The organism is Streptomyces sp. NBC_00483 (assembly GCF_036013745.1).
GTDB lineage: Bacteria > Actinomycetota > Actinomycetes > Streptomycetales > Streptomycetaceae > Streptomyces.
The window spans coordinates 7,347,072-7,404,742 of record NZ_CP107880.1; the positions used below are offsets into that span (position 1 = coordinate 7,347,072).

35 protein-coding genes and 1 pseudogene (2 of these 36 cut by a window edge) are annotated in these 57,671 nt (G+C 71.1%); 21 read left to right on the forward strand and 15 right to left on the reverse strand.

The annotated features are described in order from the left end of the window. Nucleotides 1–294: the 5' end (the start) of a helix-turn-helix transcriptional regulator gene (locus OHA73_RS32945; protein ID WP_267068754.1), read on the reverse strand. It extends 687 nt beyond the left edge of the window; 294 of the gene's 981 nt are visible here — the first part of the coding sequence; it begins with the start codon at nt 292–294; its stop codon lies beyond the left edge, outside the window. Between the two features lie 193 nt (nt 295–487). On the opposite strand from OHA73_RS32945, the gene OHA73_RS32950 reads away from it, so the two are divergent. The 3 genes from OHA73_RS32950 (at nt 488) to OHA73_RS32960 (ending at nt 7,709) form a co-directional block, all read left to right on the forward strand. After that, a complete protein-coding gene (locus OHA73_RS32950) occupies nt 488–4,243 on the forward strand; it encodes a S8 family peptidase (protein WP_327656853.1) in 3,756 nt (1,251 codons plus the stop codon). Between the two features lie 131 nt (nt 4,244–4,374). Next, the gene (locus tag OHA73_RS32955) at nt 4,375–5,883 is read left to right on the forward strand and encodes a protein phosphatase 2C domain-containing protein (RefSeq protein WP_327656854.1); all 1,509 of its coding nucleotides are present in this window, start codon (nt 4,375–4,377) and stop codon (nt 5,881–5,883) included. A gap of 80 nt (nt 5,884–5,963) precedes the next feature. Continuing rightward, a complete protein-coding gene (locus OHA73_RS32960) occupies nt 5,964–7,709 on the forward strand; it encodes a pyruvate dehydrogenase (protein ID WP_266715220.1) in 1,746 nt (581 codons plus the stop codon). 10 nt (nt 7,710–7,719) lie between these two features. Here OHA73_RS32960 and OHA73_RS32965 read toward each other — a convergent pair whose 3' ends face one another. Then, nucleotides 7,720–10,782: an alpha-mannosidase gene (locus tag OHA73_RS32965; RefSeq protein WP_327656855.1), complete on the reverse strand. Its 3,063-nt coding sequence runs from the start codon at nt 10,780–10,782 to the stop codon at nt 7,720–7,722. A 290-nt stretch (nt 10,783–11,072) separates the two neighbouring features. Between OHA73_RS32965 and OHA73_RS32970 the strand changes: the two genes are divergently transcribed. Next, nucleotides 11,073–11,528 carry an ATP-binding protein gene (locus tag OHA73_RS32970; protein ID WP_267068750.1) on the forward strand — a complete coding sequence of 152 codons (456 nt, stop codon included), beginning with the start codon at nt 11,073–11,075 and terminating at the stop codon, nt 11,526–11,528. A 30-nt stretch (nt 11,529–11,558) separates the two neighbouring features. Here OHA73_RS32970 and OHA73_RS32975 read toward each other — a convergent pair whose 3' ends face one another. Together OHA73_RS32975 and OHA73_RS32980 are read right to left on the reverse strand one after the other, a co-directional pair. Then, a complete protein-coding gene (locus tag OHA73_RS32975) occupies nt 11,559–12,647 on the reverse strand; it encodes a DUF2637 domain-containing protein (RefSeq protein WP_327656856.1) in 1,089 nt (362 codons plus the stop codon). Between the two features lie 186 nt (nt 12,648–12,833). Next, nucleotides 12,834–13,688 carry a (2Fe-2S)-binding protein gene (locus OHA73_RS32980; RefSeq protein WP_266715224.1) on the reverse strand — a complete coding sequence of 285 codons (855 nt, stop codon included), beginning with the start codon at nt 13,686–13,688 and terminating at the stop codon, nt 12,834–12,836. A 209-nt stretch (nt 13,689–13,897) separates the two neighbouring features. Between OHA73_RS32980 and OHA73_RS32985 the strand changes: the two genes are divergently transcribed. Continuing rightward, on the forward strand, nt 13,898–14,608 hold the full coding sequence (locus OHA73_RS32985; protein WP_327658570.1) for a GntR family transcriptional regulator: 711 nt from the start codon (nt 13,898–13,900) through the stop codon (nt 14,606–14,608). Nucleotides 14,609–14,703: 95 nt separating this feature from the next. Here the strand turns inward: OHA73_RS32985 and OHA73_RS32990 are convergent, their stop codons facing one another. Both OHA73_RS32990 and OHA73_RS32995 read right to left on the reverse strand, forming a co-directional pair. After that, nucleotides 14,704–15,465, reverse strand: a complete 762-nt coding sequence (locus OHA73_RS32990) for a hypothetical protein (protein WP_266715225.1) — start codon at nt 15,463–15,465, stop codon at nt 14,704–14,706. Between the two features lie 174 nt (nt 15,466–15,639). Next, nucleotides 15,640–17,343: a PucR family transcriptional regulator gene (locus OHA73_RS32995; protein WP_327656857.1), complete on the reverse strand. Its 1,704-nt coding sequence runs from the start codon at nt 17,341–17,343 to the stop codon at nt 15,640–15,642. A gap of 414 nt (nt 17,344–17,757) precedes the next feature. Here OHA73_RS32995 and OHA73_RS33000 point away from each other — a divergent pair, with 414 nt between their 5' ends. The 5 genes from OHA73_RS33000 to OHA73_RS33020 all read left to right on the forward strand — a co-directional run bounded on the left by OHA73_RS33000 (nt 17,758) and on the right by OHA73_RS33020 (nt 24,434). Continuing rightward, nucleotides 17,758–18,660, forward strand: coding sequence for an FAD binding domain-containing protein (locus OHA73_RS33000; protein ID WP_266715227.1), 903 nt, complete (start codon nt 17,758–17,760; stop codon nt 18,658–18,660). After that, the gene (locus tag OHA73_RS33005; protein WP_327656858.1) at nt 18,660–19,238 is read left to right on the forward strand and encodes a (2Fe-2S)-binding protein; all 579 of its coding nucleotides are present in this window, start codon (nt 18,660–18,662) and stop codon (nt 19,236–19,238) included. Before OHA73_RS33000 ends, OHA73_RS33005 begins: the two co-directional genes overlap by 1 nt. 5 nt (nt 19,239–19,243) lie before the next feature. After that, nucleotides 19,244–21,637, forward strand: coding sequence for a xanthine dehydrogenase family protein molybdopterin-binding subunit (locus OHA73_RS33010; RefSeq protein ID WP_266715229.1), 2,394 nt, complete (start codon nt 19,244–19,246; stop codon nt 21,635–21,637). Nucleotides 21,638–21,788: 151 nt separating this feature from the next. Continuing rightward, complete coding sequence (locus tag OHA73_RS33015; protein WP_327656859.1) at nt 21,789–23,240, forward strand: NCS2 family permease; 1,452 nt, start codon at nt 21,789–21,791, stop codon at nt 23,238–23,240. 45 nt (nt 23,241–23,285) lie between these two features. Further along, entirely contained in the window at nt 23,286–24,434 is a 1,149-nt protein-coding gene (locus OHA73_RS33020) for an XdhC family protein (RefSeq protein ID WP_327656860.1), read from the forward strand. 1,639 nt (nt 24,435–26,073) lie between these two features. Here OHA73_RS33020 and OHA73_RS33025 read toward each other — a convergent pair. Next, nucleotides 26,074–26,898, reverse strand: coding sequence for an NmrA family NAD(P)-binding protein (locus OHA73_RS33025; protein ID WP_327656861.1), 825 nt, complete (start codon nt 26,896–26,898; stop codon nt 26,074–26,076). 476 nt (nt 26,899–27,374) lie between these two features. Between OHA73_RS33025 and OHA73_RS33030 the strand changes: the two genes are divergently transcribed. Continuing rightward, entirely contained in the window at nt 27,375–28,607 is a 1,233-nt protein-coding gene (locus OHA73_RS33030; protein ID WP_327656862.1) for a glycoside hydrolase family 6 protein, read from the forward strand. A gap of 119 nt (nt 28,608–28,726) precedes the next feature. On the opposite strand, the pseudogene OHA73_RS33035 reads toward OHA73_RS33030, so the two are convergent. Together OHA73_RS33035 and OHA73_RS33040 are read right to left on the reverse strand one after the other, a co-directional pair. After that, nucleotides 28,727–29,143 (reverse strand): annotated as a pseudogene (locus OHA73_RS33035) (SRPBCC family protein); the annotation flags it as partial. Between the two features lie 126 nt (nt 29,144–29,269). Beyond that, nucleotides 29,270–32,278 (reverse strand): glycoside hydrolase family 3 protein, encoded by a 3,009-nt coding sequence (locus OHA73_RS33040; protein ID WP_443063151.1) that lies wholly within the window; start codon nt 32,276–32,278, stop codon nt 29,270–29,272. Nucleotides 32,279–32,654: 376 nt separating this feature from the next. On the opposite strand from OHA73_RS33040, the gene OHA73_RS33045 reads away from it, so the two are divergent. Then, complete coding sequence (locus OHA73_RS33045; protein WP_327656863.1) at nt 32,655–34,322, forward strand: hypothetical protein; 1,668 nt, start codon at nt 32,655–32,657, stop codon at nt 34,320–34,322. Nucleotides 34,323–34,348: 26 nt separating this feature from the next. On the opposite strand, the gene OHA73_RS33050 is transcribed toward OHA73_RS33045, so the two are convergent. Both OHA73_RS33050 and OHA73_RS33055 read right to left on the reverse strand, forming a co-directional pair. Continuing rightward, on the reverse strand, nt 34,349–35,089 hold the full coding sequence (locus tag OHA73_RS33050) for a bestrophin-like domain (RefSeq protein ID WP_266715235.1): 741 nt from the start codon (nt 35,087–35,089) through the stop codon (nt 34,349–34,351). Nucleotides 35,090–35,122: 33 nt separating this feature from the next. Continuing rightward, on the reverse strand, nt 35,123–36,439 hold the full coding sequence (locus OHA73_RS33055; RefSeq protein ID WP_327656864.1) for a hypothetical protein: 1,317 nt from the start codon (nt 36,437–36,439) through the stop codon (nt 35,123–35,125). 432 nt (nt 36,440–36,871) lie between these two features. On the opposite strand from OHA73_RS33055, the gene OHA73_RS33060 reads away from it, so the two are divergent. Beyond that, nucleotides 36,872–38,290 (forward strand): lipase family protein, encoded by a 1,419-nt coding sequence (locus OHA73_RS33060; protein WP_327656865.1) that lies wholly within the window; start codon nt 36,872–36,874, stop codon nt 38,288–38,290. A 65-nt stretch (nt 38,291–38,355) separates the two neighbouring features. Continuing rightward, the gene (locus OHA73_RS33065) at nt 38,356–39,747 is read left to right on the forward strand and encodes a hypothetical protein (RefSeq protein WP_327656866.1); all 1,392 of its coding nucleotides are present in this window, start codon (nt 38,356–38,358) and stop codon (nt 39,745–39,747) included. Nucleotides 39,748–39,769: 22 nt separating this feature from the next. Here OHA73_RS33065 and OHA73_RS33070 read toward each other — a convergent pair whose 3' ends face one another. Then, complete coding sequence (locus OHA73_RS33070) at nt 39,770–40,483, reverse strand: 1-acyl-sn-glycerol-3-phosphate acyltransferase (protein WP_327656867.1); 714 nt, start codon at nt 40,481–40,483, stop codon at nt 39,770–39,772. 120 nt (nt 40,484–40,603) lie between these two features. Here OHA73_RS33070 and OHA73_RS33075 point away from each other — a divergent pair, with 120 nt between their 5' ends. From OHA73_RS33075 to OHA73_RS33105, 7 genes are all read left to right on the forward strand, one after another. After that, nucleotides 40,604–40,867, forward strand: coding sequence for an acyl carrier protein (locus OHA73_RS33075; protein WP_266715240.1), 264 nt, complete (start codon nt 40,604–40,606; stop codon nt 40,865–40,867). Further along, nucleotides 40,864–42,060 carry a beta-ketoacyl-[acyl-carrier-protein] synthase family protein gene (locus tag OHA73_RS33080; protein WP_327656868.1) on the forward strand — a complete coding sequence of 399 codons (1,197 nt, stop codon included), beginning with the start codon at nt 40,864–40,866 and terminating at the stop codon, nt 42,058–42,060. Before OHA73_RS33075 ends, OHA73_RS33080 begins: the two co-directional genes overlap by 4 nt. A gap of 135 nt (nt 42,061–42,195) precedes the next feature. Continuing rightward, nucleotides 42,196–42,750: a MarR family winged helix-turn-helix transcriptional regulator gene (locus OHA73_RS33085; RefSeq protein ID WP_266715242.1), complete on the forward strand. Its 555-nt coding sequence runs from the start codon at nt 42,196–42,198 to the stop codon at nt 42,748–42,750. Beyond that, the gene (locus OHA73_RS33090) at nt 42,747–45,296 is read left to right on the forward strand and encodes an MFS transporter (protein ID WP_266715243.1); all 2,550 of its coding nucleotides are present in this window, start codon (nt 42,747–42,749) and stop codon (nt 45,294–45,296) included. The genes OHA73_RS33085 and OHA73_RS33090 overlap by 4 nt, the downstream gene beginning before the upstream one ends. Nucleotides 45,297–45,511: 215 nt before the next feature. Then, nucleotides 45,512–47,779 (forward strand): bifunctional glycosyltransferase/CDP-glycerol:glycerophosphate glycerophosphotransferase, encoded by a 2,268-nt coding sequence (locus OHA73_RS33095; protein ID WP_327656869.1) that lies wholly within the window; start codon nt 45,512–45,514, stop codon nt 47,777–47,779. Then, nucleotides 47,776–51,360, forward strand: a complete 3,585-nt coding sequence (locus tag OHA73_RS33100) for a bifunctional glycosyltransferase/CDP-glycerol:glycerophosphate glycerophosphotransferase (RefSeq protein ID WP_267068734.1) — start codon at nt 47,776–47,778, stop codon at nt 51,358–51,360. The genes OHA73_RS33095 and OHA73_RS33100 overlap by 4 nt, the downstream gene beginning before the upstream one ends. A 418-nt stretch (nt 51,361–51,778) precedes the next feature. Next, complete coding sequence (locus OHA73_RS33105) at nt 51,779–53,815, forward strand: glycosyltransferase family 4 protein (RefSeq protein ID WP_327656870.1); 2,037 nt, start codon at nt 51,779–51,781, stop codon at nt 53,813–53,815. Between the two features lie 135 nt (nt 53,816–53,950). On the opposite strand, the gene OHA73_RS33110 is transcribed toward OHA73_RS33105, so the two are convergent. From OHA73_RS33110 to OHA73_RS33120, 3 genes are all read right to left on the reverse strand, one after another. After that, the gene (locus tag OHA73_RS33110) at nt 53,951–56,188 is read right to left on the reverse strand and encodes a bifunctional glycosyltransferase/CDP-glycerol:glycerophosphate glycerophosphotransferase (RefSeq protein ID WP_267068732.1); all 2,238 of its coding nucleotides are present in this window, start codon (nt 56,186–56,188) and stop codon (nt 53,951–53,953) included. Between the two features lie 163 nt (nt 56,189–56,351). Further along, nucleotides 56,352–57,479 (reverse strand): fatty acid desaturase family protein, encoded by a 1,128-nt coding sequence (locus OHA73_RS33115; protein ID WP_266715255.1) that lies wholly within the window; start codon nt 57,477–57,479, stop codon nt 56,352–56,354. A gap of 7 nt (nt 57,480–57,486) precedes the next feature. After that, nucleotides 57,487–57,671, reverse strand: the 3' end of a protein-coding gene (locus OHA73_RS33120; protein ID WP_267072745.1) for a ferredoxin reductase. 832 nt of this gene lie beyond the right edge of the window; only the last 185 of its 1,017 coding nucleotides appear in the window; the start codon falls outside the window, past its right edge; the stop codon is at nt 57,487–57,489.

Sequence of the window (57,671 nt, forward strand, 5' to 3'; positions counted from 1 at the left end):
CCGGAACTCCGCGGCGAGCCGGGCGGCCGCAAGCTCCGCCTCGTCCAGCTCGTGCCGCCGCTGGGTGAGCAGCGCGCCGAGCGCGACCCCGGGCGGCGCCGCGACCCAGCGCCCGGGGCGCGCCGACGACTGGGCGGCGAGCCCGTGCTGCTCCAGGCGGCGCAGCGCGTGCTCGGTCTCGTGCTCGGCGCGGGTGAGGCGCCGTGCCAGGTCGGGGACGTCGGCCGCGCCCACCGCGACGAGCGCCCGGTAGGCCGCCTCGTGCCCCTCGTCCAGACCTATCGCGTGCAGCATCCGGCGATCCCCTCCCCAGTGAACCGTTCCAACACCCCCCCCGTGGCGGGAAACGGCCACGGCACATTCCCGCCGCACCCATCTTCCCTGTACCGGCCATCACTCTGCCAATGTGGCGCCACCGCAGCACCAACACCCGTCGGGAATACGGCCTTTGGCCCGTATTGACCCGCGCTTCTACTTGGGGAGAGCGATGCGCCCGATATCGCGTGCGGCCCTGGGCACGGCGACCGCCGTCGTCCTGGGCATCACCGCGGCCGTCCCGTCCGGGGCCCTGGAGGGGAGGGCCCCGGACGGCGGCCGGCCGCTCGTCGGCAGCCCCGCCGCCGCTGCCAAGAGCTCCGCGGTCACGGTCACGCTGGTCACAGGCGACCGCGTCGTCGTCACCACCGACGCCGAAGGACGCCCCACGGCGGCGGCCCTGCCCGCCGCCGACGGCAGTACCCCGCTGCTGCAGACCAGGCAGTCGGGCAAGGACCTGTACGTCTACCCGGACAGCGCCGCGAAGGCGCTCGCCGGGGGCCGCGTCGACGAGGAACTCTTCAACGTCACCGGCCTGATCCGGCAGGGCTACGACGACCAGCACAGCGCGACGCTGCCGCTCATCGCCACCTACGACAAGTCCGTTGATGTGGCCCGTAGTACGCCCGCCGCACCGCGCGGCGCGCAGCGCGGCCTCGTCCTCGACCCGGTCGACGGCGTCGCGTTGAAGGCCGACAAGAAGAAGGCCGCCGACTTCTGGGACGACGTCTCAAGTCCCCGCTCCCGCGCGGCCGGTGACCTGAAGAAGCTCTGGCTCGACGCCAAGGTCGAGTCACTCCTTGCCGACTCCACGAAGCAGGTGCACGCCGACGAGGCGTGGGCCGCGGGCTACGACGGCAAGGGCACCAAGGTCGCCGTCCTCGACACCGGCGTCGACACCGAACACCCCGACCTCAAGGGCCGCGTCGCCGAGTCGAAGAACTTCACCGACTCCGCCGACGCCGACGACCACCAGGGCCACGGCACCCACACCACGTCCACGGTCGGCGGCTCCGGAGCGGCGAGCGGCGGCAAGGAGAAGGGCGTCGCCCCGGGCGCCACGCTGCTCAACGGCAAGGTCCTCAACGACGGTGGATCCGGCGCCACTTCGTGGATCATCGCCGGCATGCAGTGGGCCGTCGACCAGAAGGCCGACGTGGTGTCCATGTCGCTGGGCAACCCGGACGAGCTGGACTGTTCCGACCCCATGTCGCAGGCCACGCAGGAACTCGCGCGGTCCTCGAAGGACACGCTCTTCGTCATCGCGGCGGGCAACTCCGGGCCGACCCTCAACACGGTCTCCTCGCCGGGCTGCGTGCCCGAGGTGCTCACCGTCGGCGCCGTCGACAGCGACGACGAGACCGCGAGCTTCTCCAGCCGCAGCCCCGTGCGGCGCACCCACACCCTCAAGCCCGAGATCGCCGCGCCGGGCGTCGACATCAAGGCGGCCGCCGCGGGCGGCCGGGGCGTGTACGCGTACCAGTCCATGAGCGGTACGTCGATGGCGACGCCGCACGTCGCGGGCGCCGCCGCCCTCGTCAAGCAGCGCCACCCCGACTGGACGGCGCAGCAGGTCAAGCAGGCGCTCGTCGCGTCCGCCGATGCCGACATCCCCGGTGACACCCGGGAGACCGGCGGCGGCCGGCTCGACGTGAAGGCCGCCGTCGACCAGAAGGTCCTCGGCGCGGGCGCCGTGCAGGGCGGCACCTTCAACTGGCCGCAGGACAGCAGCGACCGCACCACCGTCCAGGTTCCGTACACCAACACCACTGACAAACCAGTGAAGTTGAGCCTCGACGTCGACGGTGTCACCGGCAACGACGGCTCCGCCGTGAAGTCCCCGGTCGCCCGGCTCGGCGCCCGGGCGGTCACCGTCCCGGCGGGCGGCACCGCCCAGGTCCCGCTGACCGTCGACCCGACCGCACACCTCACGAAGGCCCAGTACGGCGACGTCACCGGCCGGATCCTCGCCACCGGGCCGGGCGGCGTGCACCTGAGCACCCCGTTCTCGCTGTACGTCCAGCCGGAGACGGTCACCCTGCGCGTCAAGGTGGTCGACCGGCAGGGGAATCCGGCCACCGCCGGTTCCTCGCTCGACCTCGTCGGCACCGACGACGCGTCCGGCGAGCGGCGCGTCAACGACGGCGCCGCCGACCAGACGTACCAGGTCAGGCCGGGTGCGTACGCCCTGTCGGCGTTCGTCGCGACGCCGGAGACCGAGGGCACGCTGATCGGGTCCGCGACGTTCCTGGGGCGTCCGCAGCTGAACCTGACCAAGGACACCACCGTCGTCCTCGACGCCCGCAAGGCCCACAGGCTGAGCGTGCAGACGGACCGGGAGAGCGAGGTGCGCGGCGCCACCCTCGGGTTCGCCCGCACCTTCGGCGAGGACAACTGGCTGCACGCGGCGAGCATTCAGGGATCGCGCACCGTGCGCGGGTACTACGCCGATGTCCAGGGCGAGGTCCGTGACGGCGACTTCGAGTTCGACAGCTTCTGGCGCGCGGCCGCCCCGCAGATCAGCGAGTTCGGTGTGGTCGACGGGCCCGCGCTGCACCCGGTGACCGGCTCCACGAACTCCTCGAACCTCGACGGTACGGGGACCTCCGAGGTCGTCTCCGCGGGGGCCGGGACCGCCGATGAACTGGCCGCCGCCAAGGGCAAGTTGGCGTTGGTCAAGCTGCCCGAGGGCGGCTCCGCGAGCACGGTCGCGCAGGCCGCGATCAAGGCGGGCGTCAAGGGGGTCGTCCTGTACCGGGAGGCCGCGGGCCGCTGGTACCCGACCGTCGGCTTCGTCGGCGCGCAGATCTCGATGCTCGGCCTTGAGAAGGCGGAGGGCGCGGCGCTCGCCGGGCGGATCGCGGCCGGGACCACGACACTCCGCTGGAAGGCGACGGCGAAGAGCCCGTACGTGTACACGCTCGCGTTCCCCGAGACCGGGCAGATCCGCGACGACCGCGGCTACCGGGTGTCGGACCGGAACCTCGCCACGAACAAGGCCACGTACAAGGCGATGGGCGCGGCCACGGACTACGTCGACCTGCCGTCGGTGTCCCGGCCCACCGGACTGACCACATCCTTCGGGGACTTCGCCCTGGTCGCCGCGCCGTCCACCCGCACCGAGCTGTACTCGCCCGGTGCGACCGGCTACGGCCACCAGGTGTCCAGCAGCTTCCCGTGGGGCGAGTTCATGATCGACCCGGTACGGACGTACGAGAAGGGGGAGAAGCGCGCCGAGGAGTGGTACGGCGGCGCGATGGCCCCCACCACGCCGCTCGACGCCTCCGGCAAGCAGACGCTCGCCGCGGAACGCCAGGGCAACCTGATCGGCGTCGCCCCCGGATTCTGGGGAGACGGTGAACACCAGGGCGTCCAGGGCTCGTTCGGCGACATCGGCGGCGTCGAGCTCAAGCGGAACGGGGAGACCGTGGGCTCCTCCGGCTGGCCGTACGGCGCCTTCACGGTCCCGTCCGGAGACGCGGCGTACGAACTCACGCTGAACACAATGAAGTTGAACGGCGGCAAGACCTGGCTCCGTTCCCCGCAGACCACGACGACATGGTCGTTCCGCTCGCGCGAGGAGGGGAACACGTACTCGCAGGGCATCCCGCTGCTCTTCCCGCGGATGACGTTCCCCGAGGACGGCATGAAGACGCTCGTCGCGAAGGACGGCCAGAAGGTCGCCCTGACGGCGACGGGTCACGCGGGCTACGAGCCGGGCGCCCTGACGAAGGCCGCGCTCTCGTACTCGTACGACGGCGGGGAGACCTGGACCGAGGCGAAGACCTCGAAGCGGGACGGCAAGTGGACCGCGACGGTCGACCACGCGGGGGCCTCCGGCAAGCAGGTCACCCTCAAGGTCCAACTGACGGACGCGAAGGGCAACTCGGTCACGCAGACGGTGAACCGGGCGTACGACGTGCATTAGTTCGGACGCTCACCCGATCCGGTCCGCCGGGTGGTCCTCCCGTGGGGGGTAGGGCCGCCCGGCGGGCCCATTTCGGTGGGCTTTTCCCGATGCCCCGTTTTCGTACGGCCCGTGCCGTGGACAATGAGGGCATGAGCCAGCAGGGGGAGAGGCCCACCGGTCACCCGGCCCAAGGGGACGACTGGTGGGGGAAGTTGTACGACAACGAGGCCGCCGCCGAGGACACCGGGCCCACTCCGGCCCCGGACACCCTGGACGACCGCTTCAGCTCGGCCGGCGCGGTCGCGTCCCCGCACTCTCCGCCGCCCCCGGCCCCACCGGCCGTCGACGACCCACCCGTGCCGGAGCCCCGCCACGCCCCGTACCCGGAAACACACCACGTCTGGACCACCCCACCCGTCCCGGACGAACCCGGCGCCGACGCACCCGAGGCGGAACCACCGCCACCTCCGGAAGCTGCGCCACCCCTGCCGGAGGCTCCGCCCCCGCCCGAAGCCGCGCCACCCCTGCCGGAGACGCCTCAGTCCGCAGCCGTGCCGCCCCTGCCCGAAGCGCCTCCCCCTCCGCCGGAAGCACCCCGCGTAGAAGCCCCACCGGCCCCTCCGGAGGCACCCCCACTCCCGCCGGAGGCTCCTCGCGCCGAAGAGACCGACCCGGCCCCGCCGCAAGCGGACCCCGTCATCTACGTAGGCGACGGTCCGCCCACCTACGACGCCGAGCCCAGCGCTCTTCCTCTCGCCGATCCGGAGGATCTGGACGATCTCGTCGCGGACACCGTGCTCGACGGGGCGCGGTGCGGGGTGTCGACCTTGCGGGCCGTGTCCGTGCGGGGGGACTCCGCGCGGTACCGGGGCGAGCTGCGGCGCGACAGTCTGCTCACCGCGCGGTTCGGGAGCGGGTCCACGGCGCTGATCCTCGTGGCGATGGCCACCGGCGCCCGCGCCACGCCCGGCGCGCACCGGGCCGCCGCCGAGGTCTGCGAGTGGATCGGGCGGGCCGTCGGGCTCAGCCACACGCGGCTCGCGGAGGACGTGCGGGCGGGCCGCAGGGGCGACCTCAAGTCGGGCCTGCACCGGCTCACCGACCGCAGCCTCGGCAAGCTGCGGGCCGGCGCCACCGAACAGGGCCTGGACCCGGAGCAGTACGCCGCGACGCTGCGCTGCCTGCTGCTGCCCGCCGACCCGGCGTGCCGCACCCGCGTGTTCTTCGGCGTCGGCGAGGGCGGACTCTTCCGGTTGCGGGACGGGGAGTGGCGGGACATAGAGCCGAGCGTCGCCGAGCAGAGCGGCGAACCCGTCGTCGGCTTCGGTTCGACGCCGCCGGCCGAGACACCGGACGGCGACCGGCTCACGATGGACCTCAACATCACGACGCCCCCGAGCCCCTACGAGCCCGCGCCCCCGCCGCCCCGCGACGCCTTCCGGTTCCGCGCCTCCGTCGCCCGACCGGGGGACACGCTGCTGCTGTGCTCGCCGGGCCTCGCCGAACCGCTCCGCGGAGAGCCGGATCTCGCCCGCCACCTGGCGAACAGGTGGGCGGACGCCGATCCTCCGGGTCTCGCCACGTTCCTCGCGGACACCCAGGTCCGGGTGAAGGGATACGCCGACGACCGAACGGCTGCGGCCGTCTGGGAGGCGTGAGCACGCCCCGTATGAATTCATGGAACACGGAAGAGCTGAGAAGCAACGCGGAGACCGGGTTCCGAAAGGGCGCGTGAGTCATGGCCAAGCAGAACGTCGCCGAGCAGTTCGTCGACATCCTCGTCCGCGCGGGCGTCGAGCGCATGTACGGAGTCGTGGGCGACAGCCTCAATCCGGTCGTCGACGCGATCCGGCGCAACGACGCGATCGACTGGGTCCACGTACGGCACGAGGAGACCGCCGCCTTTGCCGCAGGCGCGGAAGCGCAGGTCACCGGAAAGCTGACCGCGTGCGCCGGGTCCTGCGGGCCCGGCAATCTGCACCTCATCAACGGCCTCTACGACGCCCACCGCTCGATGGCCCCGGTCCTCGCCCTCGCCTCGCACATTCCGTCCAGCGAGATCGGCCTCGGCTTCTTCCAGGAGACCCACCCCGACCGGCTGTTCTCCGAGTGCTCGCACTACAGCGAGATGATCTCCAGCCCGAAGCAGATGCCGCGCGTCCTGCAGACCGCCATCCAGAACGCCGTCGGCCGGTCCGGCGTCAGCGTCGTGACCCTCCCCGGCGACGTCGCCGACGAAGCCGCGCCCGAGACGTCCATCGAGACCGCGATCGTCACCTCCCGGCCGAGCATCCGCCCCGGCGACGCCGAGATCGACAAGCTTGTCGAGCTGATCGACGAGGCCGGCAAGGTCACCCTGTTCTGCGGCAGCGGCACCGCGGGCGCGCACGCCGAGGTCATGGAGTTCGCCGAGAAGATCAAGTCGCCGGTCGGCCACGCGCTGCGCGGCAAGGAGTGGATCCAGTACGACAACCCGTACGACGTGGGCATGAGCGGGCTGCTCGGGTACGGCGCCGCGTACGAGGCCACCCACGAGTGCGATCTGCTGATCCTGCTTGGCACCGACTTCCCGTACAACGCCTTCCTGCCGCAGAAGGACGTCAAGATCGTCCAGGTCGACGTGCGGCCCGAGCACCTCGGCAGGCGCTCCAAGCTGGACCTCGCGGTCTGGGGCGACGTACGCGAGACGCTGCGCTGCCTCACGCCGCGCGTGAAGCCCAAGTCGAACCGCAAGTTCCTCGACCGGATGCTGAAGAAGCACGCCGACGCGCTCGAAGGCGTCGTGAAGGCGTACACGCGCAAGGTCGAGAAGCACACCCCCATCCACCCCGAGTACGTCGCCTCCGTCGTCGACGAACTCGCCGCCGAGGACGCCGTGTTCACGGTCGACACCGGCATGTGCAACGTCTGGGCGGCCCGCTACATCTCGCCCAACGGGCGCCGCCGCGTCATCGGCTCGTTCTCGCACGGCTCGATGGCGAACGCGCTGCCGATGGCGATCGGCGCCCAGTTCACCGACCGGAACCGGCAGGTCGTCTCGATGTCGGGCGACGGCGGGTTCTCGATGCTGATGGGCGACTTCCTCACCCTCGTCCAGTACGACCTGCCGGTGAAGGTCGTCCTCTTCAACAACTCCTCTCTGGGAATGGTCGAGTTGGAGATGCTGGTGGCCGGGCTCCCCTCGTACGGGACGACCAACAAGAACCCCGACTTCGCCGCGATCGCCCGCGCCGCCGGTGCCTACGGCGTCCGCGTCGAGAAGCCGAAGCAGCTCGCGGGCGCGCTCAAGGACGCGTTCAGGCACAAGGGGCCCGCGCTGATCGATGTCGTCACCGATCCCAACGCCCTGTCCATCCCGCCGAAGATCAGCGCCGAGATGGTCACGGGCTTCGCCCTCTCCGCCTCGAAGATCGTCCTCGACGGCGGAGTGGGCCGGATGGTGCAGATGGCCCGCTCCAACCTCCGCAACATGCCGCGTCCCTGAAGCCTCCGCATCACACCGGCCGCAGCCGCAGCGTCAGGATCTGGAACGGGCGCAGGGACAGGGCGAGACCGGCGTCCGAGGTGTCGGCCGCGTGCAGCGGGCGCTCCAGGAGGTCCGTCTCGTCCGCGCCCGCCACCGGGAACGCCGCCGTGAGCGTCGCGTTCGCACGCCCGCCCCGCGACTCGTAGAGCCGCACCACGACATCCCCGCTGCGGTCCTCCGCGAGCTTCACGGACTCCACCGTGACCGCCGGGTTGTCGACCGCGACCAGCGGCGTCACGGCGGGCGCGGGCGCGATCCGCAGCGGCAGGTTCAGGGCGAGCCCCTCCGCCACCGCGTCGCCGGTCGTCGCGCCCGGCAGCAGCGCGTACGTGAAGCGGTGCGTGCCCAGGTCCGTCTCCGGGTCGGGGGAGTGCGGGGCGCGAAGGAGCGTGAGGCGGACCGTGGTGCCGAGGCCCTCGTCGTGCGCGGCGCGCGTCACGTCGTGGCCGTACGTGGAGTCGTTGAGCAGCGCGACCCCGTAGCCCTCCTCCGCGACCCGCAGCCAGCGGTGCGCGCAGATCTCGTAACGGGCCGCGTCCCAGCCGGTGTTGGCGTGCGTGGGCCGGTTGACGTGGCCGAACTGGATCTCGGCCGACGACCGCTCCGCGTGCACGTCCAGCGGGAACGCCGCCTTCAGGACCTTCTCCGACTCCTGCCAGTCGATGTCCGTGACGACATCGAGGCGCCGGCTGTCCGCGGCGAGCCGGTACTCCTGCGTGATCCGGGACTTCCCGAAGTGGCGGGTGACGCGCACGGAGACCCGCAGCGGGCCCTCCTCGACCAGCTCCACCGACTCGGCGCGGGTGAGGTCGGTGCGGGTGTTTCGGTAGTGGGCGTCCAGGTCCCAGGCGTCGTACTGCGTGGGGTGGTCGGGGTGCAGTTGCAGCAGGTTGCCGCGGCTGCCGGGAGCGAGCGTCTCGCGGCCGCCGTCCCTCAAGTCCCGTACGGAGGTGAGGAGTCCGTCGCTGTCGATCGTCACGGTGAGGTGTTCGTTGGCGAGGATGATCGAGTCCGTCTCCCGCGTCGCCGCCGCGTGCGCGCCCGGTCCGTGCGTCTGTCCGGCGGCCTCGGTGAGGGAGCGGGCGCCGAGCCCATCGACGTTCACGTGCGTCAACTGCCCGTCGTGGGCGACGACTTCGCTGCGCGGGTACGGCGAGGCGTTGAGTGCCGACGGCGCGGACCCGCCGAGGCGGTGTACGGCTCCGGTGGTGATGTCGTCCAGTTCCGCGAGTACCTGGGCGTAGGTCTCCCGGGCCTCCCGGTGGACCCAGGCGATCGACGAGCCCGGCAGGATGTCGTGGAACTGGTGCAGCAGTACCGTCTTCCAGATCCGGTCGAGTGCGTCGTACGGATAGGCGTAGTCCGCGTCGTGCAGGGCGGCGGCCGTGCACCACAACTCGGCCTCGCGCAGGGCGTGTTCGGAGCGGCGGTTGCCCTGTTTCGTCTTCGCTTGTGTGGTGTACGTGGCGCGGTGCATCTCCAGGTACAGCTCGCCGGACCAGACGGGGGCCTTCGCGCCGTACTCCTCGTGCGCGGCCTCGAAGAACGCGGCCGGCTTCTCGATGTCGACGCGCGGCGATCCCTCCAGCGAGCGCAGCCGGCGCGCCTTCTCCAGCATCTCGCGGGTCGGGCCGCCCCCGCCGTCGCCCCAGCCGAACGGGACGAGGGAGCGGGACGCGCCGCCCTTCTCCGCGAAGTTCCGCTCGGCGTGGGCCAGTTCGTTGGCGTGGAACTGTGCGTTGTAGGTGTCCACGGGCGGGAAGTGCGTGAACACCCGCGTGCCGTCGATGCCCTCCCACCAGAACGTGTGGTGCGGCATCTTGTTCGTCTGGTTCCAGCTCAGCTTCTGCGTCAGGAACCACTTGGCACCCGCGAGCTTCGCCAACTGCGGGAAAGCGGCCGTGTATCCGAAGGAGTCAGGGAGCCAGATCTCCTCCGTCTCCACGCCCAGCTCGTCCTGGAAGAACCGCTTGCCGTGCACCAGCTGACGCGCGAGGGCCTCGCCGCCGGGCATGTTGGCGTCCGACTCCACCCACATCGAGCCGACCGGGGACCAGTTCCCGTCCGCGACCGCCTTCTTGATGCGCTCCCAGATGTGCGGCTGGTGCTCCTTCACCCACGCGTACTGCTGCGCCTGCGAGCAGGCGAAGACCAGCTCCGGGTAGTCGCGGGCCAGCGCCGTGACGTTCGCGAACGTGCGCGAGGCCTTGCGGACCGTCTCGCGCAGCGGCCACAGCCACGCCGAGTCGATGTGCGCGTGCCCGGCCGCCGAGACCCGGTGCGCGCTCGCGTGCGCGGGACGGGACAGCACCTCGGCCAGCTCGGTGCGGGCCGCCGCCGCGGTGCCGGGGACATCGTGCAGATCGAGGGCGTCCAGCATCCGCTCCAGGGCGCGCAGGATGTCGTGGCGCCTGGCCCGGTCCGCGTCCAGCTCGTGCATCAGCTCCGAGAGCACCTCGACGTCCAGGACGAGATGCCAGACCTCCTCGTCGAGTACGGCCAGATCGGCAGAGCGGAATCGGTAGTTGGGGCGATCCCCTGCGGTCAGTACGTCACCGAGGAAGGTGGGTTCGAAGTCCCGCAGCACCGTCGGATTGGCCGCCGCCTCGAGGAGCAGATGCACCGGCTCCCCGCCGGCCGCGCGCGCCGCGATCGTCAGATGCCGGTTGCGCGGGTGGATGCCCTTGAGGGGTACACCCGACGCGTCGTACAGCAGTCCCTCCGCCTGGAAGCCGGGCCCCTGCCCGGAGAATCCGGGGTCGACGACCGCCTCGACGTGCCGCCCCTCCCACTCCTCGGGCACCCGCCCCTCCAGGCGGAACCAACTCGTCGACCACGGCTTTCCCCACGCGGTGCCGGTCTCGAAGGGCTCGTACGTGCCGTCCAGGGCCTCGGCCACCGGAACCGGTTCCCCCGGTGCGTGCCAGACGCTCATGCTCAGCGGTACCCGCGCCCCGTACTGCGCGGGCCGCACGAATTGGCGCATCGCGCGGTCGAGTCGGCCTTCCACGAGGTGTCGGTCGTCGTGCACGGCGTCTCCTTCGGTGCTCCTGCGGTGCTGTTCGCTGCTCGTACTGTGCCGGTCCCCGGCGGCGTCCCCACGCTTCCTTACCCGGCGCGGCGCCGGACACCCCGGCAACTGGTGGACCAATCAACAAGCGTGCCGATCAGGCAGCGGGGCATTCATCCCCGTGTACGCGTTCGAGAGCACGCCGAGCGGCAGGAGGCCGGAGCGAGGAAGGCATCGCGAGCCGCGTGTGGGCGGGGGCCATGAAACGGCAGATACGAGGAGGGGGCGCCCCAGTGGGTGACAGGGGCTCCATGACGTACGAGAAGGGGGCCGCCGTGAGTACGGCGGATCGGGGGGACGGGCCGCCGAGGCAGCTCAAGCGCAAGCTCGGCAAGGCGGACCTGCGGGCCGTCCCGGAGGTGAGGCGCGCGCTGCGCGAACTCCTCCTGCACTGGGGAAGGCCCGGAAGATCGGAGGTGGCGGAGCTGCTGACCAGCGAACTCGTGACGAACGCGCTGGTGCACACGGACTGTGAGGCGGAACTCACGGCGACCGTGGGCTCGCGCTCCCTGCGGGTCGAGGTCCGCGACTTCGTCTCGCGCAGGCCCAAGCCACGCGTACCGCACGCCGACGACGGTACGCACGGAACCAATGGGCGCGGACTCATCCTGGTGCAGTCGCTCGCGGACGCCTGGGGCGTCGCGGCGCTCGGCCCGGGTGCCACGGGCAAGGTGGTCTGGTTCGAACTGGACGGCGGCGTCGTGTGATCCCACGACGCCGCCGTACCACGGACGGGCTCAACCGAGCTGCTGCTCAAGGTCCTTGAGCTTCTGCTCCAGAGAGTCGAGCCGGGGCAGCGCCTGCGTATCGTCCTCCGCCGTCAGATCGACGGTGACGGGCGCCTTCTGGTCACGGGACCTACGGATTCCCTTGACGGCCTGGAGGGAGGGGCGGGCGCGCAGCGGAAGCTGTTCCGGTGCGGGCGCCGCCTGCGGTAGTTCCGACTGCGGGGCCGCCCCCGATATGGCGGACTCCGGGCCGGGTTGTCCGGAGCTGCCGGCCTCCACCTGCCGGGGGTCGCGGGCGCCGAAACCCCGGCTCAGCGCCTTCAGTTGGGCACGCTCCAGCTTCTGGTGCTCGCGCTGGCGCATCCGGTTCTGCGTCTTCTCCCGCTTGTCCTCGCGCACCTCGTCCACGGCCTCGTCGAGGGTCCGCACATTCTCCAGGAGCATCAACGACCAGGCGCTGTACGTCTCCAGGGGCGCGCGCAGCCAGCGCACGATCCGGATCTGCGGCAACGGCCTCGGCACCAGGCCCTGTTCGCGCAGCGCCGCGCGGCGCGTCTGCTTCAGGGCACGGTCGAAGAGGACGGCGGCCGAGAGGGACATCCCCGCGAAGAAGTGCGGGGCGCCCGCGTGGCCCAGGCCCCTCGGCGCGTGCACCCAGTTGAACCAGGCGGCGGCGCCGGCGAACGTCCACACGAGTATCCGGGAGCCGAGCGCGGCGTCGCCGTGGCTGGCCTCGCGCACCGCGAGCACCGAGCAGAACATCGCGGCGCCGTCGAGCCCGAAGGGGACGAGGTACTCCCAGCCCCCGGACAGGTTCAGGTTCTGCTTGCCGAATCCGACCAGGCCGTGGAAGGAGAGGGCGGCGGCGACGGCGGCGCAGCAGAACAGCAGCACGTACGAGGCGGTGCCGTAGACGGCCTCCTTGCGCCTGCGGCGCTCCTCGGTGCGTTCCCACGAATCGTCGGAGAACATCCCCGCGTCCTTCTTGGCGCCCCCGGCGCGCCTGCCGCGCGCGAGCACTGCGACCGCCGCCAGCATGCCCAGGAGCAGTACGGCGCCCGGAAGCAGCCAGTCCAGCGATATGTCGGTCAGTCTCATCAAGGGTCCCTTGCATCGCGATAGGGCGGAACGGCGCCATATTGGCCCAGTCGCCCGACCCCGCAGGGGGTTTCGGGGCAAGAGAACGCCATTGGTGTGCAAGGGGGCGCGTAAAGCGGTCGTACGCTCGAACTCCCGCCGGGAAAACGGCAGTTGAGTTCGAATTACGTCACTCGAACGGGTGGTTCAGGCTGCCGCGGCTGCGGTGAGCCTGCCGACCCGGTCCGCGTCACAGGTACGCGGGCACGTCACACAGGTGTCCTGCGGGCGCAGCGTGTAGAACATGCAGCAGCTCGCGCGGTCGCGGGTGGGCAGCAACTCCCCGTCGGGGCCCGTCAGTTCGCGGAACGCGGCCTTCCCGACGTACGGCTTCGTGGCGCCGGGGAGCAGCGCCTCCAGGTCGGCCATGGCGCGCCGCTCCTCGCCGAGGAGGTGGCCGACGTACCAGAGGGACTCGACGATCTCGTCCGTCGCCATGCCCCACAAGGCGCGCGGGCCGCGCCGCATCCGCGGTCCGAAGCCGGCGAGCACGGGCTGAAGGTGCTCGGCGACGGCCGCGCGGACCTCGGCGCGCAGCGCCTCCTCGTCCGGGACGACGCGGGCGCCGGGCAGCTTCGCCGCCGGGTCGTCGGGGAGGCAGGCGAACTCGGTCACGTGGACGGCGAGCCGGCCGAGCGTGCGCTGGAAGGCGACCTCGGAGGCCGGGAAGCGGGGCACGCGGCGGTGCAGGAACCAGGGGAGGGTGATGAGCAGGCAGGCGGGCCAGGCGTAGCGGTGCAGGCCGAAGCTCGCGATCACGTCGGGGCGGGCGCCGGTGCCGTAGTCCTTGAGTACCTGTGCGTTGTCCCACGCGAGGAAGGCGTCGAGCGCGGCGCCGCCCTCGGCGAGCCGCTCGGTGTGCACCCAGCCCGCCCCCTCGGGCAGCGCCTGACCAGCGGGTACCTCGGTGACGCCCAGGCCCGGGAACACCTCGGTGAGGCGGGCGTACGCGGCCGAGACCGCGCTGGGAGGCGCGCCGAGCGCCGACGTGGTGAGGGGCATGAGGGGGCCACCGATTCCTGATCGTTTACAGGTAAGCCTTACCTTACCCGACCGGGGTGGGGTTTGAACTGTCGGCAAGGCCCTCTATCGTTCGTCGTTGAGCTTCGGACAAACGGCAAGGAACGGCGGCGAAGGGGATGACCGGGGTGGAGCGGACGAGACCACGCGCGGCACGCGACTCCTCCATGGGAGTGCCGGAGCAGCGGTCGATGCCGGCCTGGGCGCCGCGACCCTCCGTGCCCGTATCCGCGCCGGCCTCCGTCCCCGAGCAGAGCCGCGGTGACCACACCCACAGCGAGCCGCCCGCACCCGGGCTCGTGGCGCGCGGAGTGGTCGAGCGGACGTCCGTGCGCGGCCAGGTGCTCGACGCGCTGCGGGCCGCGCTGGTCTCCGGCGACCTCGCGCCCGGCGAGGTCTACTCGGGGCCGGCCCTGGGTGAGCGCTTCGGGGTCTCGGCGACGCCGGTGCGCGAGGCGATGCAGCAGTTGGCGCGGGAGGGTGCGGTCGAGGTCGTGCCCAACCGGGGGTTCCGGGTGACCCGGCGCTCGGACCGCGAGCTGGCGGAGCTCGCGGAGGTGCGGGCGCTCGTCGAGGTGCCGGTGGTGACGCGTCTCGCGCGCACGGTGGCGCCCGCGCGGTGGGCCGAGCTGCGACCGCTGGTCCGTGCGACGGCGGTGGCCGCCGCGATGGGGGACCGGGCGGGGTATGCGGAGGCGGATCGCGCCTTCCACCGGGCCGTTCTCGCGTTCGCGGGCAACGACCAGGTGATCCGGGTCGCGGACGATCTGCATCGGCAGGTGGGGTGGGCCGCGGCCGACCTCGCCGTTGACGCGCGGCAGCATGGCGCGTTGCTGGATGCGTTGGAGGCGCAGGACTGCGGTGCGGTGACCTTGTTGGTGCGGGAGCACGTCGGCGGGTAGAAGCCGACCGTGCCTACGCCGCGGGGCTCTGCCCCGGGCCCCGCTGGCTCTCGTCCCAAGGCGGGGCTTAACATGCTCAGCCCGCACCGAAGGCTTCAGGCCGCGGCGGGCAACACCCCCGCCAACCAGGTGGGTACACCGTCCAGCAACCGGAACAACCGACCCGCCTCCGCGCGCAACCGCGCCTTCGTGTCCGGTTCCGGTTCGGCCTCCGCCAGGGACGCGAGGGCCGGGGCCGTGCCCACCAGGTAGCCGAGTTCCTCACGGATGCGCAGGGACTCCGTGAAGCCGTGCCGCGCCTCCGCCAACTCGCCCTCCCGTAGGGCGAGTCCGGCGAGGTGGCGCCAGGTGAAGGAGAGCAGGAGCGCGTCGCCGTGGGCCGTCGCGCCCGCGTGGGCCCTGCGGTACGCCGACCGGGCCGCCTGCGGCGAGTCCGCCAGGTTCTCCGACATCAGGCCGCGCCGGAAGTCGAGCAGCGCGCGGCCTGCCGCACCCGGAGCGATGAGCGCCGCTGCCCTGCCGAACGCCGAGCGCGCCTCGTCGGACCGGTCCTGCGTCTTCAACAGCGTGGCCTCGTACGCGAGTTGACCCCGCTCGCACGCCGCCGCGCCCCGTTCCTCGTCCGTGTGGGCCAGCGCCTCCGCCGCACGCAACGCGTCCTCCGCGTCCGCCCACCCCTGCTCCGTGTACAGGCACCGTTCCACCAGCAGCGCCGCCCGTTGCAGGGCCGCCCCCGCGTCCGCCGCCGCGTGATGGTCGAGGAGTGCCGCGGCGTCGGTCCAGCAGCCGCGCGAACGCAACCGCCATACCGCGGTCTGGAGTGGATCGTCCGCTGTGTTCGTTCCGGTACCAGACATGGCGGTAGACGCCACATTGCCCTCCCGAGCACGCCATCGAGCCGAGTTGCCGTGGGCATCTCAGCACGGATCAAGGCGCCCGGCCAAGGGGGTGGGTGAAAGATTTCACAAAGGGATGGGGTTCCCAAGCGCTCCCAAGATCGCTAAGGGGATGCGCGTGGGCTTGATGGGACGTCAGCTCATCCGCAACGCCAGGAAGAAGTCCAACTTGTCCTCCAGGCGCGACAGATCACGACCCGTCAGCTGCTCGATGCGGCCCACCCGGTACCGCAACGTGTTCACGTGCAGGTGCAGCCGGGACGCGCAGCGGGTCCACGAGCCGTCGCAGTCGAGGAACGCCTCCAGCGTCGCGATCAGCTCGGCGCGGTGCTTGTGGTCGTAGTCACGAAGGGGGTCGAGCAGCCGGGCCGTGAACGCGCGGCGTACGTCGTCCGGGACGAAGGGCAGCAGCAGGACGTGGGACGCCAGCTCCTGGTGGCCCGCCGCGCACACCACGCCCGTGCGGGCGGCCGCCACGCGCCGTGCGTGCCGCGCCTCCTCCAGGGCGCCGCGCAGCCCCTCCGCGGAGTGCACCGCGGCGCTCACGCCGATCGACAGGCGCCCCTGGTCGGCGAGCCCGGCCGCGAGGGGTTCACGTACGGCGGTCAGCAGCGTGTCCGCGAGCAGGCCCTGCTCCGAGCCGTCGTGCTCCGCGGCCACGGCGGGCAGCGGCACCAGGGCGATCGCCTCGTCCCCGCTGTGCGCCACGGCGATCCGGTCGGACGGCTCGGCGGCGTCGGGGCGCGCCCCGGCCTCCGGGGCGATGAGGATCTCCTCCAGGAGCGACTGGGCCACGGCCCCGCCCCCGGCCTTCTCGCCCTGCTGGTCCGCCCACTCCACGCGCGCCACGACGACCTGCCAGTGCGGGGCCGCGCCGAGCCCCGGCAGCAGCACGGGCGCCGCGACGCGCAGGCGCGCCGCGATCTCCGCGGGGGCCGCGCCCGCCTGCACCAGCTCAAGGACCTCCTGCGCGAGCCTGCGCCGCACCGTGCGCGCCGCGTCCCGGCGCTCGCGCTCCACCGAGATCAGCTGCGTGACGCCCTGAAGCAGGTCGAGCCGCTCCTCCGGCCAGTCGCCCGCGTCCGCCTCGACGGCGAGCAGCCAGTCCGCGAGGACGCTCGCCCGCGCGTCGGCGGAGGGCGCGGCGGCCGGCCCGTCCTTCGGCGCCGAGCGGATCGGGAACAGCGAGTACGTGACCCCCTCGACCGTCACCCGGTGCGGGCTGCGCCGCCCGGTGCGCAGGGCCGCCAGGTGCTCGGCCGCCAGCCGGGTGCGGATCTCCGCGGGCAGCGCGGGCCCGGCCGCCGACGAGCCCGCTATCGCGCGCCCCGTCGGGGAGAGCACCCAGGCCCGCAGGTCCAGGTCGCTGCCGAGCAGGTCGAGGACGACGTCGGGGCCGCCGCCCGCGGGCCCCGAGGTCATCAGGCGCCGGTGCCGGTCGACGACCGCCGCGAGGTCCCCGGCGCGCTCGCCCGAGACCTGACGCACGACGTGCTCGGTGATCGTCCCGAACGCCACGGACTGGGCCACCGAGAACAGCGGCACGCGGTGCCGGGTGCAGGCCTCGACGAAGTCCTCGGGGACGTAGCCGAACTCGGCGGTGCCCGCCGCGACGGCCGCGACGCCCGCCGCGGCCATCAGCCGGGCGAAGGGCTCGGAATCGGCCGGTTCCCGGTGCCAGGCCAGGCCCGTGAGGACCAGCTCGCCGCCGGACAGGTAGCGGCTGGGGTCCCGCAGGTCCGTGGTCATCACGCCGCGGACGGTGCGGTCGAGCTCATCCTCGCCGCCGAGGAGGCTGAGGCCCAGCGCGTCCGTGTCCAGCAATGCGCGCAGCCGCATGTGTTCGTCGCCGCCGATCTGTCTTGAAGTCGTACCGGAGTGGAACCCACGGACCGCTGCCCAGGGTGTCCCGGGGAGCTGTGTTCGTAGTTTCCAGAAGAAAACGGTGAGGTTACTGATGCCACCCGTTCATACGAATCTACAAGACACCCCCGTGGGCCAGCCAACGCGTTCATGTTTTCCGTGACTGACACTGCCGGAGCACAGGCGGTGTACTGGCTTCACTCCGCGTGAACAGCACCTGGAACTGAACAGAACGAGCCCCTGTGATCCTCCCGCCCGTCGCCCACCACCGCCCTTGCACGGAGCGCGTCGCGCACCCCTCCTCTTCGGCTCGATCGCATCGCCCCCACGACGCACGAACCACGCACGATCCCTGCCCGATCCACGAACCTCACGGAGAAGAGAGCCGTTATGGACTTCCTTCGCCCCGGCAGCTGGGAGGAGGCGCTCGCCGCGAAGGCCGAGCACCCCACAGCCGTGCCGATCGCAGGCGGCACCGATGTCATGGTCGAGATCAACTTCGACCACCGCCGCCCCGAGTACCTGCTCGACCTCAACCGCATCGGTGAGCTGAACGAGTGGGAGGTGGGCGGGGGGCCTCAGAGCGACACCGTCCGGCTCGGCGCCTCCGTCCCGTACACCAAGATCATGGAGCACCTGCGCGGTGAGCTGCCGGGTCTCGCCCTCGCCTCGCACACCGTCGCCTCGCCGCAGATCCGCAACCGCGGCGGCGTCGGCGGCAACCTCGGCACCGCGTCGCCGGCCGGTGACGCCCACCCGGCGCTGCTCGCCTCCGGCGCCGAGGTCGAGGTGGAGTCGGTGCGCGGCTCGCGGCGCATCCCGATCGACGAGTTCTACACGGGGGTCAAGCGCAACGCCCTCGCCGAGGACGAGCTGATCCGCGCCGTGCACATCAAGAAGGCCGAAGGGCCCCAGCAGTTCTCCAAGGTCGGCACGCGCAACGCGATGGTCATCGCGGTGTGCGCCTTCGGCCTCGCCCTGCACCCGGAGACCCGGACCGTGCGCACCGGCATCGGCTCGGCGGCACCCACTCCGGTCCGTGCCAAGGCGGCCGAGGAATTCCTCAACTCCGCTTTGGAAGAAGGCGGGTTCTGGGACAACGGCAAGATCATCACCCCGTCGGTCGCCAAGCAGTTCGCCACGCTCTGCTCCGGCGCCTGCAACCCGATCGACGACGTGCGGGGCACTGCCTCGTACCGCCGTCACGCGGTCGGCGTCATGGCACGCCGCACGCTGACCTGGGCCTGGGAGTCGTACCGCGGCTCGGGCGTTCGCACGGAGGGAGCCGCGTAATGCGCGTCAATTTCACGGTCAACGGCCGTAAGCAGGAAGCCGACGACGTCTGGGAGGGCGAGTCCCTTCTGTACGTGCTGCGCGAGCGGATGGGGCTTCCGGGCTCGAAGAACGCGTGCGAGCAGGGGGAGTGCGGATCCTGCACCGTCCGGCTCGACGGGGTGCCCGTGTGTTCGTGTCTGGTGGCCGCGGGACAGGTCGAGGGCCACGAGGTCGTCACCGTCGAAGGGCTCGCCGACCACGCCAAGTCCCGTACGTGTGCGTCCCATGAAGGCGGTACGACGCTTCAGGACGCGCAGAGCTGGTCCGCCAAGGGCGCCGACTCGCAGACCGGCGAGGGCGACGAACTCGCCCCGATCCAGCAGGCGTTCATCGACGCGGGAGCCGTCCAGTGCGGCTTCTGCACGCCCGGTCTGCTGGTCGCGGCCGACGAGATGCTGGAGCAGAACCCGAGCCCGTCCGACGCGGACATCCGCGAGGCGCTCTCCGGGAACCTCTGCCGCTGCACCGGCTACGAGAAGATCATGGACGCGGTCCGGCTCGCCGCCGCGCGCCAGACGCAGCCGGAAGGGGTCTGAGCAGCATGGGTACGACAGGAATCCCCGGCAAGGTCACCCAGGGGTCGCAGACCAAGGGCGGCATCGGCGAGTCCACGCTCCGCCCGGACGGCACCCTCAAGGTCACCGGCGAGTTCGCGTACTCGTCCGACATGTGGCACGAGGACATGCTGTGGGGCCACATTCTGCGCTCCACCACCGCGCACGCCGAGATCGTGTCGATCGACACGGGCGAGGCCCTCGCAACTCCCGGTGTCTACGCGGTACTTACGTACGACGACCTCCCCACGGCGATGAAGAACTACGGCCTGGAGTTCAAGGACACCCCGGTCCTCGCCCACGGCAAGGTCCGCCACCACGGTGAGCCGGTCGCCTGCATCGCGGCCGACCACCCGGAGACCGCGCGGCGCGCCGCCGCCAAGATCAAGGTCGAGTACCGCGAGCTGCCCGTCATCACCGACGAGGCCTCCGCGACGGCGCCCGACGCGGTGCTGGTGCACGAGGGCCGCACCGACCACCACGCGGACCACGTCCCGCACCCGAACATCGTGCACCGCCAGCCGATCATCCGCGGCAACGCCGAAGAGGCCGCCAAGAAGGCCGACTTCGTCGTCAAGGGCGAGTACACCTTCGGCATGCAGGACCAGGCCTTCCTCGGCCCCGAGTCCGGCCTCGCCGTGCCGGCCGAGGACGGCGGCGTCGACCTCTACGTCGCCACGCAGTGGCTGCACTCGGACCTCGGCCAGATCGCCCCCGTCCTCGGCCTGCCCGAGGACAAGGTGCGGATGACGCTGTCCGGCGTCGGCGGCGCGTTCGGCGGCCGCGAGGACCTGTCGATGCAGATCCACGCGTGCCTGCTCGCGCTGCGCACCGGCAAGCCCGTCAAGATCGTCTACAACCGTTTCGAGTCCTTCTTCGGGCACGTCCACCGGCACCCGGCGAAGCTGTACTACGAGCACGGGGCCACGCGCGACGGCAAGTTGACGCACATGAAGTGCCGCATCGTGCTGGACGGCGGCGCCTACGCCTCCGCCTCCCCGGCCGTCGTCGGCAACGCCTCGTCCCTCGCCGTCGGCCCGTACGTGCTCGACGACGTCGACATCGAGGCCCTCGCGCTCTACTCCAACAACCCGCCCTGCGGCGCCATGCGCGGCTTCGGCGCGGTCCAGGCGTGCTTCGCGTACGAAGCCCAAATGGACAAGCTGGCCGACAAGTTGGGCATGGACCGGGTGGAATTCCGGCAGCTCAACGCCATGGAGCAGGGCACCATCATGCCGACGGGCCAGCCCGTCGACTCGCCCGCACCGGTCGCCGAACTGCTGCGCCGCGTCAAGGCGATGCCGCTGCCGCCCGAGCGCCAGTGGGAGTCCAGCGAGGGCGCCGACGTGCGCCAGCTGCCCGGCGGCCTGTCCAACACCTCGCACGGCGAGGGCGTCGTACGCGGTATCGGCTACGCCGTCGGCATCAAGAACGTCGGCTTCTCCGAGGGTTTCGACGACTACTCAACTGCCCGTGTCCGTATGGAGGTTGTCGGCGGCGAACCCGTCGCGACCGTGCACACCGCGATGGCCGAGGTCGGCCAGGGCGGCGTCACCGTGCACGCGCAGATCGCCCGCACCGAGCTGGGCGTCACGCAGGTGACCATTCACCCGGCCAACACCCAGGTCGGCTCGGCCGGTTCGACGTCCGCGTCCCGCCAGACGTACGTCACCGGGGGCGCCGTCAAGAACGCCTGCGAGCTCGTCCGCGAGAAGGTCCTGGACCTCGGCCGCCGCAAGATGGGCACCTACCACCCGGCGTGGGCGACCGCCGAACTCCTCCTGGAGGGCGGCAAGGTCGTCACCGACGGCGGCGAGGTCCTCGCCGACCTCGCCGAGGTGCTCGAGGGCGAGGCCGTGGAGGTCGAGGAGGAGTGGCGGCACCGCCCCACCGAGGCCTTCGACCTGCACACCGGGCAGGGCATCGGGCACGTGCAGTACTCCTTCGCCGCGCACCGCGCCGTCGTCGAGGTCGACACCGAACTCGGCCTCGTCAAGGTCGTCGAACTGGCCTGCGCGCAGGACGTCGGCAAGGCGCTCAACCCGCTGTCCGTGATCGGCCAGATCCAGGGCGGCACCACACAGGGCCTCGGCGTCGCGGTGATGGAGGAGATCGTCGTCGACCCGAAGACCGCCAAGGTCAGGAACCCGTCCTTCACGGACTACCTGATCCCCACGATTCTCGACACGCCGACCATCCCGGTCGACGTGCTCGAACTTGCCGACGACCACGCCCCGTACGGGCTGCGCGGTATCGGTGAGGCCCCGACCCTGTCGTCGACCCCGGCCGTCCTCGCGGCGATCCGGAACGCGACGGGTCTGGAGCTCGACCGGACCCCGGTGCGGCCCGAGCACCTCACGGGCACGGGCCCGCAGGCCTAGTCGGCCTCCCCAGGGGTGCCGGCCGCCGCGTCGGCACCCCTTCCGTACCAAAGCGTCTCGGGCCGTCCCCCGGGTCGTGCAGCCATCCCAAAACCCGTGTGCCGTAAGGCAGTTCACGGGAGCCCCTTTGAACCTTGGGAAACGAGGCACCATGACCCAGCAGTCCGTGGAGCCGAAGACCGCCGCCGACGACGCGGGCGCGGGCTCGCGTCAGCCGGCCGGCAGGTCTTGGCTCGACCGCTACTTCCACATATCCGACAGAGGATCGACGTTCGCGCGTGAAGTGCGCGGCGGCATCACCACCTTCATGGCGATGTGTTACATCCTCCTGCTCAACCCGCTGCTGCTCGGCGGCCCCGACGCGGCCGGCGACAAGCTCAGCCACGCCGGACTCATCACGGCGACCGCGCTCGCCGCCGCCGTGTGCACCCTGCTGATGGGCTTCCTCGGCAAGGTCCCGCTGGCGCTCGCCGCGGGCCTGTCCGTCTCCGGCGTGCTCGCCACCCAGGTGGCACCCAACATGACGTGGCCGCAGGCCATGGGCATGTGCGTGATGTACGGCATCGTGATCGTGCTGCTGGTCGTCACCGGCCTGCGCGAGATCATCATGAACGCGATCCCGCTCGCCCTGAAGCACGGCATCACCATCGGCATCGGCATGTTCATCGCGCTGATCGGCCTGGTCAACGCCGGGTTCGTCGGCAAGGGCAACCCGGTCACCCTGGGTACGGGCGGACAGCTCAAGGGCTGGCCCGTGCTGCTCTTCGCGGTCACCCTGCTGCTCATCTTCATGCTCCAGGCGCGCAACATCCCGGGCGCGATCCTGATCGGTATCGTCGCCGGCACCGTCCTCGCCGTCATCGTCAACGCGGTCTTCGACCTCAGCCCGAAGGTCTGGGGCGGCAGCCCGCCCGAGCTGACCGGCAGCGCCGTCTCCATGCCCGACTTCTCGCTCTTCGGCCATGTGGAGTTCGGCGGCTGGGACTCCATCGGCGGCATGACCGTCGGCATGATCGTGTTCACGCTCGTGCTCGCCGGGTTCTTCGACGCGATGGCCACCATCATCGGCGTCGGCACCGAGGCCGGGCTCGCCGACGACAAGGGCCGCATGCCGGGCCTGTCCAAGGCGCTGTTCATCGACGGCGCGGGCGGCGCGATCGGCGGTGTGGCGGGGGCCTCCGGGCAGACCGTCTTCGTCGAGTCCGCCACGGGCGTCGGTGAAGGCGCCCGCACCGGCCTGTCCTCGGTGGTCACCGGCTTCCTCTTCGCGCTCGGCCTGTTCTTCACGCCGCTCGCGCAGATCGTGCCCGGCCAGGTCGCCGCCGCCGCGCTGGTCGTCATCGGCGCGATGATGATGCAGAACGCCCGGCACGTGGACTGGTCCGACAGGTCCGTGGCCGTGCCGGTGTTCCTCACGGTCGCCCTGATGCCGTTCACGTACTCCATCACCGCAGGCGTCGGAGCCGGAGTGATCGCGTACACGGCGATCAAGGCGGCGCAGGGGAAGTTCCGCGAGATCGGCGTCTTCATGTGGGTGCTGACGCTCGTCTTCCTCGTGTACTTCGGCCTGCACCCGATCGAGAGCTGGCTGGGCGTCAAGTAGCCCTGCCGGCCGGACCGTTCCACGAACCGTTAAGGAGACCGAGACATGCTGGACATCGCCGATGAGCTGCACCGGTGGGTCGAGCAGGGGCGCGACTTCGCCGTGGCCACCGTGGTGGCCGTCGGCGGCAGCGCGCCCCGGCAGCCGGGCGCGGCGCTCGCCGTCGACAGCGAGGGCACCGCGATCGGCTCGGTCTCCGGCGGCTGCGTGGAGGGCGCGGTGTACGAGCTGTGCCGGCAGGCCCTGGAGGACGGGGAACCGGTCCTCGAACGGTTCGGCTACAGCGACGACGACGCCTTCGCCGTGGGGCTCACCTGCGGCGGCGTCATCGACATCCTCGTCACGCCTGTACGGGCGTCCGATACGGCCGTACGTGGCGTGCTCGCGAGCGCGCTCGGCGCCGCCGCCACGGGGGAGGCGGCGGCGCTCGCGCGCGTCGTGTCGGGGCCGGGGGAGCTGATGGGGCGGGCGCTGCTCGTCCGTCCCGGGGGCTCGTACGAGGGCGGGTTCGGGGGCCACCCGGAGCTCGACCGGACCGTGGCGGGGGAGGCGGCGGCGTTCCTCGACGCGGGACGCACGGGCACGCTGGAGATCGGTGAACAGGGCTCGCGGTGCGGATCCCCGCTCACGGTCCTGATCGAGTCGTCCGTTCCGGCGCCCCGGATGATCGTCTTCGGGGCGATCGACTTCGCGTCGGCGCTGGTACGGATGGGGAAGTTCCTCGGCTACCGCGTCACCGTGTGCGACGCGCGACCCGTGTTCGCGACGGCGGCACGCTTCCCCGACGCCGACGAGATCGTCATCGAGTGGCCGCACAAGTACCTGGAGCGGACCGGGGTCGACGGTCGGACGGTGCTGTGCGTGCTCACGCACGACGCCAAGTTCGACGTGCCGCTGCTCCAGCTCGCGCTGCGGCTGCCGGTCGCGTACGTGGGGGCGATGGGCTCGCGACGCACGCACCTGGACCGCAACGATCGGTTGCGCGAAGTGGGGGTCACCGAGCTGGAGTTGGCGCGCTTGCGGTCCCCGATCGGGCTTGACCTGGGGGCGCGTACGCCGGAGGAGGTGGCGGTGTCCATCGCCTCGCAGATCGTCGCCGACCGCCGCGGCGGCACCGGGGTGTCCCTGACCGGCGCCCACACCCCGATCCACCACGAGCCGGGAGCGGCGCGCCGCATCGATTCGGTGGCGTGAGCCGGGGGTTTGGGGGCCGTGCCGGGGTGGGCGCCTGTCGTGTTGGGCGTGCGGCACCGCGGTTGCGGAGTGGCGCTTGCGGTGCGGGGTGCGCGGCAACGTGGCTGTGGGGCGGCGCCTACAGTGCGCGGCATCGTGGTTGCGGTCCGCCGCAGCCGGGTGCGCGGCAACGGCTCCACCCGGCTGCGCCGACGCCCGGTCATCTCCCACCCGCCCGCCCCCTCCGGGGGCTTCGGCCCCCGTGGCTGGGGCTGTGCCGGGGGCGGGGCCGGGGCCTGTGGTGCTGGGTGCGCGGCGCCGGTCCCTGTCCGGCTGTGCCGGTGCCCGGTCATCTCCCGCCCACCCGTCCCCTCCGGAGGCTTCGGCCCCCCGTCCTCCGGGTGTGACAGGGCGCGGCATCGGGCCCTTTGCCGTGGTGGGCCAGCCCTTCCCCGCCGCACGGCCCCGTCCGGTTCAGGCTGTGCCGCCGGCCCTTCGCCACCCCACCGGGCCCTTGCCGTGGTCGGCCCTCCCGTCCCCGCCGCACGGCCCCGTCCGGTTCAGGCTGTGCCGCCGGCCCATCTCCCACCCGCCCGCCTCTCCGGGGGCTTCGGCCTGTCCGGGGCCCGGTTGCTGTGCCGGGGCGAGCGCTTGTCGTGTTGGGTGGGCGGCACCGTGGCTGTGGGGTGGCGCCTACGGTGCGCGGCACCGTGGTTTGCGGGGTGGCGCCTGCGATGCGGCCTGCTCGGCACCTGTCCCCCCGGCCCGGCTGCGCCGTTGCCCGCTCGTCTCCCACCGCCCGCCCCCGCCGGGGGCTTGGGCCAGTCCCGGGGTCCGGGTTGCTGTGCCGGGGCGGGGCCCCTCGTGAGGGGCGGGGCTGTGCCGTGGCCAACGCCCGTCGTGCGGAGACGCCTGCCCTGCGGTGAGGAGTGCGCGGCACCGTGGGTGCGGGGCTGTGCCGTGGCCGACGTCTGAGGTGACTGTCGCGCGGCGCCGGGCCTTGTCCGGCTGTGCCGGTGCCCGGTCATCTCCCTCCGCCCGCCCCCTGCGGGGGCTTCGGCCGGGGGCGGGGGTTCGCCGGGCCGGTGTGTGTGGTGCCGGCCGTTCCGGGGTCGGGCCCCGCGTCACGGGTGAGCGGCGCCGGGGTGCCGCCTTGCCCACCCTGGCGCCCCAGGCGGCAGATTGTCCATGGCGGTGGCGGTAGACCGTTACGGGTGGGCAGTCGGGGTGGGCGGCAGGTTGCCCACGGCGGGGGCGGCCCGTCGTCGCGGGTGGGGAGGCGTCGTTGCGGTCGCTCACTCGTGGCGGGACGGTGGCCGCCCGCACCCCGTCGGGCCGACGCCCCCGGAGGGGGCGGGTGGTGGGAGATGAGCGATCCGACGGCGGGCATTTCAAGCGCCACGGCGGTGGCGGCCCCTCAAGTCCCACGGCGTGAACGCCGTCAAGCCCCACGGCAGGGGCGGCACCCTCAAGCACCACGGCGGCGTCGGCGCGCTCAGGCCCCGCGCCGGGTGGGCCAATTGGGCCGTGTCTCTTCGATCTATGGCCACTATCTGTGGGGTGACCGATGCGTTTCACGTACCGCTACGGTCTACTCCCGCAGCGATCACGACGAACGGCAATGCGATGAGCGACGGAACGAGGCGCATGCGAGCCGGCCTCAGGGGCGGAAGGCATCGGCGTGTGCGGCGGCCCATTGCGCGAAGGTCCGCGGCGGGCGGCCGGCGACTTCCTCGACCGCTGAAGTCACCGTGGCCACCGAGTCGGGCACGGTCGCCCACATGCGGAGCATGAACTCGATGCCGTCCTCGGGCCAGCCCTCAGCCTGCCACTGCCGACGCGCCTGGCTGTCGGTAAGCTCAGTGAATCCGATCTCACGGCCGGTCGCCGCCGCGACAGCGGCGACCTTCTCGGCCGCGGTGAGTGCTCCGGGCCCCGTCAGGGTGAGACACCTTCCCGCGTAGCCGCCTTTGGCAAGCACGACGGTGACGACATCCGCGACGTCCGCCTCGTCGACGGAAGCGGTCCTGCGGTTCCCATACGGCTCACGGACCTCTGCGGTCTCGCGGATGACCTCAGCCCACCCCAATGCGTTGGACATGAAGTCGATCGGCCAGATGAACGTCCACTCCAAGCCGCTGTCACGCACGGCTTGTTCCAACTCTCCTCCTTCTCCGGGCGACAGGACCGTCAGTCGCCGTACACCCGCTTCGACTGCCATCGACACGATCTGCGGCCCTGCGGCCAACGGAGTGTGGTCGTGCCCGGTTGCCCCCAGCAGGTGCACGGCGGAGACTCCATCGAGAGCCGCCGCCAGCGTCTGCGGCCTCGCGAGATCGCCGGCCACCACTTCGACGCCGTCGGGCAGACAGATCGCCCCGGCCGGGTCACGGGTGAGTGCTCGAACCTTGTGTCCGGTTCGCCCAAGCCGCTCGACCACCTGGCGCCCCAGAGTTCCCGTCGCACCGGTCACCAGAATCGTCATGTCGCTCCCTGTCCGCTGTCTCCCGAGATGGGCGGCTCGGGCACCGCGCCAAGCACAGTGGTCGAACTATCCCGTTGCCGGCCGCAGACGACAGTAGGCGGCATTTAGGTCAGATTCTGTCCGCGATGCGACGGCCAATCCCTGTTTCCCGGCTACGTGGTGCCGACCCCGGACGGGCACACAACTACCTTCGAAGCTCGGGAACCACCAGAGCTTCGCCTGCCGCACCGCTCTCTCCCGGGAACGGTCGTAGGTGCATGTGCGCTCACGTGAATTGGCCGTGCGCCACGTGGGCCCGGGGCGGAGCCCGTGGCGTAGGCCGGATCGGGCTACATCAACGTGCCGCCCGCCCCGCGTACTTGACGTCCGGGGTACGGCACCCGACGCTGTGGGAGCGCTCCCGCGGCGACGACCGGGAGCCTCCCGCAAGGCCGACCCGTCGCCGCCCCGCCGCCCGACCGGCCCCAGGAGTCACCGTGCGAAGACCCTTCAGACGCGCCGCGATCACCGCCCTCACCCTCTCCACCCTGCTCATCACCGCGCCGCAGGCCACGGCCACGGCCACCGGCGCCGAGTCGCAGACGCAGGCCCAGCCGCAGTCGCAGCCGCAGACGTCGACGAGCGGACACGGCCCGAAGCTCTACACGCCCGACCCCAACCCGGACGCCCTCCGGCAGATCGCCGCGCTCGCCCGCGCGGGACAGTTCCGCGACGCCGCCAAGGTCACCGCGATGATCGCCACACCGCAGGCCGTCTGGTTCGGCGACCAGAGCCCGGCCGAGGTCGAGAAGGTCACGCGTGACGTGGTCAGGGACGCCGACCGACGCGACGCCCTCCCCGTGTTCGCGCTCTACAACGTGCCGGGCCGCGACTGCTCCAACTACTCCGCCGGCGGCGCCGCCACCACCGCCGAGTACCAGGCCTGGATCGACGCCGTCGCCCGCGGCATCGGCTCCCGCGACGCCATGGTCGTCCTCGAACCCGACTCGCTCGCCCTGCTCCCCGCCGACTGCGGTCAGGACGACGCCCAGGGCACCAAGACCGCCGCCCGGTACGCCGAAGTGAACTACGCCGTCGACGAGTTGGAGCAGCTGCGCGGCACCCGCGTCTACCTCGACACCGGCCACCCGGGCTGGCACAGCGTCAACTCCATCGTGCCCCGCCTGATCAAGGGCGGTGTCGAGCAGGCCGCCGGCTTCTACACCAACGCCTCGAACTACTTCACCGACGACGCCAACTCCTGGTACGGCAAGCTGATTTCGTCCTGTATCGCGTACGTCGAGAAGTCCTCAGGGAACGCCGCCGACTGCCCGAACCAATCGACCCCGCGCGCCGAGGCGCAGTCCTGGATCGACGCCCACGTGCGCGTGCCCGCCTCCCGAATGCCGCACTTCGTGACGGACTCCAGCCGCAACGGTCAGGGCACGTGGACCCCGCCCGCCGGCAAGTACACCGACGCACAGGACTGGTGCAACCCGCCGAACCGCGGTCTCGGCGCCCGCCCGACCCTGCGCACCGGCGACCCCTTGCAGGACGCCCGCCTGTGGATCAAGACGCCGGGGGAGTCGGACGGCCTGTGCCTGCGCGGCACCGAGGGTCCCGAGGATCCGGAGCGGGGCACGGTCGACCCGAAGGCGGGCGACTGGTTCCCGCAGCAGGCGCTCGAACTGGTGCGGTACGCCAAGCCGCCACTGCTCCCCGCGAAGTGACGCACACCTGGTCCCGGTCACTGCCCGTGCGGTGACGTTTCTCCAGTGACGTTTCCGGTGGTGCCGTCCCCGGTGGCGCCCTCCCCGGTGTCATCGAGGGCGTCGTCGAGGGTGTCGTCGAGCAACCCGTCCACCGCCCGCCCGAACACCCATCGCCCCGCCGCCGCGACCACCCGGTCCGCGGCGCGGGGCACTCCGCGTACCCGCAGCTCCTCACGCCACTCGACGCGCGAGCCCCCGTCACCGAGCGCCCGCACCTCGAACTCGGCCCAGCCGGTGACGACCCGGCCGCGCTTCTCCATGCGGCAGCGCCGCGGCGGCTGCCACGCGACGACCTCCATGGGGTCGTCGAAGCCGAACCGGCCGACACCGGTGCGCGCCACGAACACCGTGCCCGCCGCGTCCGGCGGCGGGGTCGTCACCGTGACACGGGTGAGCGGCACGGAGTCCCCGTGCCGCTCCCAGTCGGTCAGCCGCCGCCACGCCTCGGAAGCGCGCAGCGACGTGTCACGGACGATGCTGATATGGGCGGTCATGTCGCGATGGTATGCACACGTCCGGGTGCGGGGTCCGCGCCGGGGATCGGGCGGCGTGTCGCGCGGGACCTGGATGCGAAGCCCCAACTCGGCGTCCCGCGCGCACAGTTGTCCCGCCCCGGCCGGTCAGGCCGCCTTGTACGCGGCGGCCAGTTTCTTCAGCGCCCCCTTGTAGTCGCCGGTGAGGGCGAGGTGCTCGGCCTCGGCGAACGGCTTGGCCCACGCCTCCGTCACCTTGCCGCCCGCCTTCTCCTGGACCTTGAGCCGCGCCTTGTCCACCAGGCCCCGCTCACCGCTCCCGCCGCCGGTCGCCTTCGTCGTGAGGCCGTACCCGTACGGGAACTGCGGATCGTACGAGGCGTCGCCCACGTTGATGGGCAGTTGGGCCTCCGACTTCGGCCAGGTGACCGGGAGTTGGCCGGTGAAGGACTTCTTGCCGTAGAGGACGTCGGCGACGCCGTCGCCCTCCGTGCCCGGCAGCCAGGACGCGATGAGCCCGTCGACGTCCCCGAGCCGGTCGCCGAGCAGCTGCGGCCGCCCCGAGACCACGAGCACGACGCACTTCATGGCGCCGCAGACCTTGTCCACCGCCGCCTTGTCGGCCGCGGAGAGCTCCAGGTCGTGCCCGTTGCCGACGTCGCCGACGCCCTCCGCGTACGGGGTCTCGCCGACGACCACCACACCGACGTCGTGCCCGGCGGTGGGCGCCGAGGCGTCCTTCGAGTAGTCGACCGTCGCGCCGGGCGCGGCCTTCTTCATCGCCTGGAGGATCGTGGTGCCGTCCGTGATCTTCCCGGACGAGCCCTGCCAGGAGATGGTCCAGCCACCGGTCTGGTTGCCGATGTCATCGGCGTTGGACCCGGCGACGTAGACCTTCTGGGACTTCTTCAGCGGCAGCACGTTCCCGTCGTTCTTCAGGAGGACCTGCGACTTCGCCGCCGCCTCCCGTGCCACAGCGCGGTGCGCGGCGCCGCCGATCTGGTCGCTGTTGCTCGTGTCGGCGTACGGCTGCTCGAAGAGGCCGAGCTTGAACTTCTGCGTGAGGATGCGGGAGACCGCGTCGTTCACGCGCGCCTCGCTGATCCGGCCCGCGGTGGTCTCGGCGAGCAGGGCCTTCTCGAAGTCGGCGTAGGCGTTCGGCACCATGATCATGTCGAGGCCCGCGTTGATCGACGTACGGACGTCGGAGGCGTAGTCGCCGGGGATCTGGTCGATGCCCGCGTAGTCGCTGATCACGAAGCCTTCGAAGCCGAGCTTCTTCTTCAACTCCCCATTGATCATTGCCGCGTTGGCATGCATCTTCACGGGGCCCTGGTCGTCGCCGATGATGTCGAGCGAGGAGTACGAGGGCATGACCGTGCCGACACCGCGCTTCACGGCGTCGCCGAAGGGTGCCAGGTGTACGGCCTCCAGCTCCTGCTTCGTCACCTTCGTGACGCCCTGGTCGATGGTGTACGAGCCGGTGGTGGAGGAGCCGTACTCGGTGCCGCCGTCGCCGACGAAGTGCTTCGCCGTGGCGAGCACCTTGTCGTTGCGGTCCAGGTCGCTGCCGTTCGCGCGGCCCTGGAAGCCCTTGATCACGGTCTCCATGGACTCGACGAGGGCCGGGTCCTCGCCGAACGCCTCGTAGGAGCGGCCCCAGCGTTCGTCGCGGCTTACGCACAGGCAGGGCGCGAAGTCCCACGGGACGCCGGTCGCACGCACCTCGGAGGCGGTAACTGCCCCGGTTTTCTCGGCCAGTTGGGGATCGCGGGTCGCGCCGATGCCGATGTTGTGCGGCATGATCGTGGCGCCGACGACGTTGTTGTGTCCGTGCACCGCGTCCACGCCGTAGATCAGCGGGATCTGGAACCGCGTTGCCTGTGCCCGGAGTTGGTAGTCGTCGATCATCTTGGCCCAGGCGTCGGGCGTGTTCGGTGTCGGCACGGAGCCGCCGCCGGAGAGCAGCGACCCGAGGTTGTGGCTCGCGATGTCGCCGGGAGACTTGAGGGCGGCGCGCTCGGCCTGCGTCATCTGGCCGACCTTCTCCTCCAGGGACATCCGGGAGACGAGGTCGGCGACGCGCCTTTTGATCGGGGCCTTCGCGTCGAGGTACGTGAGTCCGTGCGCGTCGATGACGACCTGCGGGGACTCGGCGGGCGGCTTGGCGCCGGTGACGGTCAGCTTCAGCGGGATCGTCTCGGCGGTCTCGGACCTGGCCGAGTCCTTGCTGGTGGCGACCGTGACGGTCTTGGCCGCGCCGGACGCGGTGCCCGCCGGGAAGGTGACCTTGCCGGTGACCGGTGTGTAGTCCTTGCCCGCGTCGGCGGTGCCGCCGCCGGTGGCGTACTCGATGGTGACGGGGTCCTCGATCGGCACGTTCCCTGTGGTGGTGACCGACAGCTTCACCGCCGCCGAACCGCCCTCCTTCACCGGGTACACGGCCGCGTCCGTCGCCACCTGCGCGCGCAGCGACTGGTCGGCCTTGCCGTACAACTCCACGCCGTCCATGGCGAATTGGCTCTGCGTGCCGGTGGGCAGCGTGACCGCGTAGCCCCACATCTTGTCGAGCCCGAGGACGTGGTCGATGCCGCCGACGGGCTGGTAGTCCGTGCGGTACTCGAACTGAGTGAAGGGCAGCTCGACCTGCTTCCAGCCGGTGAAGTCGTCGGTGAACGACGTCGTCCACAGCTCGGACGCCTCGCCGTGCGCGCCGCCGTCCTTGAGCTCGTAGGTCAGCTTTCGGCCCGAGTTGTCGCCGTACCACCACAGGCGGATGCCCTTGTGCGCCGACCAGTCGTGGGCCGGCTTGTCGGCGGCGTAGTCGTGACTGAAGCCGCCGTAGCCGCTGATGTCGTAGGCGCCTTCGAGGACCTTGGTGCCCTCGGGCGCGTCCGCGCGCTCCTTGAGTTCGAGCTTCGGATGGTCGTCGGTGTCACCGCCCCAGGTGAAGATGCCCTCGGCGGGCTGCGTGGCGAAGGGCACCTCGCCCTCGAAGCGGTCGACGGGGGTGGGTGCGGGGTCGTCGGCGGCGGAGGCGGACGCGCTGCCGGTCAGCGGCAGCAGGCCCGCCGCGAGCGCCGAGACGGTGAGTAAGGCCGCGCGTCTTCCGCGCCTTCTGCGGCCGGATCTGGTGGTGGTGTCGGTGTGACGCAAGGTGCCCTCCCGGTGGTCCCGTTGCGGGTGCTGGTGGTGCGTCGTGCCGTTTCTAAATTCAAGACTTGAGTTAAAGGGGGCGTAGTGGGGGCGTCAAGGGTTCGGAACGTAAAGGGAGTTGGCGGCCCGATGGCGTCGGGTTGGCTACTTGTGACCGATTGACAGCCGGGGCGCCGCCCCCGATCGTTTGCTTCGGGGTGTGACACCTGACGGTTGGGGGACCGCGATGAGGTGGCAGGGGGGCGCGTCGTCCGGCGACGCGGAGCGGCAGGGGAGCGGCGGGTTCGGCCCGCCTCCGCAGATGCCATCGGTGCCGCCGTCACAGGGGCTACCGCCATCGGGGCCGCCTGAGCCATTGGTACCGCCGGTTCCGCCGATGCCACCGGGCCCGCCCGCGGCCGGCCCGCCCGCCTTCGACCCGCCCGCAGCCGGCCCGCCCGCCTTCGGCCCCGCGCAGGAAGTCGCGTTCGGGCCGCCCGGCCGACCCCCTGTCCAGCCGCCCGGCCGGCCCCCTGTCCAGCCGTCCGACCCTCCCCCTGCCCGGTCGCCCGCCGGACCCGCCGATCCGGCGCGCGCCGTCGCGGCGGGGCTGCTCAACCTCAGCGGGCTCGGCCTGGGGTACGTCCTCGTACGCCGCCGCCTGCTCGCGCTGCTGTGCGTCGCCGCCACGGCCGCCCTGCTCACCCTCGCGCTGCCCGCCGACCCGGACGGAGTGCCCGGATGGGCGCTGATCGGGTACGGGGTGCTGCTGCTCGCCGCGGTGGCGGACGGCGCGCGGATCGGGCTGCGGGCGCCCGCAACTTCCGTACAGATCAAGCCGGTTGTGGCCATCGTGCTCGGTCTCGCGCTGCTCGCCGTGCCCGCAGGGGGCGCCGTCGCGTACGGCGGTCTGCGCGACGACGCCGTCGAGCAGCGGCTGCTCGACCGGCTCGACAGCGCCGACGCCCTCGTCAAGAAGGCCTCGGGCCGCGACTTCGCCGAGGCGCGCGCCGACTACCGCACCGCGCTCGGCCGGTACCGCGACCTCGCGGAGGACCACCCGGACTCCAGGGCGGCGCACCGCGTGCACGACAGCCTCGACGCCTACTACAAGGCGGTGTCCGCGCCGTACGCCGACGGCGAGCACTGCGCGGCCGTCGCGCCCCTCGAACACCTGCGGTCGGTGCCGGGCACGATCGACCGCACCGTCCTCGGCTCCCTCGCGAGCTGGCCCGACAAGCCGCTCGCCGCCTCGCTCCTGAAGTGCGGCACGGGAAAGCTCGGCGCCGCGGAGTCCGACGGCGAGGGCGGCGAACTCGGCCAACTCCTGCGTATGTTCCCCGAGTCGGCGCAGGCGGACCAGGTGGAGCCCGCCGTGCGCGCGGCCGTCGAGCGGCGCGCCGGTGAGCTGAAGGGTGCGGACCCGTGCACCGCCACCCGGGCGCTGCGCCGCATCGGCGACACCGCGAAGCGCCTGCCCGCGCCCGTCCCCGCGCACCTGCGCGGCGGCGTCGCGACGGCCGTGGAGGACGGGGCGTACGCCTGCGGCATCGACCAGTTCAAGGACAAGAAGTTCAGCGCGGCGCACGCGTCACTGACCGACTTCGCGGGCACGTACAAGAACGACGAGCGGCGGGCCCGCGCCCAGCAGGTCGCCATCGCCGCCGAGATCGCGAAGCTGCGTCCCACCGCGGGCGACCGGCTGCCGCCGAAGGGCGCGCCGGGCGGCTCCCGCATGGACATGGTGATCAGCAACGACGGGCCCGACCCGGTCGAGGTCCTCTACACGGGACCGGTCACCGGCCGGATCACCATCGCCGCCTGCGGGTCCTGCAAGACGTATCCGACCGAGACGGCGGGCCGCGGCAAGGCGTGCAAGGCGAGCGGCAAGAGCTACCCGAAGCGGACGCTGCGGCTGCCCGCGGGCACGTACCACTTCCTGCACAAGCCGGGTGGCCGCGACGCGACGGCGAGCGGGCGCGCGGCGGGCGGCCGGATCCAGTCCGGGTACTCGTACACGCAGTGCAGCTATGTGGTCAGGAGCGAGCTGGGCGCGGATCTGTAGCGCCACCGGTCCGGGAGGGGGGGGGCTCAGAAGGTGCGGGTGAACGGGGTGGGGTCGACCGCCATCAGACCGCTGAACGGGCCGTCGAGCTGGTAGATCAGGAGCACGGTGAACGTGATCAGGGCGGACAGGCCCATCACCATCACGACGTGGGTGAAGCTGCGCTGCACCCCGAACATGAACATGAAGGCGACCGTGAGACCGCCCCCGACGATCAGGCCGAACCAGATCACCGGCGAGAGCCGCTCGCCCGCGTCGCTCTCCCGGCCCCTGCGCGCCTCGTCGAGCACGCTCAGCTGTGCCAAAGCCTCCTGAACGGTGGCCTGTTGGGAGGGCGTGGCGTCGGCGGGCACCTGGCTCGCCGCGCGTACGTCGCCCAACAGCCGCCAGCCCTCGGCCCCCAGCGGACCGCCCTCGGCCATGGCCGGCCACTCCGTGTCGGACACGTGGGTCATGTACCGCTCGATGTCCGTGCGCACGCGCTCGCCCTGGGTGGGTGCCAGACCGGCCGAGAGCAGATGGATCTGATGTGCGGCACTCGCCTCGGCCGCCGCGTGGTCCTCGGCCCCGGAGTGGGTGTCCCAGACCGACACGAGGGCGAGGCCGAGCACCAGCGCGTAGAGCACGCCGACCATCATCGAGATGTACTCGGCGACGTCCTCGCGGGGCTCCTCGTCCGGGCTGAGCGGCCAGTAACGGTGCTTGACGAGGACGATCGCGGCGGCGAGCAGGGCGACGCCGACGACGATGGCCAGGCTTTCGATCATTCGGGAGTCCGCTCCGATTCGGGGACCGTTCGGTCAGTGTCTGCGGGCCGAGCCGAGCACCGCGGCCGCGATCGCGGCGGGCAGCAGCACGAGGAACAGCGCCGCCATGAGGCCGAGCCCGGTGGGCCGGCCGTTGTCGTGGACGAAACGGCGGAGCAGCGGGGGCAGTCGGTCCTCCTGGCCGGACTTCTTCGCCTGCGTACGTGCCTCGGGGTCGGGTTCGGTCGGGGGCTCGGGCTGCCGGGATTGCCTTGGGGGGAGGGGGAGTCGGGGCGGTCGGGGCGCCGGGTCCGGCGCGGCGATGCCCGGCGGGGGAGCCACCAGCAGCAGTGCGGCGGCCGGCGCGGGCGGCTGCAGCGGTGGTGCGGCGGGCGGCTCGGCCGGAGGTTCGCCGGGCGGCTTCGGTGACGCCGGTTCCTTCGGCCGGGGTGCGGGCGCCCCCGGGATCACGAGCCGCGTCGTGGCGCGCGCCGACAACCGGGGCGGCGCCACCTCCTCGCCGCGCGCGCCGATGGTACGGATCAGGTCGCTGCCCTCGGCGAGCCCACGACCGGTGTACGTGCCGGGGGCGCGCCGCACGTCACCGCCGCACTCGGCCGTGGCGCCGGGCGCCAGGCGCGGCACGACCGGGCGGCCGTGGGCGCAGTCGATGCGGTCGGGGGCGAGGCCCGGGTCGGTGACGCGGATGTCGTGCAGGGGCCGGTTGCCGGGGTTGGTGACGGTGTAGGTGACGTGGGCCCGGTCGGGGCCGGTCGGACGCGCCGATTGACGGAGTGTCAGGGCCGCGCCCACCCCCGCGTACCCGGAGCGCGCGGTCGCCTGCACGGTGGCGCGCAGATACGGCTGGCGCCCGGCGGCCCGCACCTGTGCGACCCATCTGCCGGGGCGGGCCGGCCCGGTCGCCGTGCAGCGCACCGAACGGAGGCCGATGAGCAGCGGCACGAGGTCGCGGCCGCCGGGGCAGTGGAGCCGGGCGCCCGGCATCGAGGGGTCGTGCACCCGCAGGTCGTGCAGGTCGGCGCCGCCGCGGTTGGTCAGGCGGTACGAGGCGACGACCTCGCCGCCGGTGCGGATGCCGGGGCGCAGGGCGGTGGTTCCGGGGCGGGTGTTGACGGTGACGTCGAGGGCGAGGCCGTGTGCGCCGGTGCCGTCGGCGATGGTGCGGTGTGGCCTTGCGGCCTCCGCGGCCGAGGGGCCTGCCGTGGACCAGTTCGTGGCCGACCAGCAGCAGGCCGCCAGGCAGAGGGCGGTGAGCAGCCGCCGTGCCGTGCGGGTTCGCGTCGCTCCGAGTGGTCCGACGGTGGGCTCCGGCCCCGGTGCGACCGGGGCGCCCGGTGGGGTTGCGCTCACGGGGCTCTGCCCCGGGCCCCGGTCCTCGATCGCCGGACGGGCTTGAATGGGGCTCACCTCCGTACGCGGCCGGCGATGTGGGCTTGCCTCCGAAGCCGGCTCTCGATGAGGGCTCACCTCCTTACGCAGCCGTCGTGGGGCCCTTTCGACAAACCTCCCGATGATCACACCGGCATGCTGTCGCGGTGGGCGTCCCGGGGGAGACCGGCGCGCGCACACGCTCGGTGATTCACTCGGGCGGCTCCCGGGCTCGGTGGGCCGCTGTGGCCTGCGGATATGTGGGAGGCCTTGCAGCGCGGGGGTGCGGTGGGCACGCTCCGTGAGTCACCCGAGTGGGGGCAGCGGCCCTGCCGGGGCCGGGTCGGTCTGCGTCTACTGCTGATGAGTGGCGGGTCGGCCCCGCCGACGCGTTCCAGGGACGAGGTGGCCGGGATGGCAGTCCAGACAGTCCACGCGCGCGACGTGGCAAGGCGTGACGACGCGAGGACCGCGCAGGTGCCGGCGGAGCGGACCGACGCCGACCTGCTCGTCGCGGCGTCGGTGCTGCTCGCCGACGCGGCGCTCGCCGCGCGCCGCACCGGCGCGGAGCTGACCGCGGCGGGATCCAGCTGGCGGGTGGGGCTCCAGGCGGTGCGCCGACCCGCGTGGGCGTTCGGCGCCGCGCTGTCCGCGGCCCGCGCCGTGACGAACCCGGCCGGGCTCGGCTTCGCCGCGAACGGCGGCGTCGTCGGCGAGGCCGTCCGCTCCCTCGGCGCCGTCGCCCGCCGCAGGCCCGCCGCCGTGGCGATGGCCGTCGACGCGTTCGCGCTGCGCATCGAGGCCGCCGCCCGCGAGCACCCGAACCTGACCGAGCCGCTCGCCAAGCGGCTCACCGACGCGGTGATCGCGGGCCGCAGGTTCGAAGCGCTGCGCGCCGCACGGGAGTTGATCGATCTGCTCGGCCTCACCCGCACCCTCACCACGTTCAGCCCCGTGATGATGGAACTGCTCGCCCTGCAGGGACTCCTCGACGAGAACCCCGCCAACGACGACTTCTCCTGGGTCACCCTGTCCGGCGGAGTGCCCGGCACCGACCCGTTCCTCGGCCTGCCCGCCGGGTTCATCCGGCATCTGAACCCGGGTCCTGGCCGGGCCGAACGCGTCGAACCCGACGCGATGCTCAGCCGCGTCCTGACCCGCTCCGGCAACGACATCGTCCGCTATATCGACGACATCTCCGCGCTCGGCAACCACGGCCTGGCCCTGCTGCGCCGCATCGACTGCGCCGACGGCGCCCGGCGGCACGTCCTGCTGCTGCCCGGCACCAGCTTCGGCCGGGTCAGCAACAGCACCCCGCAGGACCTCGTCGGCGCGTTCGACGCCGCGCTGCGCACCGACACCACGTACAGCCGCGCGGTCAAAGACCTGCTGGTACGGGCGGGGGTGCCGGTCGGCTCCGAGCTGATGATCGTCGGCCACAGTCTCGGCGGGATCACCGCGATGAACCTCGCCTGCGACCTCGACGTCGTGTCGACGTACCGGCTCACGCATGTGGTCACCGTCGGCTCGCCCATCGACAACAAGCGCCCGCTCGACCCCGCGGTCCAGGTGGTCAGCCTCGTCAACAAGCACGACGTGATCCCGGGGCTCGACGGACGCGGGCCCGCCTCCGCCTGCGACGTCCCCGACACCTGGCTCGAACTCGCCTGGCTCGACGAGACGTACGACTACCCGCTCTCGCACGCCCCGCAGGCGTACGCCGACACCCTGAGCGGCGACGACCTTCCGCACCGCGCCCGCGTCAACGAGCTGATCACCGCGTACGACGGCGAGATCGTCGGCAACCAGCCGTACCAACTGCTCGACAAGTGACGACCACCGAGACCGCTACCGAACCCACCGACCCACCGGCACCACCGACGCGTAGGAGAACGGCGATGAACGCCATGGACACCGGCACCCCTCCCCGTCGGCTCGCGACGGCCCGGCCCCTGGAGAACGTTCTGGTCAGCGCCGCGCTCGCGGCCCAGCGTGTCTCCTGGATCGACGCGCCGGCCCGCGCGCTCGGTCTCAAGCCGTTCACCCGGCGGGAGCTGACCCGGCAGGCGCTGGCCCAGGCGCGGCGGGCCGGGTCGGGGCGGCCGACGCGGATGGCCACGGCGTTCGGCGCGTTCCTGATGCCGTTCTCCGGCGCGGACGCCGACGCCCTGCTGCGGCGGGCACAGGAGGCGGGGGCCCTTGGCGCCGTCACCGCCCTCGACGCCGAAGGACGGCGCACGATCCTGACGCCGCATGCCGCGCCGCCGCCGACCGTCAACCCGGTGGCCGTGCGCTCCGCCGCCACCGAGGCGGCCGCCGCACTGCTTGCCGCGCGACAGCCGGACGGCGCCTTCGGCCGGGCCGAGTGGCGCGCCGTCACCCGGCGGCTCGCCCGGCGCCTCGTCCTCGGCGCAGGGGCCGCCGACGACACCCTCGTCAGCGAGATCCTCGACGCCACGGCACGCTCCGCGGACCAGGCCGAACACGGCGCCCGCAGCGCGGCGTTGAGGCGCCGGATCGAGCCGTACGTTCATGAGGGTGCGCGGGCGGGCGCGGGTGCCGGCCCGGAGGCGGCCTACCTGGAGCACGCGTTGGAGGTCGTCACCCGGGCCCTCGCCGAGACGGCGCCGCGGGCCTTCGCGCTGCTCGCGACCGAGGGAGTGGAGCGGAGCGTGGCCGAGGCGGTGCGCCGCCATCCGCCGCTGCCCGCGACGATCCACGCGGTCGTCGCGCCGTTCCGGTGGGACGACCTGACGGTCGGGGCGGACACCGAGATCCTGTGCGCGACCGCGTGGTTGCGGGATCTGGACGAGGACCGGGATTCCGAGGGGCCGGACATCGAGGGCCGGGATTCCGGAGGCCCGGACACCGCGGGCTGGGGCTCCGGAGGCCTGGACACCGCGGATCCGCTCGACGACCTGTCGGCCGACCTGTGCGCCGCCCGCGTCCCCTGCCCCGCGGCCGACCTGGGCGTGCTCGCCGTCACCGAACTCGTCCGCGCCCTCGCCGACCGGGCCGGCGCGGACGCTCCCACCGCTGCGCGCGAGGCGCCCGACGTGAGTGCGGGGCCCGTCATGGGCGCGGACCCCGCCCACTACGCCGCGCTCGCCACCGCAGGGGCTCGCAACCTCCAGGAGCACGCGCGCCGCCTCGCCGACTGCGCGCGGCAGCCCGGCTGGAACCACGACGCCTTCGGCGAGCGGTGCCGGATGACCCTGCTCGCGCACGCGGAACGCTGCGCCACGGCCGCCGCCGACGCCCGTAGAGCCGCGGACTGGCTCGCCAACTAAGCACGCGGGCGCGGCAGTTGGCCTACCAGAACGGTGTCGTCCTGCGCCCGCGGTCCCGGTCCACCATCGCCTGCACCGTGAACCACACCTCGTCGCACAGCCGCCGCGCCGCGGCCGAGCGCCGAGCGTACGAAGGGTCGGCGGCCGGGGCCGGGATCGGCTCGCCGACCGTGACGAGCCACTTCGCCGGGAGTGGCAGCGGCGTGGTCACGGGGAAGTACGGCAGCCCGAACCGTCGGGCGAGCGCCCCGATCTCGCCGAGCTTCGGGAACGTCTCCTCCGCCCCCACGATGGACACCGGCACGACCGGCGCCCCGGTGAGCACGGCGACGGCGGCGAAACCGGGGTTGAAGGGCCGTAGCCGATAGCGGGAGGCGAAGTCCTTGCCGACGCCGTCCATGCCCTCGGGGAACATGGCGGTCAGCCCGCCCCGCGCCAGCCGGTCGCGGCCGAGCGTCGGATCGTCGCTGAAGACGCCGTGCCGGCGCGCGTACGCGGCGAGCGGTGGCAGCCGGAAGACCAGCTTGTCGGCGTAGAGGTGCACCGGCCGGGCCAGCTCGCGCCGCAGGACCTTGTTCAGGACGAAGCCGTCGAACCCCCAGGCTCCGGAGTGGTTGGCGGTCAGGATCGCGGGGCCGGTCGCCGGGATGTGCTCGATGCCCGAGGTCTCGACGCGCAGATAGTCGTCGGCCAGCCAGCCGAGGGCGTCGTCCACGTTGGTCTCAAGGTTGCTCACAAAGTCCCACTTTGTGCTGAATATGGGCGAGCGCAAGGCTAAGGGTCCTGTTGGGGTGGTTTGTTTCAGGCCATGAGCACCCCCGCGTCCCCAGAGACCCCCACGACCACCGAGCCCCCCGTGGCTGCCGAGGCCCTCGCGCCCCCGGAACCCCTCGCGACCCCCGACCTGATCACCGGCATGCTCGTCGACACCTTCGAGGTCGACCGTGCCGCCGTCACCTCGGACGCCCTGATGACCGACCTGCTCGTCGACTCGCTGATGGCCGTGGAGCTGGCCGTCACGCTCAAGGACCAGCTCGGCGTCACCGTCACCGAGGACGAGCTGCGCGAGCTGCCCTTCGCCGAGTTCAGCTCCCGTGTCGACGCGCGGCGCGGCCGGTGAACGCCGTCCTGGTGACCGGGCTCGGCCTGGTCACCGCGGCGGGCCGGGACGCGGACAGCACCTGGGCCGCCGTCCTGGCGGGGCGCTCCGCCGCCCGCCACGACCCGACGCTCGCCGAGCTCCCGGTGACCCTGAGCTGCCGGGTCGAGGGCGCCGACCAACTGCCCGTACGGCCGCGCGGCGTCACCCGCATCGACCCCGCGGCCCGGATGGCGCTGACCGCCGTGGGCGAGGCGCTCGACCGGGCCAAGCTGGACCCCGCCGAGTGGGACGGCTCGCGCGTCGCCGTGGTCACCGGCACGTCCGTGGGCGGCGAGCACACCCGGCTCGCCGCGGCCGAGCGGTTCGCGAGCGGCGGGGCGGGCAGCGTCTCCGCGTACTTCCTCACCGGCTTCCTGCCCAACATGGTGTGTGCCACCATCGCGCTGCACCTGGGGATCACCGGGCCCACCCTCCCCGTCGCGACGGCCTGCGCGGCCGGGGGTACCGCGCTCGGCGCCGCGCGGCAGCTGCTGACCTCCGGGCAGTGCGACATCGCCGTGGTGTGCGGCGTGGACGCGGCGGTGGTGCCGCTGATGGTGGCCGGGTTCGGCCAGCTCGGAGCGCTGTCGAACCGGCAGTCCTGCCCCTTCGACGCGGACCGCGACGGCTTCGTCATCGGCGAGGGCGCGGGCGTCCTCGTGCTGGAGCGGGCCGAGCACGCGGACGCCCGCTCGGCGCCCCGCCTCGCGTCCTTCGTCGGCTACGGCACCAGCACCGACGCCCACCACCTGGTCGCCCCGCACCCCGAGGGCCGCGAGGCCGAACGCGCCGTGCGGGCCGCGCTCGCCGAGGCCGGCGCCGCCCCCGGCGACGTGGACCACATCAACGCGCACGGCACCTCGACCCCGCGCGGCGACGCGATGGAGGCCACCCTGTTCTCCCGCGTCTTCCCGCACCGGCCGCCCGTCACCTCCGCGAAGGGCGCCATCGGGCACACGCTCGGTGCGGCGGGCGCGATCGAGGCGGCACTCACGGTCCTGGCGCTGCGCGACGACGTGGTGCCGCCCACGGCCGGGCTCACCGAACTCGACCCGGAGTTCGCCATCGACGCCGTCGCGGGCGCGGCCCGTCAGCGGCCCACCTCCCTCGCGCTCAGCACGTCCTTCGGCTTCGGCGGACACAACGCCGCAGTGCTCTTGACCCCTGCCTGACCTCCGCCTGACCCGGGCTTGACCCCCCATTGACCTGCGTAAATACTCTCGTACCCCCTGGGTCGGGGACCCGCGAATGGCGGCTACACTCACTTGCTCGATACAAGCAATTGAATGTGAACGGGAAGGCGGGACATGGACAAGGGGACGGTCCATGGCCGTGAAGCAGCGGACGCCGACCCAGTGAAGGGAAGCGCGAGTGCCGAGGACGCCGCGGCGGGACTCGGCACGCAACTGGTGCGGTTCTCGAGACTGCTGACTGCCTACCGGCAGAAGGCCAGGCTCGAGAGCCGGTCCGGCGAACGGGTACTGCTGGCAAAACTGGTGCGCGACGGCGAACGCCGTGCCACCGACCTGGCCGCCGAGACCTTTCTCGACCTGTCGACGGTCAGTCGCCAGGTGCGGGCCATGGTCGACAAGGGACTCGTCGAACGGCGTCCGGACCCGGAGGACCGGCGGGGTGCGCTGCTGCGCGCCACCGCCGCCGGGCGGGCCACGTTCGAGGAGTACCGGCGCCAGCGCGACGCGAGACTCGCGGAGCTGCTGGAGACCTGGCCCGCCGAGGACCGGTACCAGCTGATCCGGCTGCTCTCCCGCCTCAATGACGATCTGGAAGAGTTTGAATACGCGCGTCCCGAGTCCGGGAAAGTCCCCGGGCCCGGTGGCGAGCAGGGAGCAACGCAAGAATGACTGAGGCCGTGTCCGCGTCCCGCGGAGACACCGCTACCCGAGCCATATCCACCCCTCAACAGACGTCCGGTGGACTGAGCCACCGGCAGATCCTGACCATCCTCAGCGGCCTGATGCTGGGGATGTTCCTGGCCGCGCTCGACCAGACCATCGTCTCCACCTCGATCCGCACCATCGCGGACGACCTCGACGGCCTGAGCCAGCAGGCCTGGGCGACGACGGCGTACCTGATCACGTCGACGATCTGTACGCCGCTCTACGGCAAGCTGTCCGACCTGCACGGCCGCAAGCCGTACTTCCTCGCGGCGATCACGATCTTCATCGTCGGTTCGGCGCTGTGCACCTTCTCGACGTCGATGCCCGAACTCGCCGCGTTCCGCGCGGTGCAGGGCATCGGTGCCGGTGGTCTGATGTCGCTCGCGCTCGCGATCATCGGCGACATCGTGCCGCCGCGTGAACGGGCCCGCTATCAGGGCTACATGCTCGCCACGTTCGCCACGTCCAGCGTCGCGGGCCCGCTCATCGGCGGCGCCCTCGCAGGTCAGGACAGCATCCTCGGCGTCACCGGCTGGCGCTGGGTGTTCCTGGTCAACGTGCCGATCGCCATCGTCGCGCTGTTCGTCGTCGCGAAGGTGCTCAACATCCCGCACGTCCGCCGCGACCGGAAGATCGACTGGTGGGGCGCGTTCACCATCGCGCTCGGCGTCGTCCCGCTGCTGCTCGTCGCCGAACAGGGCCGCGAGTGGGGCTGGGGCTCGACCGGCTCGATCGTCTGCTACGTCCTCGGCGGCGTCGGCATCGTCTCGTGGATCCTCGTGGAGCGCCGGGTCGGCGACGACGCGCTCATCCCGATGCGGCTGTTCCGCAACGCCATCTTCAGCAAGACCAGCTTCCTGTCCGTGCTGATCGGCGCGGGCATGTTCGGCGGCATGCTGATGATCCCGCAGTACCTCCAGATCGTGAAGGGCGCGAGCCCCACCAAGTCCGGTCTCGAGATGCTGCCGCTGATGGCCGGCATGATGATCGCGTCCATCATCTCCGGTCAGCTCACCGGGAAGACGGGCCGCTACAAGATCTTCCCGACCATCGGCACCCTCTTCATGGTGGCGGCGCTGCTGCTCTTCCACTTCCAGGTCCAGTGGGACACCCCGCTGTGGGAGACCATGCTCTATATGGGGCTCTTCGGCCTCGGCCTGGGCTGCTGCATGCAGACGCTGGTGCTCGCGGTGCAGAACGCGGTGCCGCCGCAGGACATGGGTGTGGCGACCGCGTCGTCCACGTTCTTCCGGCAGATGGGCGCCACCGCCGGTACGGCGATCTTCCTCTCCGTTCTCTTCTCGAACGTCGGCGACAAGATCTCCGAGGCCTTCAAGTCGGCCGCGAAGACGCATGACTTCCAGGCCGCGCTGCACGACCCGTCGGTCGTCTCCGACCCCGCTAACAAGCCGGTCCTCGACATGGTCAAGGGCTCCGGCGGTGGCGGCGGCGACGTGCTGTCCGACTCCTCGTTCATCCAGCACCTCGACCCGCGCCTCGCGGAGCCGTTCAAGCAGGGCTTCGCGGACGCCATGCACGTGGTGTTCCTGATCGCGGCGTGCGTCATCGTCCTCGCGTTCTTGATGGTCCTGTGGACCAAGGAGGTCCCGCTGCGCAAGATGTCGGGCCTTCAGGCGCGTGAAGCGGCGGAGAAGGGCGAGGCCTCATCGGAGGCCGCGGACTCCCCGGTCCCCGCTCCGGCAGCGGCGGCCGCGCAGGCGGCACCCGTACCCGCGCAGGCCGAGCCGGTCGACGCGACCTCGGGCATCAAGGGCCACGCCCGCGAACGCGACGGCTCGCCGCTCGTGGGCGCGGTCGTCACGCTGATCGACCTCAGGGGCGGTCAACTGGGCCGTACGACCACGGGTTCCGACGGCGCGTACCTGCTCGCGGCTCCCGCCGGCGGCACGTACGTCCTGATCGGTTCCGCGGGCTCCCGGCAGCCGCAGGCCACGACGCTGACGGTCGGCGAGGGCTTCCTCGACTTCGACCTGATGCTGGCCGGGGCGGCGGGCCTGACCGGCACCGTCGTCCAGGCGGCCGGCGAACTCCCGGTGCCCGGCGCGCTGGTGATCGCCACCGACGTGCGCGGTGAGGTGATCGCCTCCGGCGCCGCAGACGCCACGGGCAACTTCGCCTTCGGTGACCTGGCCCCCGGCAGCTACACCCTCGCCGTCAGCGCGGAGGGCCACCGGCCCACGGCCCTCGCGGTCGAGGTCGCCACCGGCGGCCCCAACCGCTGCGAGGTCCGTCTGGTCCCCGGCGCCCGCGTCCACGGCGTGGTCCGCGGCGCGTCCGGCGACCCGCTGAACGACGCCCGCGTCACCTTGCTGGACGCCGCGGGCAACACGGTCGGCACGGCCGTCACGGGAATCGACGGCGCCTACGCCTTCGACGACCTCGACGCCGGCCAGTACACCGTCGTCGCCAGCGGCTACGGTCCGCAGGCCCTCCCGCTGGCCCTCAACGGCAACGGCAGGAACGACGCGGACGTGGAGCTGAGCCACTGACGCGCTGAGGCGGTTCGCGGCGGAGGCCGTGGTGCGACACCCGGGACGACCGGGGTCGGGCCACGGCCTCCGTCTTTGATATGCGCCCTAATGGGCGCATCAATGCGTGTAGCGACGTGTAGCGAATTACGCACGAATTTATGGGTTAATGTGTCGGTTTGTTACGGAAGGTGCCATTCGGTCACCCGACAACAGACAGGCAGGAGTCGTTGCCCATGCCGCGTTTCAGCATTGTGGTCCCGGTCCATCGCGTGCAGGGATACCTGCGTGAGTGCCTGGACTCGGTGTTGGGACAGGAGTACGACGACTTCGAATTGATCGCCGTCGACGACTGCTCGCCCGACGGCTGTGGCGCATTGCTTGACGAATTCGCGTCGGCCGACCAGCGCGTGCATGCCGTACACCTTGAGCAGAACGTGGGCCTCGGCCGGGCCCGCAATGCCGGTCTCGAGCGCGCCGTCGGCGATTACGTCGTCTTTCTCGACGGCGACGACACCCTGGCCCCCGGCGCCCTTTCCGCGATGGCCGCCCGGCTCGACGCCACCGCTGACCCCGACCTCCTCGTCTTCGACTACACGCGCACCTACTGGGACGACAGCCGACGGCCCAACGGCGTCGCCCACCTCCTGGCCGAGAAGGGCCCCGACGTCTTCCCGCTCGTGGACCGCCCCAGCCTGCTCGGGCTGTTGCAGGTCGTCTGGAACAAGGCCTACCGGCGCGCATTCCTCTCCCGGCACGGCTTCACCTTCTCCGCCGGGTACTACGAGGACGTCCCGTGGACGTTCACCGCGCTGATCACCGCCGAGCGGATCGCCGTCCTCGACCGGGTGTGCATCGAGTACCGCCAGCGCCGCCAGGGCGGCAACATCCTCAGCGCCACGAGCCGCAAGCACTTCGACGCCTTCGGCCAGTACGACCTGGTCTTCGCACACCTCGACGCGCACCCCGAGCTCGAACCTTGGCGTGAGCGGCTGTTCGAGAAGATGGTCGACCACTACCTCACCATCTACACGAAGCCCGGCCGGCTGCCAGAGCAGGACAAGGCCGAGTTCTTCCACGAGGCCGCCCGCCACTACCGGACGCGCCGGCCCGACGGCTACCGGCGCCCCGGCGGCCGACGCGGCCACCGCTACGCGCTCCTCGAACAGGACGCCCACCTCGCCATGCGCGGCCTGCACGAGACGGTGCGCGGCACCCGGGCAGCGCAGCGCCGGGCCGTGGGCGCGGTCCGGGGTGCCAAGCGGGCCGCGATGGCCGCCCACTACTGGGCCGAGCTGCACCGTCCCATCGAGCACGACCTCGCCGTCTTCTCCTCGTACTGGAGCCGCGGCGTCACCGGGAACCCGGCCGCGATCGCCGACCGGCTCGCCGAACTCGCCCCGCACATCCGCCCCGTCTGGCTGATCCGGCCGGACTGCGTGGACCGGGTCCCGGACGGCACCGATCACGTGCTGGTCGGCTCGCGCGCGTACTGGTCGGTCATGGCCCGTGCCAGGTACTTCGTCAACGACGTCAACTTCGCCGACTCCGTGGTCAAACGGGCCGGCCAGATCCACGTCCAGACGCACCACGGCACCCCGCTGAAGACGATGGGCACGGACCAGCGGCGCTACCCGGCCTCCACCGACATGGACTTCGACCGGATGCTCAGGCGCTGCGACCGCTGGGACTACGGCCTCTCCTCCAACACCCACTCCACGGCCGTCTGGGAGCGGGTCTACCCCTCGCCCCACACCACGTTGGAGACCGGCTACCCGCGCAACGACGTGCTGGCCCGCGCGGGTGCCACCGAAGTGGACTGGGCGCGACGGGAGTTGGGCCTCGCCGAGGGTGTGACCGCGCTGCTCTACATGCCGACGCACCGCGAGTACGAGAGCTCCTTCGCGCCCCGGCTCGACCTCGCCAGGCTCGCCGAGACCCTCGGTCCCGACACCGTCCTGCTCGTGCGCGGCCACTACTTCTACAACTCCGCCCCGGATTATGGCGAGTTGCGGCGCAGCGGCCGGATCAGGGACGTCGGCGGGCACCCCAGGGTCGAGACCCTCTACCTGGCCGCCGACGGCCTGATCACCGACTACTCCTCCGCGATGTTCGACTACGCGGTCCTCGACCGGCCGATCATGATCTACGCGGACGACTGGGAGACCTACTCCGCCGTCCGCGGCACCTACTTCGACCTGCTGAACGAGCCGCCGGGTGCTGTCGCCCGCACCCAGGACGACCTGGAGGCGCTGCTCACCGAAGGGGTCTGGAACAGCCCCGAGGCCGCCGCCCTGCGGGCCGGATTCCGCCGCCGCTTCTGCCAGTTCGACGACGGCCGCGCCGCTGAACGCGTCGTGCGCCGGGTGTTCCTCGACGACAACGCCCCCGTGCCGGTGACGCCGCTCGAACTGCGCCCCGTCGCCCCCGCTCCCACCCGGCCCGCATGTGTGGGCACCGAGATCCCACGCACTCCGGCAGCGAAGGAAGAACGAGCCCGATGAGCACCCGCCTCAGTGTCATCGTCCCCATCTACGACGTGGAGCAGTACCTGCCCGCCTGCCTGGACTCGCTCGCCGGGCAGAGCATGAAGGACCTCGAGGTCGTCATGGTCGACGACGGTTCACCGGACGACTCGGCCGCCATCGCCGCCGAGTACGCGGCCCGCGACGGGCGGTTCCGGCTGGTGCGGAAGGAGAACGCGGGGCTGGGGGCGGCCCGTAACACCGGTCTCGCGAACGTCTCCCCGTCGAGCGAGTACGTCACCTTCGTCGACAGCGACGACGTCGTACCGCCCGACGCGTACCGGACGATGGTCGGGAGCCTGGACGAGTCGGGCTCCGACTTCGCCACCGGGAACGTGCATCATCTGCGGGGGGAGAAGACGTGGCAGGTGCCGCTCCTCGGGATGCTGTCCGGTGACCTCCGCCGCCGGGTGCACATCGCCGACGACTCGCGTCTCATCGCCGACCGGATCGCCTGCAACAAGGTCTTCCGCCGCGCCTTCTGGGACGGATGCGGCCTCTCCTTCCCGGAGGGCGTGCTGCACGAGGACATCTCCGTCGTGCTGACCGCCTACTACCGGGCCGAGGCCGTCGACATCGTCGGCGAACCCGTCTACTACTGGCGGCTGCGCGAGGGCGAGTCCGCCCCCTCGATCACCCAGCGCCGCACCGAACCACAGGCCGTCCGCGACCGGGTCGCCGCCGTCCTCACCGTCTCCTCCTTCCTCGGCGCGCTGCCCGACCCGCGCGCCGAGAGGTTCAAGCGGGAGTACGACGAGCGGGTACTGCGCGACGACCTCCGGCTCTTCCTGCGCGTCCTGCCCGACGGCGACGCGGAGTTCCGCAGGGCCTTCCTGCACGAGGCCAACCGGTTCCTCGACCAGATCGACCCCAAGCTGGTCCTCGGCCTGCCCGCCGTGCTGCGGGTGCAGTGGATCCTGGTGCGCAAGCACGCCATGGCGGAACTCCTCGCGCTGCTCGCTTCCCGGCGCCGCAAGGACCCGGTGACCGTCACCGGACGGCGCCACAAGTACGCCGAGTTCGCCCCGCTCACCGACCGCGGCTTCACGCTGCCCAAGGCGGCGCTGCGCATCGACAAGGAGCTGGAGCTGCGCTCCCCGCTGCGCGCCGCCGAGTGGCAGGGCGGCAAGCTCGTCCTGGAGGGCGACGCCTGGATCAGCCGCATCGACGTGCCCACCCGCCGCGGCAGCGTCAAGGCGATCCAGCTCAAGCGGGACGGCAGCCGCCGCCGCACCCTGCTGCCCGCAGCCAACGTCCATCATCCGCAGGCCACCACCGACTCCGGCCAGAAGTCCCACAATTACGACTGGGCCGGCTGGCGCGTGGAGATCGACCCCGCCAAGTTCCGCAGGCGCGGCCGTTGGCAGGAGGGCCTCTGGCACGTCGGCATCCATGTGTACGCGGCCGGTCTGATGCGGCGCGGCGCGGTATGGACGCGGGGTGCGGCCGCCACCAACTATCCGCCCGTGCAGTGGGTGGACGCCGACCACCGGATCGTGCCCCACAACGTCCGGGGTGCCCTGAAGGTCCGCGTCGAGCGGGTCCGCGCACTGATCACGGACCGCCGGTTCGACGGCGACGCCCTGCGCGTGGAGGGCGAACTCCGCACCGAACTGCGCCCGGACGAGCGCATGTCGCTGCGGCTGCGGAACCGCGCGACCGGAGACCGGATGGACTATCCGGCGGAGGTGAACGGCCGCGGGCGGGGGGCCGGGCTCGCCGTCGCCGTGCCACTCGCCGAGGTTGCGCGGTTCGTCGACCCGAACGGCGACGGCGCACGTCTCGGTCGGCGCCGTTGGAGCACCGAATGGGTGGCCACGGACTTGCAGGGCGGCGAGCGCCGCTTCTCCACGGTGATTCGCGAAGGTCTCGCGGACCTGACCACCGATCTCCCCGAGCATTTTGTGGCGGATGCCGGTATGGACGTCGGGGCCGCCAAACGTATCGAGGTCGCGGTCACTGCCGGCGCCAATGGCTATCTGAAGATCGCCAGTCGGATCCGACGTGCTGTTATCGACCGCATTGCGGAACTCGACGGGGAGATCGTTCTGTCCGGGCATGCAAGCCAGAAGGACATCGGCAGGGAGCTGGTACTGCGCGCCCAGAAACGTGCTGACGAGCGTCCGGGCCGCATCGACTGGCGCCCCGACGGCACCTTCACCGCCTCCTTCGACCCCTCCGTCATGGGCGGGGCAGGAGGTGGTCTCCCGTTGAAGGCCGGCCGCTGGAACCTCTTCCTCGTGGGCGAGGCCGACGAGCCGCGGACGCCCTTCGTCATCGACCGCCTCGCCCTGCCGCAGTTCCCCCTGCACAGCGAACTGAAGGGCCGCCGCTACTGGCTGGAAAACCGGTGGGAGAACTACCCGCAGCTCAACTGCCGCTCCGAGCTGGCAGACGACGAGCGCGGCCCGTACCGCCAACTCCAGTTGCGCCGCGAGGTCTACGAGCGGATGCGAGTGGATGCGCCCTTGCGGGACCAGGTTTTCTACCTCAGCTACAACGGCAAGCAGTTCTCCGACAGCCCGCGTGCCATGTACGAGGAACTGGCCCGGCGCGATACGGGGCTGCGGCACCTGTGGGCGGTCCGGGACGGCCAGGTCGAACTGCCCGACGAGGCGGAGAAGGTCCGGATGTGGGGCCGCGAGTGGTTCGAGGCGCTGGCGACCAGCCGCTACATCGTGACCAACGGGCACCTGCCCGAATGGATCGAGCGCCGACCCGGACAGGTGATCGTCCAGACCTGGCACGGCACCATGCTGAAGAAGATCGGCCACGACATCGAGACCCTGCACTTCGACCGCGAGTACCAGAACCGGCTCGCGCTCGAGGCCGGCAACTGGAGCCTCCTGGTCTCCTCCAACCGCTTCTCCACCCCGATCCTGCGCCGCGCCTTCTCGTACGAGGGCGAGATCCTGGAAGCCGGATACCCGCGCAACGACCGCCTCTACGCCCCCGACCGGGAGGAGGCCGCCGCACGGATCCGCCGCGAACTCGGCCTGCCCGAGGGCAAGAAGGCCGTCCTCTACGCGCCGACGTGGCGGGACGACAAGGCGCACAGCGCCGGCCAGTTCAGGTTCGACCTCAAGATCGATATCGCCGATGCCCGCGAACAGCTAGGCGAGGACCACGTCCTGCTGATCCGCCGCCACTCCAACATCGTCGACGTCGTCCAGGGGGCCGGCGACGGCTTCGTGTGGGACGTCTCGGAGTACCCGGACATCGCCGACCTCTACCTGGCCGCCGACCTCCTGGTCACCGACTACTCCTCGGTGATGTTCGACTATGCGCATCTTGAGCGGCCGATGCTGTTCTTCACGTACGACCTGGATCACTACCGGGACACCCTGCGCGGCTTCTACTTCGACTTCGAGGCCGACTCCCCGGGGCCACTGCTGCGGACCTCGCAGGAACTGGTCGAGGCGATCCGTGACATCGAGAAGGTGCACATCACGCACCAGGACCGATTCGCACGCTTCCAGCGCCAGTTCTGCGACCTCGACGACGGCAGGGCCGCGGCCCGGGTCGTCGACCGGATGCTCGAGCAGGCCAAGGAGATCTGACGACTACTTACTGTTGAACTTCTCGTACTCCTGGAGGACGTCCCCGGTGCGGCGGCCCATGCGGACCTCACCGTTTTAGAGCCACAGGATGCGGTCGGAGGCGTCGCGGATGGACTTCTGGATTTCCTCGTCCCGGTGGCGAGGGATTCGTCGATCATCCAACGCACGCGTAGCGCATCTCGAATAATCCGATCGAGGCTGAACACGTTCTCTGACGTCGGTCGTTACCGCATGTGGACGGTCGCGCCTGGAGAATTACTCGACCGCTACAGAGTGCAGGCACTGTGCGTGGTGGTGACGAATGTGCCGGAGCGCAGTCAGGTCTGAAATCTGTGCCTTTCTAGCGGGTTGCTCGTATAGCATCCTGGCATCCGGCAAGGTGCCGCCAGTGAATTCATGGCAGTAAAAGAGGTATTGTGTGAAGATTTCATTTCTGGTCCGCGACCTTTGCCACATGGGTGGCGTTGTCAGTGCGACCCAAAACATGGCGAGCGCGTTGGCGGAGCGTCATCAGGTCGAGATTGTCTCCCTGCGTCGGATTCAAGACTCATTGCACTTCCCTCTCGACTCCCGCGTTTCGCGGATTTCACTCACCGATATGCGGCCCCACTCTCCTCTCTATGACGGTGACGATCCGCTTTCCGGAGAGTTTCCGATCCTGTACCCATACCCGCCTACCGACAAGACCGTGGTGGTCAGTAGGCTTGCCGAGAGGCGGCTGGTGGAGTTTCTTGGCGCCACCGACGCGGATGTAGTGATTAGTTCCAACCCTCGAATCACTACAGTGCTGGCTCGTTGCGACAGGGAATTCCTGAAAATCGCCCAGGAGCACTCGATGCCGAGTATCTATGGGAGGGAGGTACGTGACCCCTTGTTCGCCGAGGCTTACCCTCGGTTGGATGGGATCACGGTGCTGACCCCGGAAGAGAAGCGAAATCTTTCCCGGCTTGTTCCGGATGTTGCTCACCGAATTTACGTACTGCCAAATTGTGTCCCGGACCCAGGGGTTGCACTCGCCACGCTTGACCGGAAGGTTATTGTTTCCGGTGGTCTCCTTAAGAAGCACAAGAACTTCAGTGCCCTGGTAGAAGCGTTTTCCGAGATGGCCTCGGCGTACCCGGATTGGAGTCTCCGGATCTATGGCAGCGGGCCGGAGGGGCGAGCGCTCCGCAAGCAGATCAATGAAGCAGGCTTGTCTGACCGCGTGCTGCTCATGGGGCCGGTGTCCCCTATTTCTGAAGAGCTCTCCAAAGGTTCGGTCTTCGTATTGCCGTCGCTCCGGGAGCCGTTCGGTGTCGTCTTGGTTGAGGCGATGGCCAGTGGACTTGCCACTGTCGCCATGGACTGCGACCACGGGCCCCGAAACATTCTGACCGACGACGTGGACGGCATCCTGACGCCGAGGGGCGACACGGCCGCGCTGGCGGCCGTTTTGAAACGGCTGGCAGGGGACCCCAGGTTGCGGGAGCGACTGGGATCTGCCGCTGTGGAGTCTGCCCGGCGCTTCGGTCCTGGCCCGAGTGTGGATCGCGTTGAGGGAATTCTCTCCGCTGTGCGCACGTGCGCCTCCAGGTCTGTGGCAGCGCACTGCCTGGTTACTGAGGTAGGCGACGTGCAACTGACCTTGGCGGAGGGGAGTACTGATGGCTTTGGCCCGGACGCAACATTGGTCTGCCGGGACCTTGGTGGGGAGAGTCCCGATGTTCGGCTACCGCTGTCCGAAGGTCGTGCTGTGCTTCCAGGGCGGGGTGCTCTTGCCGAAGGGACTTGGCAGGTACTTCTCTGGGATGGGGTAAGTCGCGAAGGGCCGCTTCTCTGCAGCGGAAGTGACACGAAGGCTCTGGTGACGCCTGCCTTGCCGCATCTCACGGGGCCAGCCCTTGAGATTGTCCTTCCGTACAAGGATCAGGACGGATCGCTGAGGCTGCGCAGCAGGGTGCGTGATCAGCACGCTGAGGTGGTGTCAGTCACCTGCTCGCCCATGGAGGTGAAGGTCTTGGCTCAGGTCTGGGGTCTTGCACTGAGCGGGGACGCAGTCGTTGAGGCTGTCAATCGGCGTGACCCCGAGCGAACCCTCAATTTTCGTCCGGACCGTATTGATCGGGAACAGTTGGAGTTCAAGGTCTCCTGCGCTTCGCTGTCGAGCATTCACCACCTACCCACCTCGATGGACGAGATCTGGGATTTCCGGGTCCTCCCGAGTGGGCCTGGAGGTGCTGTCGTGCCCGTGGCCAAACTTGCTACGGACGTACTACAGCCCTCGCGTGTCTATTCCTACCCCCGGCCGGTGCTTGAAGTGAAGAGCCCAGTGATGCCGAGTAATACAGCACGCTCATTGCGCCAGCGGCTACGCCTGGTGCGCACAACTGGTCAACCCGTCACTGCGCTACGCCGTGAGATCCGTCCGTATTACACGCAGAACGCCCAGTTCGCAATTCGTACTGTCACCGTCTGAAGCTCTCTAGCGCATTGCCATTGTTCACCGTGATCGTTCGAATTTGAAGCTGGAGTGTGGGGAGGCACGGTCGTCACGCATACGGTTGTGGTGCGAGCGGAGGTGCAGTTCGAGCAGAGTGATTGGCGTGCGCATTCAGGCATCCAGCGAGGGGGAATGCGTCACGGTGGCGGGACTGAGCAGCGTGACGCGCTGGGCGGGTCGGTTTGGTTCCGGGGATGCTTTCTCTCCCAGGAACACCCTGCGCACCACCCGCTCCGTGGCGTGTCCGTCGTCGTACGGGCAGAAGCGCGCGCGGAAGGCGGTGCGGAGCTGGGTGGAGCGGGAGCCGTTCCAGTGGCCGGTGACGAGGACGTCGATCAGCTCGTCCTGGGTCCGGGCGAACGGGCCCGGCGGGAAGGCGCGGATGTCGAAGTAGGTGCCGCGGGCCGCCTCGTAGGCCGTGTGGTCGTCGGTGAACAGGACGATCGGACGGTCCAGGGCCGCGTAGTCGAACATCAGGGACGAGTAGTCGGTGACCAGCGCGTCGGAGGCCAGGCAGAGCTCTTCGACCGAGTGGTGGTCCGACACGTCGATCACGCGCGGGTGGGATTCCGCGGCGCTCTTGTCGGTGGCCGCCAGATAGTGGGCGCGGGTCAGGACGACGTGCGAAGGTCCCAGATTGCGCGCCAGACGGGCGAGGTCCAGGCGAGGTGTCTGGGTGCGCTGGTAGTCGCGGTGGGTGGGGGCGTACAGGAAGACGGTCGCGTCCCCGGGGATGCCGAGGAGTTCGCGGGTGCGGTCGCGGTCGGCCCCGCTCGCCCTCGCGAAGATGTCGTTGCGCGGGTTGCCGTACTCCAGGGTGGTGTAACCGGCCGGGTAGACGCGTTCCCAGGTGAGGGTGGAATGCCGGTTCGCCGAGAGGCTGTAGTCCCATTTGTCGGCGTTCGTCAGGAGGGTCGCGAAGTCCATTCCGCCGGCCGCCGCCGGGTGCTCCTGGAGGTCGAGGCCCATCTTCTTGAGGGGCGTGCCGTGGTGGGTCTGCAACAGGATCTGACCGGGGCGCTTGCGCAGCCTGCGGTCGAAGTTGACGTTGTTGACCAGGTACTTCGCGCGGGCCAGGGCCGTCCAGTAGGAGAACGTGCCGGGGGTCAGGCGGTGGGTTCCGGTCGGCACGGTGTGGGTGTAGTCGGGGCGTGCGATCCAGGCCGTACGCATCGAGGGGACCAGGTCGCGCACCATGGACTCGATCGCCGCGGGGCTGCAGGAGTAGCCGCGGTTCCAGTAGGCGGAGAAGACCGCGAGATCGTCCTTGACGGGCAGCAGGCACTGGATGCGGTAGTGGGTCTGCAGGGTCGCGCCGCGGGCCGCGTGGGCCGCGCGTCTGAGGTGGCGCAGGGCGAGGGCGCGTACGTTACGGGTCCCCATGACGGTGCGATAGGAGCGGTGCGCGCCGAGCCGGACCAGGCCGTGCCGCATCCGGGTGGGGGGCTTCACGCGGGTGCCCGGTGTGCTCGGCGTGCGGTACAGCGCGTAGTGCCGGCGCGCGCGCCGCAGGAAGTCCGCCCGGCTTCCGCGGGGCAGACGGCCGCGGGTGGTGAAGATCGTGCAGAAGTGGTCGATCATCCGCCGGAAGATCAATGGCCGCCACTGTGCGGGGAGTTCGGGATGCGCGTCGAGGAACGCGAAGACCCGGTCGTACTGGTCGAAGATGTCGAAGTGCTTCGGGCTGACCGTGGACAGGATGTTGCCCTGGCGGCGCTGGCGGTAGTGGACACAGACCCGGTCGAGCGTGGCCATCGATCCGGCGGCCATCAGCGCCGGATACGTCCAGGGGGTGTCCTCGTAGTACCCGGGCGGGAAGGTCAGACCGGAGTCGACCAGGAACTCGCGGCGGTACGCCTTGTTCCACACGACCATCAACAGGCGGAGCAGCGACGGGCGTTCGGCCAGGGTGAAGGGGGCCGGGCCGGATTCCTCGAGCAGGTGCGCGTACTGGTTGCGGGCGAGCGAGCCGTCCCAGTGTGCGCGCGCGTAGTCGTAGACCAGGATGTCCGGGTCGTCGGTCTCCTTGATCCGGTCGGCGATGGCGGCGAGCGAGCCGGGTGCGAGGGTGTCGTCGCTGTCGAGGAAGATGACGTACTCGCCGCTCGCCCGTTCCAGGCCGGCGTTGCGGGCCGGGCCGAGCCCGGCGTTCTCCGGGAGATGCACGGCCCGCACGCGCGCGTCGCGCGCCGCGTAGGCGTCGATGATCTCGCCGCAGGCGTCCGGCGAGGCGTCGTCGACCGCGATCAGCTCGTAGTCCGTGTAGGACTGGCTGAGCACGGAATCGAGGCAGGCATGCAGATACGCCTGAACCAGATGTGCGGGGACGATCACACTGAAGCGGGGCAAGGGCGTATCCATCGGTCGGTCGGCTGTGAACAGACAGGGATCTGTTCACAGTCAACGCCGATCCGCGATATTCCGTTGTATTTTGAGCGGCATTCGGGGGGTTCGGTGATGTATGTACCCGGATGGTCGTAGAGGCGCTACTTGTCCGGATACGTGCCGGGGGTCAGACCGCGACGAGCTCCCGCTCGCGGTCCGGCGTTTCGGCCTTGGGCTTCTTGTTCGGCTTGTTCGGCAGCGAGAGCCGGAAGACCTTGTGCCACGCGGAGAACACCTGCTTGGGCAGCGGTCCTGTGACGTAGTCCAGCTCGTACTTCTCGAACAGCGCGCGCACCTTCACCGCGACCTCGGCGTACCGGTTGCTCGGCAGGTCCGGGAACAGGTGGTGCTCGATCTGGTGCGACAGGTTGCCGCTCATGAAGTGCATGGCCTTGCTGCCGCTGATGTTCGCCGAGCCCATCATCTGGCGCAGGTACCACTGGCCACGCGTCTCGCCCTTGATCGACCGGCGCTCGAAGACCTGCACGCCCTCGGGGAAGTGCCCGCACATGATCACCGAGTGGGACCAGATGTTGCGGACCAGGTTCGCGGTGAACGTGGCGCCGAGCGTGGGGAGGAACGACGGGCCCGAAAGCAGCGGGTGGATCACGTAGTCCTTGAGCACCTGCTTGCGGATCTTGCGGCCCACGGCCTTGGCCCGGGCGCGGAACTCCGGGTTCTTGCGGCGGCGCTTGTTCAGGTTCTTGCCGAGCTCCAGGTCGTACGCCGCGATGCCGTACTCGAAGAAGCAGGCGTTGATGAAGTTCCACACCGGCTGGCCGAGGTGGAACGGGTGCCACTTCTGGTCCTCGTCGACGCGCATGATGCCGTAGCCGAGGTCGTTGTCCTTGCCGATCACGTTCGTGTACGTGTGGTGCAGCTCGTTGTGCGAGTGCTTCCACTGGTCGGACGGCGAGACGTGGTCCCACTCCCAGGTGGTGGAGTGGATCTTCGGGTCCCGCATCCAGTCCCACTGGCCGTGCAGGATGTTGTGGCCGATCTCCATGTTGTCCATGATCTTCGCCACGGACAGCCCGGCGGTGCCGAGCAGCCACGCGGGCGGGAAGATCGAGAACAACAGCACGCCCCTGCTGACCAGTTCGAGCGTGCGCTGCGCCGAGATGACCTTGCGGATGTACGCGGCGTCCTTCTCTCCGCGTCCTGCGATCACCTCGTCGCGGATCGCGTCCAGCTCGCGGCCGAGCTCCTCGATCTGCTCCGCGGTCAGGTGGGCGGTGGGGTCGATGGCGGTCAAGGTGCTCCTACCGTTCGATGTCGCAGGGGCCCGCCGCGGCGGACACGCAGGTCTGGATGAGGACGCCGGGGTCGGCCTCGGTGATCTCGCCGGTGCGCAGGTCGCGGACGGCGCCCGCCTTGAGCGGCGTGACGCAGCCGAAGCAGATGCCCATGCGGCACCCGGAGGGCATGAGTACGCCGGCCTCCTCGC

Coding starts and splice junctions, on each gene's coding strand:
- OHA73_RS32950 (WP_327656853.1), top strand. CDS start 488: ATGCGCCCGATATCGCGTGCGGCCCTGGGCACGGCGACCGCCGTCGTC.
- OHA73_RS32955 (WP_327656854.1), top strand. CDS start 4,375: ATGAGCCAGCAGGGGGAGAGGCCCACCGGTCACCCGGCCCAAGGGGAC.
- OHA73_RS32960 (WP_266715220.1), top strand. CDS start 5,964: ATGGCCAAGCAGAACGTCGCCGAGCAGTTCGTCGACATCCTCGTCCGC.
- OHA73_RS32970 (WP_267068750.1), top strand. CDS start 11,073: ATGACGTACGAGAAGGGGGCCGCCGTGAGTACGGCGGATCGGGGGGAC.
- OHA73_RS32975 (WP_327656856.1), bottom strand. CDS start 12,647: ATGAGACTGACCGACATATCGCTGGACTGGCTGCTTCCGGGCGCCGTA.
- OHA73_RS32980 (WP_266715224.1), bottom strand. CDS start 13,688: ATGCCCCTCACCACGTCGGCGCTCGGCGCGCCTCCCAGCGCGGTCTCG.
- OHA73_RS32985 (WP_327658570.1), top strand. CDS start 13,898: ATGCCGGCCTGGGCGCCGCGACCCTCCGTGCCCGTATCCGCGCCGGCC.
- OHA73_RS32990 (WP_266715225.1), bottom strand. CDS start 15,465: ATGTCTGGTACCGGAACGAACACAGCGGACGATCCACTCCAGACCGCG.
- OHA73_RS32995 (WP_327656857.1), bottom strand. CDS start 17,343: ATGCGGCTGCGCGCATTGCTGGACACGGACGCGCTGGGCCTCAGCCTC.
- OHA73_RS33000 (WP_266715227.1), top strand. CDS start 17,758: ATGGACTTCCTTCGCCCCGGCAGCTGGGAGGAGGCGCTCGCCGCGAAG.
- OHA73_RS33005 (WP_327656858.1), top strand. CDS start 18,660: ATGCGCGTCAATTTCACGGTCAACGGCCGTAAGCAGGAAGCCGACGAC.
- OHA73_RS33010 (WP_266715229.1), top strand. CDS start 19,244: ATGGGTACGACAGGAATCCCCGGCAAGGTCACCCAGGGGTCGCAGACC.
- OHA73_RS33015 (WP_327656859.1), top strand. CDS start 21,789: ATGACCCAGCAGTCCGTGGAGCCGAAGACCGCCGCCGACGACGCGGGC.
- OHA73_RS33020 (WP_327656860.1), top strand. CDS start 23,286: ATGCTGGACATCGCCGATGAGCTGCACCGGTGGGTCGAGCAGGGGCGC.
- OHA73_RS33025 (WP_327656861.1), bottom strand. CDS start 26,898: ATGACGATTCTGGTGACCGGTGCGACGGGAACTCTGGGGCGCCAGGTG.
- OHA73_RS33045 (WP_327656863.1), top strand. CDS start 32,655: ATGCCACCGGGCCCGCCCGCGGCCGGCCCGCCCGCCTTCGACCCGCCC.
- OHA73_RS33050 (WP_266715235.1), bottom strand. CDS start 35,089: ATGATCGAAAGCCTGGCCATCGTCGTCGGCGTCGCCCTGCTCGCCGCC.
- OHA73_RS33060 (WP_327656865.1), top strand. CDS start 36,872: ATGGCAGTCCAGACAGTCCACGCGCGCGACGTGGCAAGGCGTGACGAC.
- OHA73_RS33065 (WP_327656866.1), top strand. CDS start 38,356: ATGAACGCCATGGACACCGGCACCCCTCCCCGTCGGCTCGCGACGGCC.
- OHA73_RS33085 (WP_266715242.1), top strand. CDS start 42,196: ATGGACAAGGGGACGGTCCATGGCCGTGAAGCAGCGGACGCCGACCCA.
- OHA73_RS33090 (WP_266715243.1), top strand. CDS start 42,747: ATGACTGAGGCCGTGTCCGCGTCCCGCGGAGACACCGCTACCCGAGCC.
- OHA73_RS33095 (WP_327656869.1), top strand. CDS start 45,512: ATGCCGCGTTTCAGCATTGTGGTCCCGGTCCATCGCGTGCAGGGATAC.
- OHA73_RS33100 (WP_267068734.1), top strand. CDS start 47,776: ATGAGCACCCGCCTCAGTGTCATCGTCCCCATCTACGACGTGGAGCAG.